Annotated in this window: 56 protein-coding genes and 1 pseudogene (1 of these 57 only partly in view); 25 read left to right on the top strand and 32 right to left on the bottom strand. The window is 72.7% G+C overall.

Annotation, left to right across the window (positions count from 1 at the left end; genetic code table 11):
- Positions 1 to 669, bottom strand: the 5' portion of a protein-coding gene (locus tag H8838_RS04350) for an S-adenosylmethionine:tRNA ribosyltransferase-isomerase (RefSeq protein ID WP_181311653.1). Its footprint begins 384 nt before the window's first position; 669 of the gene's 1,053 nt are visible here — the first part of the coding sequence; the start codon lies at positions 667 to 669; the stop codon falls past the left edge of the window.
- Positions 666 to 1,358, bottom strand: a complete 693-nt coding sequence (locus H8838_RS04345) for an SDR family NAD(P)-dependent oxidoreductase (protein WP_181311654.1) — start codon at positions 1,356 to 1,358, stop codon at positions 666 to 668. The genes H8838_RS04350 and H8838_RS04345 overlap by 4 nt, the downstream gene beginning before the upstream one ends.
- A gap of 68 nt (positions 1,359 to 1,426) precedes the next feature.
- Between H8838_RS04345 and soxR the strand changes: the two genes are divergently transcribed.
- Positions 1,427 to 1,912: a redox-sensitive transcriptional activator SoxR gene (gene soxR, locus H8838_RS04340; protein ID WP_181311655.1), complete on the top strand. Its 486-nt coding sequence runs from the start codon at positions 1,427 to 1,429 to the stop codon at positions 1,910 to 1,912.
- Positions 1,909 to 2,481 (top strand): dihydrofolate reductase family protein, encoded by a 573-nt coding sequence (locus H8838_RS04335; RefSeq protein WP_181311656.1) that lies wholly within the window; start codon positions 1,909 to 1,911, stop codon positions 2,479 to 2,481. The genes soxR and H8838_RS04335 overlap by 4 nt, the downstream gene beginning before the upstream one ends.
- Positions 2,482 to 2,496: 15 nt before the next feature.
- Here H8838_RS04335 and H8838_RS04330 read toward each other — a convergent pair whose 3' ends face one another.
- The 3 genes from H8838_RS04330 to H8838_RS04320 are packed head-to-tail and all read right to left on the bottom strand — an operon-like array spanning position 2,497 to position 7,534.
- Entirely contained in the window at positions 2,497 to 3,939 is a 1,443-nt protein-coding gene (locus H8838_RS04330) for an FAD-dependent oxidoreductase (RefSeq protein ID WP_224766371.1), read from the bottom strand.
- Positions 3,936 to 6,023 (bottom strand): molybdopterin oxidoreductase family protein, encoded by a 2,088-nt coding sequence (locus tag H8838_RS04325; protein ID WP_181311657.1) that lies wholly within the window; start codon positions 6,021 to 6,023, stop codon positions 3,936 to 3,938. The genes H8838_RS04330 and H8838_RS04325 overlap by 4 nt, the downstream gene beginning before the upstream one ends.
- The gene (locus H8838_RS04320) at positions 6,023 to 7,534 is read right to left on the bottom strand and encodes an MFS transporter (protein WP_181311658.1); all 1,512 of its coding nucleotides are present in this window, start codon (positions 7,532 to 7,534) and stop codon (positions 6,023 to 6,025) included. The genes H8838_RS04325 and H8838_RS04320 overlap by 1 nt, the downstream gene beginning before the upstream one ends.
- A gap of 144 nt (positions 7,535 to 7,678) precedes the next feature.
- On the opposite strand from H8838_RS04320, the gene H8838_RS04315 reads away from it, so the two are divergent.
- Positions 7,679 to 8,452 carry an IspD/TarI family cytidylyltransferase gene (locus tag H8838_RS04315; RefSeq protein ID WP_181311659.1) on the top strand — a complete coding sequence of 258 codons (774 nt, stop codon included), beginning with the start codon at positions 7,679 to 7,681 and terminating at the stop codon, positions 8,450 to 8,452.
- A 68-nt stretch (positions 8,453 to 8,520) separates the two neighbouring features.
- Here H8838_RS04315 and H8838_RS04310 read toward each other — a convergent pair whose 3' ends face one another.
- Positions 8,521 to 9,132, bottom strand: coding sequence for a 2-C-methyl-D-erythritol 4-phosphate cytidylyltransferase (locus H8838_RS04310; RefSeq protein ID WP_185996006.1), 612 nt, complete (start codon positions 9,130 to 9,132; stop codon positions 8,521 to 8,523).
- 122 nt (positions 9,133 to 9,254) lie between these two features.
- Positions 9,255 to 9,740, bottom strand: coding sequence for a CarD family transcriptional regulator (locus tag H8838_RS04305; protein WP_181311661.1), 486 nt, complete (start codon positions 9,738 to 9,740; stop codon positions 9,255 to 9,257).
- A 177-nt stretch (positions 9,741 to 9,917) separates the two neighbouring features.
- Here H8838_RS04305 and H8838_RS04300 point away from each other — a divergent pair, with 177 nt between their 5' ends.
- Positions 9,918 to 10,436 carry a hypothetical protein gene (locus H8838_RS04300; RefSeq protein WP_181311662.1) on the top strand — a complete coding sequence of 173 codons (519 nt, stop codon included), beginning with the start codon at positions 9,918 to 9,920 and terminating at the stop codon, positions 10,434 to 10,436.
- Positions 10,437 to 10,572: 136 nt separating this feature from the next.
- Entirely contained in the window at positions 10,573 to 11,316 is a 744-nt protein-coding gene (locus tag H8838_RS04295) for a phosphoglyceromutase (protein ID WP_181311663.1), read from the top strand.
- 58 nt (positions 11,317 to 11,374) lie between these two features.
- On the opposite strand, the gene phoU is transcribed toward H8838_RS04295, so the two are convergent.
- Positions 11,375 to 12,025, bottom strand: a complete 651-nt coding sequence (phoU, locus tag H8838_RS04290; protein WP_181311664.1) for a phosphate signaling complex protein PhoU — start codon at positions 12,023 to 12,025, stop codon at positions 11,375 to 11,377.
- Positions 12,026 to 12,144: 119 nt separating this feature from the next.
- On the opposite strand from phoU, the gene H8838_RS04285 reads away from it, so the two are divergent.
- The 3 genes from H8838_RS04285 (at position 12,145) to H8838_RS04275 (ending at position 15,042) form a co-directional block, all read left to right on the top strand.
- Positions 12,145 to 13,305, top strand: a complete 1,161-nt coding sequence (locus tag H8838_RS04285; RefSeq protein ID WP_181311665.1) for a sensor histidine kinase — start codon at positions 12,145 to 12,147, stop codon at positions 13,303 to 13,305.
- Positions 13,302 to 13,979 (top strand): response regulator transcription factor, encoded by a 678-nt coding sequence (locus H8838_RS04280; RefSeq protein ID WP_181311666.1) that lies wholly within the window; start codon positions 13,302 to 13,304, stop codon positions 13,977 to 13,979. Before H8838_RS04285 ends, H8838_RS04280 begins: the two co-directional genes overlap by 4 nt.
- An 88-nt stretch (positions 13,980 to 14,067) precedes the next feature.
- A complete protein-coding gene (locus tag H8838_RS04275) occupies positions 14,068 to 15,042 on the top strand; it encodes a DMT family transporter (protein ID WP_185996005.1) in 975 nt (324 codons plus the stop codon).
- On the opposite strand, the gene H8838_RS04270 is transcribed toward H8838_RS04275, so the two are convergent.
- From H8838_RS04270 to H8838_RS04255, 4 genes are all read right to left on the bottom strand, one after another.
- Positions 14,999 to 15,517 carry a YbjN domain-containing protein gene (locus tag H8838_RS04270; protein ID WP_185996098.1) on the bottom strand — a complete coding sequence of 173 codons (519 nt, stop codon included), beginning with the start codon at positions 15,515 to 15,517 and terminating at the stop codon, positions 14,999 to 15,001. The genes H8838_RS04275 and H8838_RS04270 overlap by 44 nt on opposite strands.
- 14 nt (positions 15,518 to 15,531) lie before the next feature.
- On the bottom strand, positions 15,532 to 16,785 hold the full coding sequence (gene mshA, locus H8838_RS04265) for a D-inositol-3-phosphate glycosyltransferase (protein WP_397181709.1): 1,254 nt from the start codon (positions 16,783 to 16,785) through the stop codon (positions 15,532 to 15,534).
- A gap of 101 nt (positions 16,786 to 16,886) precedes the next feature.
- Entirely contained in the window at positions 16,887 to 17,207 is a 321-nt protein-coding gene (locus tag H8838_RS04260) for a hypothetical protein (RefSeq protein ID WP_181311667.1), read from the bottom strand.
- Positions 17,208 to 17,349: 142 nt separating this feature from the next.
- Complete coding sequence (locus tag H8838_RS04255) at positions 17,350 to 18,240, bottom strand: ribonuclease HI family protein (RefSeq protein ID WP_185996004.1); 891 nt, start codon at positions 18,238 to 18,240, stop codon at positions 17,350 to 17,352.
- Positions 18,241 to 18,267: 27 nt separating this feature from the next.
- Between H8838_RS04255 and H8838_RS04250 the strand changes: the two genes are divergently transcribed.
- Positions 18,268 to 19,050, top strand: a complete 783-nt coding sequence (locus H8838_RS04250) for an SDR family NAD(P)-dependent oxidoreductase (RefSeq protein WP_181311669.1) — start codon at positions 18,268 to 18,270, stop codon at positions 19,048 to 19,050.
- Positions 19,051 to 19,104: 54 nt separating this feature from the next.
- Here the strand turns inward: H8838_RS04250 and H8838_RS04245 are convergent, their stop codons facing one another.
- The 3 genes from H8838_RS04245 to H8838_RS04235 form a co-directional block, all read right to left on the bottom strand.
- Complete coding sequence (locus H8838_RS04245; RefSeq protein ID WP_185996003.1) at positions 19,105 to 20,589, bottom strand: matrixin family metalloprotease; 1,485 nt, start codon at positions 20,587 to 20,589, stop codon at positions 19,105 to 19,107.
- 133 nt (positions 20,590 to 20,722) lie between these two features.
- A complete protein-coding gene (locus H8838_RS04240) occupies positions 20,723 to 21,415 on the bottom strand; it encodes an aspartate/glutamate racemase family protein (RefSeq protein ID WP_185996002.1) in 693 nt (230 codons plus the stop codon).
- A gap of 82 nt (positions 21,416 to 21,497) precedes the next feature.
- A complete protein-coding gene (locus H8838_RS04235) occupies positions 21,498 to 22,205 on the bottom strand; it encodes an alpha/beta fold hydrolase (protein ID WP_185996001.1) in 708 nt (235 codons plus the stop codon).
- Positions 22,206 to 22,296: 91 nt separating this feature from the next.
- Between H8838_RS04235 and H8838_RS04230 the strand changes: the two genes are divergently transcribed.
- Positions 22,297 to 23,262 carry a helix-turn-helix transcriptional regulator gene (locus H8838_RS04230; protein WP_181311673.1) on the top strand — a complete coding sequence of 322 codons (966 nt, stop codon included), beginning with the start codon at positions 22,297 to 22,299 and terminating at the stop codon, positions 23,260 to 23,262.
- Between the two features lie 7 nt (positions 23,263 to 23,269).
- Here H8838_RS04230 and H8838_RS04225 read toward each other — a convergent pair whose 3' ends face one another.
- From H8838_RS04225 to H8838_RS04215, 3 genes are all read right to left on the bottom strand, one after another.
- Positions 23,270 to 24,700, bottom strand: coding sequence for a protealysin inhibitor emfourin (locus H8838_RS04225; protein WP_224766370.1), 1,431 nt, complete (start codon positions 24,698 to 24,700; stop codon positions 23,270 to 23,272).
- 95 nt (positions 24,701 to 24,795) lie between these two features.
- Positions 24,796 to 25,764, bottom strand: coding sequence for an MBL fold metallo-hydrolase (locus H8838_RS04220; RefSeq protein WP_185996000.1), 969 nt, complete (start codon positions 25,762 to 25,764; stop codon positions 24,796 to 24,798).
- A 6-nt stretch (positions 25,765 to 25,770) separates the two neighbouring features.
- Positions 25,771 to 26,283, bottom strand: a complete 513-nt coding sequence (locus H8838_RS04215; RefSeq protein WP_185995999.1) for a ferritin — start codon at positions 26,281 to 26,283, stop codon at positions 25,771 to 25,773.
- Positions 26,284 to 26,402: 119 nt separating this feature from the next.
- On the opposite strand from H8838_RS04215, the gene H8838_RS04210 reads away from it, so the two are divergent.
- The 3 genes from H8838_RS04210 to H8838_RS04200 all read left to right on the top strand — a co-directional run bounded on the left by H8838_RS04210 (position 26,403) and on the right by H8838_RS04200 (position 29,122).
- Complete coding sequence (locus H8838_RS04210) at positions 26,403 to 26,771, top strand: DUF6188 family protein (protein ID WP_185995998.1); 369 nt, start codon at positions 26,403 to 26,405, stop codon at positions 26,769 to 26,771.
- Positions 26,772 to 26,874: 103 nt separating this feature from the next.
- Positions 26,875 to 28,770: a translational GTPase TypA gene (typA, locus tag H8838_RS04205; protein ID WP_181311677.1), complete on the top strand. Its 1,896-nt coding sequence runs from the start codon at positions 26,875 to 26,877 to the stop codon at positions 28,768 to 28,770.
- Between the two features lie 142 nt (positions 28,771 to 28,912).
- Positions 28,913 to 29,122: a hypothetical protein gene (locus H8838_RS04200; RefSeq protein WP_181311678.1), complete on the top strand. Its 210-nt coding sequence runs from the start codon at positions 28,913 to 28,915 to the stop codon at positions 29,120 to 29,122.
- 71 nt (positions 29,123 to 29,193) lie between these two features.
- Here the strand turns inward: H8838_RS04200 and H8838_RS20175 are convergent, their stop codons facing one another.
- Positions 29,194 to 29,325, bottom strand: coding sequence for a hypothetical protein (locus H8838_RS20175; protein ID WP_258236570.1), 132 nt, complete (start codon positions 29,323 to 29,325; stop codon positions 29,194 to 29,196).
- 66 nt (positions 29,326 to 29,391) lie between these two features.
- On the opposite strand from H8838_RS20175, the gene H8838_RS04195 reads away from it, so the two are divergent.
- Positions 29,392 to 29,652, top strand: coding sequence for a hypothetical protein (locus H8838_RS04195; protein ID WP_185995997.1), 261 nt, complete (start codon positions 29,392 to 29,394; stop codon positions 29,650 to 29,652).
- 21 nt (positions 29,653 to 29,673) lie between these two features.
- Here H8838_RS04195 and H8838_RS04190 read toward each other — a convergent pair whose 3' ends face one another.
- Positions 29,674 to 30,294: a TetR/AcrR family transcriptional regulator gene (locus H8838_RS04190; protein ID WP_185995996.1), complete on the bottom strand. Its 621-nt coding sequence runs from the start codon at positions 30,292 to 30,294 to the stop codon at positions 29,674 to 29,676.
- Positions 30,295 to 30,402: 108 nt separating this feature from the next.
- On the opposite strand from H8838_RS04190, the gene H8838_RS04185 reads away from it, so the two are divergent.
- Both H8838_RS04185 and H8838_RS04180 read left to right on the top strand, forming a co-directional pair.
- Complete coding sequence (locus tag H8838_RS04185) at positions 30,403 to 31,584, top strand: acyl-CoA dehydrogenase family protein (RefSeq protein ID WP_185995995.1); 1,182 nt, start codon at positions 30,403 to 30,405, stop codon at positions 31,582 to 31,584.
- Positions 31,585 to 31,675: 91 nt separating this feature from the next.
- Positions 31,676 to 32,434, top strand: a complete 759-nt coding sequence (locus H8838_RS04180) for an SDR family NAD(P)-dependent oxidoreductase (RefSeq protein ID WP_185995994.1) — start codon at positions 31,676 to 31,678, stop codon at positions 32,432 to 32,434.
- Positions 32,435 to 32,443: 9 nt separating this feature from the next.
- Here the strand turns inward: H8838_RS04180 and H8838_RS04175 are convergent, their stop codons facing one another.
- The 7 genes and pseudogenes from H8838_RS04175 to H8838_RS04145 form a co-directional block, all read right to left on the bottom strand.
- A complete protein-coding gene (locus H8838_RS04175) occupies positions 32,444 to 32,614 on the bottom strand; it encodes a CstA-like transporter-associated (seleno)protein (protein WP_224766369.1) in 171 nt (56 codons plus the stop codon).
- Positions 32,611 to 34,821, bottom strand: coding sequence for a carbon starvation CstA family protein (locus tag H8838_RS04170; protein WP_185995992.1), 2,211 nt, complete (start codon positions 34,819 to 34,821; stop codon positions 32,611 to 32,613). The genes H8838_RS04175 and H8838_RS04170 overlap by 4 nt, the downstream gene beginning before the upstream one ends.
- A 110-nt stretch (positions 34,822 to 34,931) precedes the next feature.
- Positions 34,932 to 36,230, bottom strand: coding sequence for a PucR family transcriptional regulator (locus tag H8838_RS04165; RefSeq protein ID WP_185995991.1), 1,299 nt, complete (start codon positions 36,228 to 36,230; stop codon positions 34,932 to 34,934).
- A 36-nt stretch (positions 36,231 to 36,266) separates the two neighbouring features.
- Positions 36,267 to 37,736 (bottom strand): phytoene desaturase family protein, encoded by a 1,470-nt coding sequence (locus H8838_RS04160; protein ID WP_185995990.1) that lies wholly within the window; start codon positions 37,734 to 37,736, stop codon positions 36,267 to 36,269.
- Positions 37,733 to 39,583: a DUF3556 domain-containing protein gene (locus tag H8838_RS04155; RefSeq protein ID WP_185995989.1), complete on the bottom strand. Its 1,851-nt coding sequence runs from the start codon at positions 39,581 to 39,583 to the stop codon at positions 37,733 to 37,735. Before H8838_RS04155 ends, H8838_RS04160 begins: the two co-directional genes overlap by 4 nt.
- 44 nt (positions 39,584 to 39,627) lie before the next feature.
- On the bottom strand, positions 39,628 to 41,112 hold the full coding sequence (locus H8838_RS04150) for a class I adenylate-forming enzyme family protein (protein WP_224766368.1): 1,485 nt from the start codon (positions 41,110 to 41,112) through the stop codon (positions 39,628 to 39,630).
- A gap of 154 nt (positions 41,113 to 41,266) precedes the next feature.
- Positions 41,267 to 42,354, bottom strand: a pseudogene (locus H8838_RS04145) (ABC transporter ATP-binding protein).
- Positions 42,355 to 42,611: 257 nt separating this feature from the next.
- On the opposite strand from H8838_RS04145, the gene H8838_RS04140 reads away from it, so the two are divergent.
- The 5 genes from H8838_RS04140 to H8838_RS04120 are packed head-to-tail and all read left to right on the top strand — an operon-like array spanning position 42,612 to position 48,445.
- A complete protein-coding gene (locus H8838_RS04140; RefSeq protein WP_224766367.1) occupies positions 42,612 to 43,952 on the top strand; it encodes an extracellular solute-binding protein in 1,341 nt (446 codons plus the stop codon).
- 8 nt (positions 43,953 to 43,960) lie between these two features.
- Entirely contained in the window at positions 43,961 to 45,103 is a 1,143-nt protein-coding gene (locus H8838_RS04135; RefSeq protein ID WP_181311685.1) for a carbohydrate ABC transporter permease, read from the top strand.
- Positions 45,100 to 45,918, top strand: coding sequence for a carbohydrate ABC transporter permease (locus tag H8838_RS04130; protein WP_185995987.1), 819 nt, complete (start codon positions 45,100 to 45,102; stop codon positions 45,916 to 45,918). Before H8838_RS04135 ends, H8838_RS04130 begins: the two co-directional genes overlap by 4 nt.
- On the top strand, positions 45,915 to 47,423 hold the full coding sequence (locus tag H8838_RS04125) for a GH1 family beta-glucosidase (protein ID WP_185995986.1): 1,509 nt from the start codon (positions 45,915 to 45,917) through the stop codon (positions 47,421 to 47,423). The genes H8838_RS04130 and H8838_RS04125 overlap by 4 nt, the downstream gene beginning before the upstream one ends.
- Before the next feature lie 5 nt (positions 47,424 to 47,428).
- Positions 47,429 to 48,445: a LacI family DNA-binding transcriptional regulator gene (locus tag H8838_RS04120; RefSeq protein ID WP_224766366.1), complete on the top strand. Its 1,017-nt coding sequence runs from the start codon at positions 47,429 to 47,431 to the stop codon at positions 48,443 to 48,445.
- A 20-nt stretch (positions 48,446 to 48,465) separates the two neighbouring features.
- Here H8838_RS04120 and H8838_RS04115 read toward each other — a convergent pair whose 3' ends face one another.
- Positions 48,466 to 48,852, bottom strand: a complete 387-nt coding sequence (locus H8838_RS04115) for a hypothetical protein (protein ID WP_185995985.1) — start codon at positions 48,850 to 48,852, stop codon at positions 48,466 to 48,468.
- Positions 48,853 to 48,975: 123 nt separating this feature from the next.
- Here H8838_RS04115 and H8838_RS04110 point away from each other — a divergent pair, with 123 nt between their 5' ends.
- On the top strand, positions 48,976 to 49,176 hold the full coding sequence (locus H8838_RS04110; RefSeq protein ID WP_185995984.1) for a DUF4177 domain-containing protein: 201 nt from the start codon (positions 48,976 to 48,978) through the stop codon (positions 49,174 to 49,176).
- 103 nt (positions 49,177 to 49,279) lie between these two features.
- Here the strand turns inward: H8838_RS04110 and H8838_RS04105 are convergent, their stop codons facing one another.
- Positions 49,280 to 49,999 carry a TetR/AcrR family transcriptional regulator gene (locus H8838_RS04105; protein WP_224766365.1) on the bottom strand — a complete coding sequence of 240 codons (720 nt, stop codon included), beginning with the start codon at positions 49,997 to 49,999 and terminating at the stop codon, positions 49,280 to 49,282.
- Positions 50,000 to 50,066: 67 nt separating this feature from the next.
- On the opposite strand from H8838_RS04105, the gene H8838_RS04100 reads away from it, so the two are divergent.
- Entirely contained in the window at positions 50,067 to 50,786 is a 720-nt protein-coding gene (locus H8838_RS04100) for a DUF4386 domain-containing protein (RefSeq protein ID WP_185995982.1), read from the top strand.
- Between the two features lie 12 nt (positions 50,787 to 50,798).
- Here H8838_RS04100 and H8838_RS04095 read toward each other — a convergent pair whose 3' ends face one another.
- Positions 50,799 to 51,770 carry an aldo/keto reductase gene (locus H8838_RS04095; RefSeq protein WP_185995981.1) on the bottom strand — a complete coding sequence of 324 codons (972 nt, stop codon included), beginning with the start codon at positions 51,768 to 51,770 and terminating at the stop codon, positions 50,799 to 50,801.
- 96 nt (positions 51,771 to 51,866) lie between these two features.
- Between H8838_RS04095 and H8838_RS04090 the strand changes: the two genes are divergently transcribed.
- Complete coding sequence (locus tag H8838_RS04090) at positions 51,867 to 52,424, top strand: DUF3093 family protein (RefSeq protein ID WP_185995980.1); 558 nt, start codon at positions 51,867 to 51,869, stop codon at positions 52,422 to 52,424.
- Positions 52,425 to 52,459: 35 nt separating this feature from the next.
- Complete coding sequence (locus tag H8838_RS04085; protein ID WP_185995979.1) at positions 52,460 to 53,236, top strand: SDR family NAD(P)-dependent oxidoreductase; 777 nt, start codon at positions 52,460 to 52,462, stop codon at positions 53,234 to 53,236.
- Positions 53,237 to 53,415: 179 nt separating this feature from the next.
- Here the strand turns inward: H8838_RS04085 and H8838_RS04080 are convergent, their stop codons facing one another.
- Both H8838_RS04080 and H8838_RS04075 read right to left on the bottom strand, forming a co-directional pair.
- Positions 53,416 to 54,168 (bottom strand): enoyl-CoA hydratase/isomerase family protein, encoded by a 753-nt coding sequence (locus H8838_RS04080; protein ID WP_185995978.1) that lies wholly within the window; start codon positions 54,166 to 54,168, stop codon positions 53,416 to 53,418.
- 2 nt (positions 54,169 to 54,170) lie between these two features.
- Positions 54,171 to 55,349, bottom strand: a complete 1,179-nt coding sequence (locus H8838_RS04075; protein ID WP_185995977.1) for a thiolase family protein — start codon at positions 55,347 to 55,349, stop codon at positions 54,171 to 54,173.
- Positions 55,350 to 55,435 lie beyond the last annotated feature (86 nt).

Genomic DNA, 55,435 nt, shown 5'->3' with positions numbered 1-55,435 from the left:
GAGCCCGGTGTGCAGGGTGACCGCCTCCAGCAGCACTCCGCGGTCGGCCAGCCGGCGCACCAGGTCCGCGGTGAAGGGCCGCCCGGCCGAGGGCATCTCGGCGCTGCCGGGCCTGGTCGAGAAGACCGTCTGGTAGACCGACAGCGGGTATCGCCGGTCCAGGTAGCCGTAGGCGATCGGCCGCCCCCGCCGCTCCAGCAGAGCGGCCAGGTCCCCTGTCACCTGGGCCCGCCAGAGCCGGTTGCCGCGGCCGGTCGGCGACGAGGCCGTGCCGGTGGGCCAGGGGTCGATCAGCCGCAGCGTGACCTCGCCCGCCTGCACCGCGTCCCCCGGGGCGGCGTCCAGCACCGCACGCGCCGCGTCCGGGGCGCTGCGCAGCTCGACCACCCTGGTCCCGTCCTCCAGCCGGGCCGCCACGTGCGCGACGACGGGCCGACCGGCGAGCGTCGCGTCGACCTGGCCCGGCACGGTGGCCGAGTCGTTGACCACCAGCACGTCACCGGGCCGCAGGTGGTCGGGCAGGTCGCGGAACCGGGCGTGCGTGGTGCCGGCCGCCGTCGCCACCAGCAGCCGGCCGAGGTCCCGGGGCAGACCGCGCCACTCCGTGGGGCCGGGCGCGTGGTCGGAGGCGTCGAAGCGGGTGCTGGGCAGCACCTCCAGCCTGGTCACGAGAAGTCCTGCGCGCGGTAGCGGCCGCTGGCCGGTCGCCGGCCCAGCAGCGCCAGCAGGTGCGGGACCACCGCCTCCGGCAGCGGCCGGTCCGAGATGTCCTCGCCGGGGAAGGCGTCCTGGTGCATCGCCGTACGCATGTCTCCGGGGTCGACGGCGTACGCCGTGATCCCGGCCTCCGCGGCGCAGGTCAGCACCACGTGGTCCAGCGCCGCCTTGCTCGCGCCGTACAGCCCCCAGGTCGGGTAGTGCGCGACCGCGGCGTCCGAGCTGATCCCCACCAGCACCCCGTCGACGGCCTGCAGCAGGTCGAGCAGCCGGCCGGTCAGCACCAGCGGGCCGCCCACGTTGGTGCGCCAGACCTGCTGGAGGTCGTCCCCGGTGACCTCGGCGAGCGACCGCATCGGCAGCGGCCCCAGGGTGCTGGCGTTGTGCACCAGCAGGTCGAGGCGGCCGTGCTCGCGGACCCGGTCCACCAGGGCGTCCCGGTGCTCGGGGTCGGTGAGGTCGCCCACCAGGACGCTCACCTCCTGGGGCAGCGCCGCCTCCTTGAACCGCGCCTGGGTGCGGCCGTCGGTGACCACCCGCCATCCGGAGTCCGCCAGCTCCCGGACCAGGGCGAGGCCGAGTCCTGCCGATCCCCCGGTGACCACGGCCACCGGGGCTTGCTCTTGCGTCGATGTCGTCATGCAGTGGAGTATTGGAGTTCAAGTTAACTTGAGGTCAAGGGCTCTTCGGAGGCCCGTGAGGAGGCGTGGTGGACGCACGGGACCTGTTGCTGATCGGCGAGGTGGTCCGACGCAGCGGCTTCGCCGCCTCCGCCCTGCGGTTCTACGAGGACCAGGGACTGATCACCGCGACCCGCTCCCCCGGCGGGCAGCGCCGCTACGAGCGCAACGTGCTGCGCCGGCTCGCCTTCATCCGGGCCGCGTCCAACGTCGGGCTGACCTTGGAGGAGATCCGCGACGAGCTCTCGCGGCTGCCCAGCAACCGCAACCCGACCAAGGCCGACTGGCATCGGATCTCCCGGCACTGGCGCGGCCGGATCGACGAGCAGATCGCGGCGCTGGAGCGGCTGCGCGACGGGCTGGAGAGCTGCATCGGCTGCGGCTGCCTGAGCCTGCGGCGGTGTGCCTTCTCCAACCCGGGCGACCTCGCCGCCCAGTCCCCCGACAGCCCCGGCGCGGCGTACCTGCCGAGGGCGTTGCGCCGTGCGCCGCGCTCCGGTAGCAAGGTGCCATGACCCGACTCGTCACCTACTCGATGAGCACCTCGCTGGACGGGTACGTCGTCGGACCGGACGGCGGCTTCGACTGGTCCGTGCCCGACGAGAAGGTCTTCCGCCTGGCGATGGAGGAGGTGCGCGGCGTCGGCGTGCACCTGCTCGGCCGGCGGCTGCACGAGACGATGCTGTTCTGGGAGACCGCCGAGGAGGACCAGGAGCTCACCGAGCCGGAGCGCGAGTTCGCCGTCCTGTGGCGCGCGCTGCCCAAGGTCGTCCTCTCCCGCACGCTCACGCCTGCGCAGGTGCGCGGCAGCAACACCCGCCTGGCCGCGGGCACGCTGGCCGAGGAGGTGGTCCGGCTGCGCGATGAGCCGGGCCCGGGGGACCTCGCGATCGGCGGCGCCACGCTGGCCGCAGAGGCCGCCGCGCTGGACCTGATCGACGAGTACCGGATCCGGGTCTACCCGGTGCTGGTCGGCGGAGGCACTCCGTACTTCGCCCGGCACCCGCGCCAGGTCGACCTCGAGCTGCTGGAGAGCCGCGCCATCGGCTCCGTGCTCTCCCTGCGCTACCGCGTGCCTCGCTGACCTCGGCCGTGCCGGTCAGCCCACGGGCGCGGCCTCGGCCAGCAGCGTGCGCACCACCCCCTCGCACCCTCCGCACCCGGTGGTGGCCCGGGTCCGGGACCGTACCTGCGCCAGGTCCCCGCAGGCCCGGACCGCCCCGGCACTCACCCCGGCGCAGGCGCAGACCTCCACGTCGTCGGGCAGCGAGCCCGGCGCCGAGGGTGCCTGCGGCATCAGCAACGCCCCCGGCTCAGCGGGACCCAGTACCGTGCGCCGGTCGAAGAGCTGGGTGACGAGCCCGACGCTGGACAGGTCGCCCACCAGGGTCGCGGCCTCGATCACCCCGGCGTCGACCACGAGCTTGCGGTAGGTGCCCTGGACCGGGTTGGTCATCTCCACCACCTCGCCCCGGGCCCGCTCGGGGTCGCCGAGCACCGCCACCTCCAGGCCGGCGGCGCGCAGCCGGGCCACCGTGCGGTGCCCGTCGTACGCCGGCTCCGCGCCGCTCAGGTGCCCGGTCAGCACGCGGGCCAGCACTCCCGCCTGCTCCCAGGCCGGGGCGACGAAGCCGGTGGTGCGCCCCCGGTGCTCGGCGCAGTCCCCGATCGCGTGGATCCGCTCGTCGCTCACCGAGCGCAGCCGGCCGTCGACGACCACGCCGCGCCGCACCATCAGGCCGGCCCGCCGGGCCAGCGCCGTCGAGGGACGGCCGCCGGCGGTGAGCACGACCAGGTCGGCCGGCAGGTCCACGCCGTTGTCCAGACGGAGCCCGGCGTCGGTGAGCCGGACCGCGCGGACGCCGGTGTAGACCTCGGTCCCGAGCCGGGCCAGGTCGCGGCGCAGCACCGCGCCGGCCGCCTCCCCCAGCTGGCCGGAGAGCAGGTGGGAGGTGCCCTCCACCACCTCGGTGGCGACCCCGCGCACCGCGAGCGCCCGCGCCACCTGGAGGCCGAGCAGGCCGCCGCCGACGATCACCGCGCGGCCGGGCCGCCGGGCGCCCAGGGCGGCCAGCATCCGCCGGCAGTCGTCGAGGCTGCGGAAGGCGTGCACGGACTCGTGCAGCCGGCCGTCCACCCGGACCAGCCCGCGGATCGGCGGCAGGGTGGGGATCGCGCCGGTGGCCAGGACCAGCCGGTCCCAGGGGAGCCGGGCGCCGTCGACCAGCACGGCCTCCCCCGCCTCGCGGTCGAGCTCCGCGACCCGGACGCCCAGCCGCAGGTCGACCCCGTGCCGGACGAACCAGGCGGGGTCGCGCAGGGTGAGCGCGTCTGCGCGGTGGCTGCCCTCCAGGACCGCGGAGAGCAGGATCCGGTTGTACGGCGCGTGCTCCTCGTCGCCGACCACGGTGACCGAGCCGCGGTAGCCGCCGGCCACCAGCCCCTCGACCAGCCGGCTCGCGGCCATCCCGGCGCCGACCACCACCAGCCGCTCCCCCTGCCCGGGCCCGGCCGGAACCGAGGGCGCACCGGGGCCGCTCACGGCAGGCCCACCCGGGCCGCGCACGCCTTGAACTCCGGCATCCGGGAGGCGGGATCCAGCGCGTCGTTGGTCAGCCGGTTGGCGCCCGCCCAGTGGAACGGCACGAAGACGGTGTCGGGGCGGATCGTCCCGGTCACCCGCGCCGGCGCGACCATCGACCCGCGCCGGGTCTCCACCCGGACCTGCTCCCCGTCCGCGGTGCCGAGCCGCATCGCCAGCAGCGGGTGCATCTCCACGAAGGGGCCGGTGTCCGGCAGCTCGCGGATCCGCCTGGTCTGCGCCCCGGACTGGTACTGCGCCAGCACCCGGCCGGTGGTCAGGTGCACCGGGAAGTCGGCGTCGGGCACCTCGGCCGGGCCCCGGTGGTCGACCACGTGGAAGCGGGCCCGCCCGTCGGGGTGGGCGAAGGACCGGGTGAACATCCGCGGCGTCCCCGGGTGGTCGACCTCCGGACAGGGCCAGAAGACGCCCTGCTCCTCCCGGATCCGCTCCCAGGTGATCCCGGCATAGTCGGCCGGCCCGCCGGCGGAGGCGGCCCGCAGCTCGGTGAAGACCGCCTCGGGGTCGGTGGGCATCGCCACCGTGCTGCCGAGCCGCTGCGCCAGGCCGGCCAGCACCTCCAGGTCGGTGCGGACGCCCGCGGGCGGGGTGAGCGCCCGCTGGCGCAGGAGCACCCGGCCCTCGAGGTTGGTCATGGTGCCGGACTCCTCGGCCCACTGCGTGACCGGCAGCACCACGTCGGCGATCGCCGCGGTCTCGGAGAGCACCAGGTCGCAGACCACCAGCAGGTCCAGCGCCTCCAGCCGCTCGACCACCCGGGTGGCGTGCGGGGCCGAGAGCACGGGATTGGAGCCGTGCACCAGCAGCGCCCTCGGTCCGCCCTCGGTGCCGAGCGCCGTCAGCAGCTCGTACGCCGAGCGCCCCTTGCCCGGCAGCGACCCGGGCTCGACTCCCCAGACGCCGGCGACGTGCGCCCGGGCGGCGGGGTCCTCGATCGAGCGGTAGCCGGGCAGCTGGTCGGCCTTCTGCCCGTGCTCGCGGCCGCCCTGCCCGTTGCCCTGGCCGGTCAGGCAGCCGTAGCCGCCGTACGGCCTGCCGCACTGGCCCAGTGCCAGCGCGACGTTGATCCAGGCCAGCACCGTGTCGGAGCCGGTGCTGTGCTGCTCGGCACCGCGGGCGGTCAGCACCGTCACCGCGGCCCTCTCGCCGGTCGACCCCTGTCGGGACCCCAGCAGCGCCGCCAGCTCGCGCACCTGCCCGGCGGGGACACCGGTGACCCGCTCGACGCGCTCGGGCCACCAGGCGGAGACCGAGTCGCGGACCTCGGCGAAGCCGGTGGTGCGCGCGGCGACGTACTCCTCGTCGACGTGCCCGCCGGCGACCAGCAGGTGCAGCACCCCCAGCGCGAGCGCCAGGTCGGTGCCGGGCACCGGCTGGACGAAGACGTCGGCACGCTCGGCTGTCGCCGTGCGGCGCGGGTCGACCACCACCACCCGACCGCCCCGCTCCCGCAGCCGGTCCAGGTGCCGGGCCGCCGGAGGCATCGTCTCGGCCAGGTTGGAGCCGACCAGCACCAGCACGTCGGTCTGCTCCACGTCTGCCAGCGGGAACGGCAGCCCCCGGTCGATGCCGAAGGCACGGCTGCCGGCTGAGGCGGCCGACGACATGCACCACCGGCCGTTGTAGTCGATCTGGCTGGTGCGCAGCACCGTGCGGGCGAACTTGCCCAGCGCGTACGCCTTCTCGTTGGTCAGCCCGCCGCCGCCGAAGACGGCCACCGCGTCGGCGCCGCCCGCCCGCTGGGCCCGGGCCAGCCCGGCGGCGACCACGTCGAGCGCCTCGTCCCAGGAGACCGGGGTGAACTCGCCGGTCCCGCGGTCGCGGAGCAGCGGGGTGGTCAGCCGCTCCCGGGAGCCGACCAGCCCGGTGGCGCTCCACCCCTTGCGGCACAGGGCACCGGCGTTGACCGGGAACTCCGCCCACGCCTTGACCTCCGGCGTCCGGTGCCCGACCACCCGCATCCCGCACTGCAGCGAGCAGTAGGGGCAGTGCGTCCGGGTGCCCTCCGCCCGGGTCCCGCTCATCAGATCCGCGCGCCGGCCGTGCTGCCCGCGCGCGTGCCCCGGCGCAGGTAGACGACGTAGGTGACCACGGCGCAGACCACGTAGAAGCAGGTGAAGACCATGAAGGCGCCGCGGGTGGCCTGCATCGGGTCCGCCACCCAGGGGGCGGAGAAGGCCAGCGGGATCAGGAAGCCGCCCAGGGCGCCGACCGCGCCGATCACCCCGATCGCCGCCGAGGCCCGCTTGGTGGCGGCGTGCAGCGCGCCGGTGCGCTCGGGGGTGCCCGGCGCGGTCCCCCGCTCGGCCTCGAGCCGGAAGATCGCCGGGATCATCTTGTACGTCGAGCCGTTGCCGATGCCGGTGCAGGCGAAGATCGCCAGGAAGAAGCCGAGGAACCACCCGAACCAGGACTGGTTGTCCAGGGCGATCGCCGGGTCGGCGGTCGGGTTCGGGGTGAGCTGGGAGAGCGTCCAGAGCACGGCCAAGGTGAAGACCACCAGGCCGAGGAAGGCCCCGAGGGTGACCCGGGCGCCGCCCAGCCGGTCGGCCAGCCACCCGCCGAAGGGCCGGGTGACCGAGCCGATGCCGGCGCCGAGGAAGGCGTAGTAGGCGAAGAAGATCCCGGTGCCGAGCGGGGCAGGCTCGGGCACCCAGAAGTTGAGCTTGATCAGCAGCGGCATCGCCGCGGAGTAGCCGATGAAGGAGCCGAAGGTGCCGATGTAGAGGAACGACATGACCCAGGTCTGCCGGTTGCGGACGACGGTGAGCTGCTCGCGCGGGCTGGAGACCGCGGAGCTGAGGTTGTCCATCCACCTCCAGGCGGCGAACGCGGCGACCACGGCCAGGCCGGCGTACACGTAGGCGGCGACCTCCAGCCTGATGCCGGACTCGCTGGCCTTGACCAGTCCGAAGATGCCGGCGCCGCCGACCATCACCGGCAGCAGCAGCTGGATCAGCGAGACCCCCAGGTTGCCGCCAGCGGCGTTGAGCCCGAGCGCGGCGCCCTTCTTGGCCGAGGGGTAGAAGAAGTTGATGTTGGCCATCGAGGAGGCGAAGTTGCCGCCACCGAGGCCGGCGGTCGCGGCGATCAGGCAGAACACCCAGTACGGCGTCTCCGGCCGCTGCACGAAGAACGCGAAGAGCAGCGTCGGCACCAGCAGCAGCGCGGCGCTGGCGACCGTCCAGTTGCGTCCGCCGAACTTCGGCACCGCGAAGGTGTAGGGCAGCCGCAGCAGCGAGCCGACGAGGTTGGGCAGCGCCACCAGCAGGAAGAGCTGCTGGGCGGTGAAGTCGAAGCCCTGGGCCAGCAGGAACGCCGAGGAGACGCTCCAGATCAGCCAGACCGAGAAGCCCAGGTGCTCGGCGAAGATCGACCAGAGCAGGTTGCGGCGGGCGACCTGCTTGCCGCCGTTCTCCCAGAACTCCTCGTCCTCCGGCCGCCAGTCGTCGATCCAGCGTCCGGTCCGGCGCTCCGCGCCGGCCGGGAGACCGCCCGGGCCGGGGGCGGCGGGGGTCTGGGTGAGGGTGGCCATGGTGTCCTCCAGTGGGTCGGGGGCCGACCCGGACAGCGTGGAACGGGGATGTTTCGGCCAGACCCCGGTCTGTTTCACCCAGGTGTCAACTAGTCCTCACGCCCTCACGCCCACGCCGCTCCCTGCGCGTCATAGGGTGCCCGCGTGACTGCCTCCGCCTTCGTGGTCCTCGCTGCCGGCTCGGGTTCGCGGGTCGGGGCGGTGGTCGACGGCCGCCCCCGCAACAAGGTGCTGCTGCCCCTGGCCGGGCGGCCCGTGCTGGCGCACTCGGTGGGCGCGGCCCTCGCGGTGCCCGGCGTACGCCGCGTGGTCGTGGTGGCCCGTCCCGGGGAGGAGGAGGCGGTCGCCGAGGCGCTGCGCCCGCACCTGGACCTCCACGACGCCGACGACGGAGACACCGGCGAGGGGGCCGACGCCCCCGAGGTGCTGCTGGTCACCGGTGGGGACACCCGGCACGCCTCCGAGCAGGCCGCGCTGCAGGTGCTCGCCCCGTGGGTGGAGTCCGGGGAGATCGAGGTCGTCGCCGTCCACGACGGGGCGCGCCCGCTCGCCGGCTCCGAGCTGATGGCCGGCCTGGTCACCGCCGCCGCCGAGCACGGCGGAGCGGTCCCCGTGGTGGAGGCGGGTCCACTGCTGCGTGCCGACGGCTCCCCCGGCCCCAGCGGGCTGGTGGCGGTGCAGACCCCGCAGGCATTCCGCGCCCGCCCCCTGCTGAGCGCCTACCGGGCCGCGGCCCGCGACGGTTTCGAGGGCACCGACACCGCCGCCACCCTGGAGCGGTACGGCGACCCGGACGACGGGGGCCGGCCTGTGCGGATCACCGCCGTCGCGTCGAGCTCCCGCAACCTCAAGGTCACCTTCCCCGAGGACGTGGCGCTGGCCGAGCTGCTCCTCGACCTTCCGACGCCGACCGACTGAGCCCTCGCCCGACCCCGCCGTCCGGCCGTCAGGTCAGGCGGTCCCTGATCCGGTCAGGCAGTTCCTGGTCAGGGGAAGACGGAGCGCGGGGCCGCGGTCAGCTGCTCGAGCAGCCGTACGTCGTCCGCGTCGTGCACGCGGCGTCCCTGCGCCGGCGCCTCGACCAGCTCCAGCCACCGGCTCCGGTCGGCACCGAGCACCAGGACCAGGCTCTCGAGCAGCGTCGGGAAGTCGGTGGCCGGCAGGTCCGGCAGGTGGGCGAGCAGGTCGGCGGGCAGCACCACCGGGGAGCTCACGGCGCGCAGGTCCTCGCGGTCGACCGTGCCGCCCAGCACCCCGTCCGCGGTCTGCTTGACCGTGTCGGTGACCGGACGGACGCCCACCACCACGTGCCCGGTCTCCAGGCAGCGCTCGACGCAGTCGGCGAGGAACTGGGCCGGGGTCATCGGGCACAGCGCGTCGTGCAGGACCAGGGGCGCCCCCGCCTCCTGCACGTCGCTCCACGGGGTGTCGTGGTCGAGCAGCTCGATCCCGGCCTCCCCGACGGCCCAGGCGGCGCAGACCACCAGCGCCTCCCCGTGCAGCAGCACGTAGGGGAGGCGGCCGCGGTCCTCGTCGAGCACGCGACCGCGCGGACGCGGGTTCTCGTCGTCGTCGAGGTGGTACGGATCCCTGAGCATGGCACTCACACCCTAGGGCCTGACCCGGTCCGGAGCACCAGGGCCGGCCCACCGTCCGGGAATGCCGAAGGCCCCGACGACCGCAGTCGTCGGGGCCTTCGTCAGCTCTGGGCGGTGTCGCCTCAGGAGGCGAGCACCTCGTCGAGGATGGCCTCGGCCTTGTCCTCGTTGGTGTGCTCGGCCAGGGCGAGCTCGGAGACCAGGATCTGCCGGGCCTTGGCCAGCATCCGCTTCTCGCCCGCGGACAGGCCGCGGTCGCGCTCGCGGCGCCACAGGTCGCGGACGACCTCGGCCACCTTCATCACGTCTCCGGAGTGCAGCTTCTCCAGGTTGGCCTTGTAGCGGCGGGACCAGTTGGTCGGCTCCTCCACGTGCGCGGCGCGCAGCACGTCGAAGACCCGGTCGAGACCGGCCTTGTCGACCACGTCGCGCACGCCGACCAGGTCGAGGTTGCACGCGGGCACACGGACCACGAGGTCCTGCTGGGCGACGATGCGGAGAACGAGGTACTCCCGATCCTCCCCCTTGATCTTGCGCATCTCGATGTCCTCGATGATGGCAGCCCCGTGATTCGGGTAGACAACCGTTTCGCCGACGGTGAAAGTCATATGGTGAGTTCCCCTTTCAAGGGCTCCAGTCTAGCACGCCCGCTAGACACCTGTGAGAGACGTTTTCGCAGGTCAGAGCCCTGATCGGGGCTTGACAGATGCGCGATCCCTGTGGTGGACCCCGGTTTCGGGCGGCCCGGCGGGCGGCTCGCGGCGCGGCGGCGCTACGCTCTGCTCATGCACACGCCTCACCGTCGTACGACCGCGCTCGCGTCCCTCGCGCTCGTCCTCGCCCCCGTGCTGAGCTCCTGCGGCTTCGACTACGCCACGGACCGTGAATACACGCCGGCCGTCGGCGCGAACAACCGCGACGGCATGGTCGACGTCCTGGGCTCGGCCGTGGTCACGGCGGAGACCGGCGAGTCCGTCTTCATCGCCGGCCTGGCCAACAACTCCACCGACCAGGACGTGAGCCTGGAGGGCGTGAGCAGCCCCGACGGCCTGACCTTCTCCGGCATCGAGGGCATCGACCTCGCCCCCCTGGGCTTCATCAACCTGGCGGAGTCCGAGAGCCCCGTGATCGTCGAGGGCGACATCGAGGCCGGCCGGTACGTCGAGGTGGCCGTCGACTTCTCCACCGGTGAGACCGTCGACCTGAAGGTGCCGGTCGTGGAGAACTGCGGCGAGTTCGCCTCGGTCTCCGGCGTGCCCACCGGTCCGGACGTGTGCGAGGTCAACACCGGCGAGGACCACTGAGCCGCTGAGGGCTCTCCCCCTCGGTCCCCGCACCACCTGGTTCAGCACCACCCGGTTCAGCAGCACCCGCGTCACCAGCACTCTCCAGCAGACACCCCAGTAGTCCTGTCCGAGCTCACCACCCGAGGGAACGACGATGACCTACACCCTGGTCCTGCTCCGCCACGGCGAGAGCGAGTGGAACGCCAAGAACCTCTTCACCGGGTGGGTCGACGTGGCCCTGACCGACAAGGGGCGGGCGGAGGCCGTCCGCGGCGGCGAGCTGCTGAAGGCCGAGGGCGTGCTGCCCGACGTCGTGCACACCTCGCTGCAGCGGCGGGCGATCAACACCGCCGCCCTGGCCCTGGACGCCGCGGACCGGCACTGGATCCCGGTCAAGCGCTCCTGGCGGCTCAACGAGCGTCACTACGGGGCGCTCCAGGGCAAGGACAAGAAGCAGACGCTGGAGGAGTACGGCGAGGAGCAGTTCATGCTCTGGCGCCGCAGCTTCGACACCCCTCCCCCGCCGATCGCCGACGACGACGAGTTCTCCCAGGTGGGCGACCCCCGGTACGCCGACCTCGGCGAGGAGATGCCGCGCACCGAGTGCCTCAAGGACGTCATCGCCCGGTTCCTCCCCTACTGGGAGGCGGAGATCGTCCCGGACCTCAAGGCCGGCAAGACCGTCCTGGTGGCCGCACACGGCAACAGCCTGCGGGCGCTGGTCAAGCACCTGGACCAGATCAGCGACGCCGACATCGCCGGCCTCAACATCCCCACGGGGATGCCGCTGGTCTTCGAGCTCGACGAGGACCTCGCCCCGATCACCGCCGGCGGTCGGTACCTCGACCCCGAGGCGGCCGCCGCGGCCGCTGCCGCGGTCGCCAACCAGGGGCGCTGAGCCGACCGCGGACGCCGCGCCGACCGAGGAGGCCGGCGCGGGCCCGGCCCGTCCCGGCTCAGTCGGCCAGGACGGTCCGCCCGGTCACCACGAAGATCACCCGCTTGGCCACCGAGACCGCGTGGTCGGCGATCCGCTCGTAGTAGCGGCCGAGCAGCGCGATGTCGATGGCCGCCTCCACGCCGTGCTCCCAGTCGTCGGCGAGCAGCGTCACGAAGCTCGAGCGTCGCAGCAGGTCCATCTCCTCGTCGTCGCGGGCCAGCGACCTGGCCGCCTCGACGTCGCGCTCGGCGATGATCTGGATGACCTGGGTGACCATGTCCTCGGCGACCTCGGCCATCCGGGTCAGGGTCGGGCGCATCGCCTCGGGCACCGCGACGTGCGGGGCACGGAGCCGCGCCACCTTCGCCACGTGCACCGACAGGTCGCCCATCCGCTCCAGCTCGGTGACCATCCGCAGCGCCGCGACGACCAGACGGAGGTCGCCGGCGACCGGCGCCTGGAGGCTCAGCAGCGCGAACGCCTTCTCCTCCACCCGCTCGCGGGCCCGGTCGATCTCGGCGTCGGCGGAGATCACCTGCTCGGCCAGGGCCGGGTCGCCCTCCAGCAACGCAGCGGTGCTGCGCTGGAGGGCTGTTCGGACGAGCCTGCAGATGTCGACCAGGTCGTCGAAGACCGAGTCCAGCTGTTCATGGAAGACCTCACGCATGGCCCCACCGTAGGCCGCACAGGTGTCCGGTGGGCGACCTGAGTTGAACGCGGGGTGAACACTCGGCGCCCGGCTCGACGTCGGGCCGGTCGCCGTCGCCCCTGGCCTACGATCAAGGGGTGGACCCGACGACCCAGGCCGCCCTGGCCTCCCTGATCGGTGTCGTCGTCGGGGCCGTGGGCGTCCTCGCGTGGCACATCAGCGACCGTGAGCAGCGCCGGGAGTCGCCGACCGAGGAGCCCGTGCTGCCGCCCGGGGTCGACACCGTGCTGTCGGTGCTGCGCAGCAGCGCCGTGGTGCTCGACGAGGACGACACCGTGCTCAAGGCCTCCGCGCCGGCGTACGCCTTCGGGCTGGTCCGCGGCAACGAGCTGCTGATCGAGGACCTGCGCGACCTGGTGAGCAAGGTGCGCCGCGACGGGGAGATCCGGGAGACCGAGCTGACCCTGACCCGCGACCAGGCGGCCCCGCGCACCATCAGCGCCCGGGTGGCGCCGCTGGGTCCCCGCCTGGTCCTGGTCCTGGCCGAGGACCGCACCCGCGAGCGCCGGGTGGAGGCCGTACGCCGCGACTTCGCGGCCAACGTCAGCCACGAGCTCAAGACCCCGGTCGGGGCGATCCGGCTGCTGGCCGAGGCGGTCTCCGAGGCCGCCACCGACCCCGAGGCCGTGCAGCGGTTCGCCGGGCGGATGCTGGTGGAGAGCGACCGGCTCTCCCAGCTGGTCCACCAGGTCATCGAGCTCTCCCGCCTCCAGTCCCAGGACCCGGGCGACGAGCAGGCCACGGTCGCGGTGGAGGAGGTGCTCGCCCAGGCGGTGGACACCTCCGCCACCGACGCCGCGGCCAAGCGGATCGAGCTCGAGGTCGACACCGAGCCCGGCCTCTGCGTCCGCGGCGACGGTGGCCAGGTGGCGGCCGCGGTCTCCAACCTGGTCTCCAACGCCGTGACCTACTCCGACGAGGGCACCTCGGTGCTGGTCACCGCGAAGGGCACCGAGCGCACCGTGGAGATCTCCGTGGTCGACCGTGGCATCGGCATCCCGCCCGAGGAGCTCGACCGGATCTTCGAGCGGTTCTACCGCGTCGACCCGGCACGCCACCGGTCCACCGGCGGCACCGGGCTCGGGCTCTCCATCGTCAAGCACGTGGCCGCCACCCACGGCGGCGACGTCTCCGTGTGGTCCGTGGAGGGCGAGGGTTCGACGTTCACCCTCTCCCTGCCCCGCAAGCACCCCCGACCCGCGGGCGACCGCGGACTGCCAGAGGAAGGAAGCCGATGACACGCGTGCTGGTCGTCGAGGACGAGGAGAGCTACAGCGACGCCCTCGCCTACATGCTCCGCAAGGAGGGGTTCGAGGTCTCGCTGGCCGCGGACGGCGCCACCGCGCTGCAGGAGTTCGCCCGCCAGGGCCCCGACATCGTGCTGCTGGACCTGATGCTCCCCGGCGTGCCCGGCACCGAGGTGTGCCGCCAGATCCGGGCCACCTCGCGCGTGCCCGTCATCATGGTCTCCGCCAAGGACGACGAGGTGGACAAGGTGGTCGGGCTCGAGCTGGGCGCCGATGACTACGTCACCAAGCCCTACTCCCCGCGCGAGCTGGTCGCCCGGATCCGCGCCGTCCTGCGCCGCGGGGGCGAGCCCGAGCTCACCCCGGACACGCTGGAGGCCGGGCCGGTGCGGATGGACGTGGAGCGGCACGTCGTCACCGTCGACGGCGCCGAGCAGCGGCTGCCGCTCAAGGAGTTCGAGCTGCTGGAGATGTTCCTGCGCAACCCCGGTCGCGTGCTCACCCGCGGCCAGCTGATCGACCGCGTGTGGGGCGCCGACTACGTCGGGGACACCAAGACCCTCGACGTGCACGTCAAGCGGCTGCGCTCCAAGCTGGAGCCCGATCCGTCCACGCCCCGCTACCTGATCACCGTCCGCGGCCTGGGATACAAGCTGGACCTCTGACCGGCGCCTGCTGAGCGGCGCCGCAGGCCCGGACGCGGGGTCCGAAACCCGCGCGACGACTGTCGGCGCCTGCGCCTAGGGTCGGTCTGTGACGACGACGAGAAGCGGGGCGCCGGCCGCGACCGCCGGGCACTCCCCCGCCCCGTGGCTCCCCCTGCTGGCGGTGGGCTTCACCCTGGTCACCTGGGCCTCGGCCTTCGTGGCCATCCGGCACCTCGGTGAGACGGTGCCCCCGGGCTCCCTGAGCCTGGGCCGGCTGGCCGTCGCCGTCCTCGCGCTGGGCGTGATGGTGCGCCTCCAGGCCGGCCGGGAGGTGCGCCTGGGCCGGGCCGACCGGATCCGCTGGCGGATGCCGCGGCGGGCGGACTGGCCCCTGGTCGTGCTCGGCGGGCTGAGCTGGATCGCGGTCTACAACGTGGCCCTCAACGAGGCCGAGCGGCGCATCGACGCCGGCACCGCCGCGCTGCTGGTCCAGCTCGGCCCGATCCTGGTGGCGCTGCTGGCCACGGTCTTCCTCGGCGACCGGCTCACCGTCTGGCTGGTCGCGGGCCTGGCGATCGGGTTCGGCGGCGTCGTGCTGATCGCACGCGCGTCCTCCCAGGAGTCGGGCAGCGACGTGCTGGGCGTCTTCCTCGGGGTGGTGGCCGCGGTCGGCTTCGCCATCGGCGTGCTCACCCAGAAGCGGTTGCTGGGCAGTGGGATGACCGCGCTGGACATGACCTTCTGGTACTACGCGGTCGGCCTGGTCGGCTGCCTGCCCTGGACCGTCGAGCTGGTCGGGGTGCTCGGGCGGGCCAGCGCGGCCGACCTGTGGTGGATCGTCTACCTGGGCGTCTTCCCCAGCGCGATCGCGTTCACCACCTGGGCCTACGCGCTCTCGCACGCCGAGGCCGGCCGGTTCGCGATGGCGACCTTCCTGGTCCCCTTCATCACCGCGCTGCTGGCCTGGCTGCTGCTCGCCGAGGTGCCCCCGGCGCTCGCCTTCGTGGGCGGCGCGCTCTGCCTGGCCGGGGTGCTGGTCAGCCGGGTGACCCGTCCGGTGCGGCCTCCAGCCAGCCCCTGAACGCCTCCAGGTTGGCCGTCGACTCGCCCCGGGAGGTGCGCCACTCCCACTCCTTGCGGATCGAGCTGGCGAAGCCGAGCTCGAGGATCGTGTTGAACGACTCGTCGGCATAGCTCAGCACCGACCCCAGGAGCCGGTCCAGCTCGTCGGAGTCCAGGCCGGCCAGCGGGAGGCGGGCGTCGAGGTAGATGTCGCCGGCGGCGTCGACGGCGAAGGCGACGGCGTACATCCGCAGGTTGCGCTCGAGCAGCCAGCGGTAGACCCGCTCGTGGTTCTCGTCGGGGTTGCGGCAGACGAACGCGTGCACGGCCAGCGCGTGCGGACCCACGTCGAGCCGGACCGGGGTCTGCAGCTTCTTGGTCCCCGGCAGGTTGAAGGAGAAGACCCCGGGCGCGATCTCGTCGTGGTCCAGCTCGTTCTCGGTGAGGTGGTCGCGCACCAGCGCCACCACCCGCTCGTCCAGGGTCACGCCCATCGTCTCGTCCGTGCTCACGCCGGCACCTCCGTCCGCATCAGGGACGCCGCGCGCCCGTAGGTCTCGAGCGTCTCGCTGGCCGTCCGCTCCCAGGCGAAGTGTGCCGCCTGGGCCAAGGCACCGCGCCCGAGCCGCTCGCGCAGCCCCGGCTCCTCGAGCACCCGGCGCAGCGCGTGCGCCCAGTCCCGGGGGTCGTGCCCCTGCACCAGCAGGCCGCTGGACTCATCGGCGACCACGGTGGTCAGCCCGCCCACGGCGGCCGCCACGACCGGGGTCCCGGCGGCCTGCGCCTCCACCGCGACCAGCCCGAACGACTCGTTGTGCGAGGGGACGGCGACCAGGGTGGCCGCGGCGTACCAGCACGCCAGCGTGCTCCGGTCGACCGGCGGAACGAACCGGACCACGTCACGCAGCCCGAGCTCCTCGGCCAGCAGCGCCAACGACTCGGGGTGCTCCAGGCCGGAGCCCGACGGGCCGCCGACCACCGGCACCACCAGCCGGGAGCGCAGCCCGGGGTCGAGCTCGAGCAGCACGGCGACGGCGCGCAGCAGCACGTCGGGGGCCTTGAGCGGCTGGATCCGGCCGGCGAAGAGCAGCACGTGCGCGTCCAGCGGCAGGCCCAGCTGCCGACGGGCCCCGGCGACGTCCTGCGGGCGGAAGACCCCCAGGTCCACCCCGGGGTGGACCACCTCGACCCGGGCGGGGTCGGCGTCGTAGAGGTCGACGAGCTGGCCGGCCTCCTGGGCGGTGTTGGCCACCAGCACGTCGGCAGCGGCCACCACCTGCTGCTCGCCGATCAGCCGGGCGGTCGGCTCGGGCGCGTCCCCGGTGGCGAGCGCGGCGTTCTTGACCTTCGCCATGGTGTGCATCGAGTGCACCAGCGGGACCTGCCAGCGGTCCCGGGCCAGCATGCCCACCTGGCCCGACAGCCAGTAGTGGGAGTGCACGACGTCGTAGTGGCCGACGGGTTGGCACGCCTCGGCCCGCAGGACCTCACGGGCGAACGCGCACAGCTGGGCGGGCAGGTCGGCCTTCGCCAGGCCCTCGTACGGTCCGGCCGCCACGTGCCGCACCAGGACGCCGGGAGCGGCCTCCACGGTGGCCGGCAGGCTGGAGGACGTCGCCCGGGTGAAGATGTCGACCTCGACGCCCTGCTGGCCGAGCCGGCGCGCGAGCTCGAGGACGTAGACGTTCATCCCGCCCGCATCGCCGGTCCCCGGCTGGTCGAGGGGTGAGGTGTGCAGGCTGATCATCGCCACCCGGTCCACGCGCGACCCTTTCGTCGTCGTCACTGCCGCAGGTGACAACACCGCGTCGGGGTCGCTTGATTCCCCGCCCGCGCGCGGCCGGGGAATCACGGAGGCGCCGTTCAGACGTGCGCCTCCACCGGGTCCTGGACCCGGGGCTTGCCCTTGACGATGAGGCCGATCCCGACGAGCACCCAGACGATGCCCAGGACGCCGTGGAAGAGCAGGCCGTCCCCGACGACCTCGGCCCGGACCATCTCGTAGATGGCCCAGAAGAGCGCCGGCGCGGCGAAGCCCACCACGATGTCGAGCCACAGCGCCTGGCCCTTGACCAGGGTCAGGCCGACGCAGACGAGCCCGAGCAGCACGAGCGCGAGGCCCGCGTAGCGCAAGACGTCCGCAGGGCCGTCCGCCGGTGCCATCAGCCATCGCGCGATCCACACGATGCCGCCGAGGACACCCAAACCGCCACCAAGTTGACGTACGGTCATTGAATTTTCGCTTCCTGTGAGGTGACGCAGGGAGAAAGTGCAGAGGTTAGCCGTGCCACGGCACCCGCGACACGGCTGAGTTGTGTGTCACATTTTACGCACGTTCTGGCGTCGCGTGGTGAAACCGCTGAACCCAGCGTCCGTGCCGACGGGTCCACCACGAGCTGCGCAGGGCCACCTGGTCGCTGCCGACGCTGCGCCAGACGAGCAGCACCTGGTCGGGCTCGACCTGTTCGACCGTCACCACGTCGAGCGTGGTCTCAGGGATCGGACCGATCTCGGCCAGCAGCTCCTCGCGCGACCACAGACGACCCGACGCGCCGATCTCCTGCCACTGCGGGTGCAGCAGCGCGGCCACCGCGGCGGGGTCGCTGCGTACCCGGTCGGTGAGCAGCGAGCGCTCGAGGTCGATGACCTCCTCCTCCGGGGTCGGCACGTGGTCCGGCTGCGCGGTGAGCCCGGAGAAGAGGTCCGGCTCCTCCTCGACCTGCCCGGGCGCGGCGCTCGGGTGCGTCGTGGTGGCGCCGGCGTACCCGGGACCCGGGTCCGGCGCCGCGCCGCCCTGCCAGGCCAGGGCCGCCCCGTTGGCCAGCCGGTCGGCCTGCTCGTTGAGCACGTGCCCGGCGTGCCCCTTGACCCATTCGAAGGTGACCGCGCGACCCGCCATGGCCTCGTCGATCGCCTTCATCAGCTCGACGTTGAGGACCGGCTTGCCGTCCTTCTTCTTCCAGCCCTTCCGCTTCCACCCGGCCATCCACTTGGTGATCGAGTTGATGACGTAGGTGCTGTCGCAGATGACGTGCAGCTCCTCGTCGAGGTGCGCGGTCTGCTGGAGCAGGTCGAGCACGCCCATCAGCTCGCCCATGTTGTTGGTGCCCCGGGGCCAGCCGCCGCACGCCCAGTGCTGGTCGTCGACGTACCAGGCCCACCCCGCCGGTCCGGGGTTCCCGAGGGCGGATCCGTCTGCTGCCGCAATGATCGTCACGAACCGCGATCCTGCCATCATGGTCCGATGAGCTCAGCCGCGCCCTTTCCCCGTACCGCCGTGGTCACCGGTGCCAGCAGCGGCATCGGCGCCGCCACCGCCCGCGCCCTGGCCGACGCCGGGTTCTCCGTCGTCTGCGCAGCCCGCCGGGTCGAGCGCCTGGAGGCGCTGGCCGCGGAGATCGGCGGCACGGCCGTCGCCTGCGACGTGACCGACCCCGAGTCGGTCGCCGGCCTGGCCGCGGCCGTCGCGTCCTTGTCCCCCGGCTCGACGGCGGCGGGCCGCCTCGACGTCCTGGTGAACAACGCCGGCGGAGCGATCGGGCTCGATCCGGTCGAGTCCGCCGACCCGGGCGACTGGACCCGGATGTACGAGGTGAACGTGCTCGGGGTGCTGCGGGTCACCCAGGCCCTGCTGCCGGCCCTGCGGGCCAGCGGTGACGGCGTGGTGGTCAACGTCGGCTCCACCGCCGGCCGGGTCGCCTACGAGGGCGGCGCCGGCTACACCGCGGCGAAGCACGGGCTGCGGGTGATGACCGAGACGCTGCGCCTCGAGCTGGTCGGCGAGCCGATCCGGATCAGCGAGGTCGCCCCCGGGATGGTGGCCACCGAGGAGTTCTCGCTCAACCGCTTCGGCGGGGACGCCGACCGCGCCTCGAGCGTCTACGACGGTGTCCCCGACCCGCTGGTCGCCGAGGACGTGGCGGACGCGATCGCCTGGGTGGCGACGCGCCCGGCGCACGTCAACATCGACGAGCTGGTGATCAAGCCTCGCGCCCAGGCCGCCCAGCACAAGGTGCACCGGGTCTGAGCAGGGCCCCGGCGCACCCGGTCCGCCGACCGGGTGCACCGAGGTGAGCAGGGCTCAGGGCATGACCGGGACGTCCAGCCGGCCCGAGGTGCCACGGGCGGCTGAGGCGGGCCGCGAGCAGCCCTGGCCGGCGCCCACCGTGAAGAGCCCGGTCAGGTCCCCGGTCCCGTAGCGCGGAGGCGTCGACGAGGTGAGCGTGGGATACATGACCTGGTCCGCCGGCTTGCCGGCCGGGGAGTGGCCCATGCCCAGCGCGTGGCCCACCTCGTGGGCCAGCGTCGCGGAGAGCTTCGCGGGGGTCCACTGGAATCCCTGGGCCGAGCGGTCCTGCAGGACGTCGATGAAGACCTGCGTGTAGTCGATGCGGGCGTGCGAGCCCAGCGCGTCCGTCGCCCAGACGGCCGTGCCGCCGCCGCCCCAGCCGATCGCCGTCGACATGTCCTGGGTGGTGTGCTGGGGGCCGCCGAAGGTGATCAGCAGGTCGGTGGTCGCCAGGTCGATCCCGGGCAGCCCGGGGACCGGCCAGGAGTAGGACGTGGTGTCGCCCGCGTCCACGAAGGTCAGGCCGGTGGCCAGCCGGGCCTCGCGCAGCACCCGCTGGACGATCTCCCGCGTTCCCGCCGGGGCGTGGGTGTAGTTCACCCGGTAGCGGACCGGCTCGCACGAGTCGTACCGCCACCGCTGCGTCGTCTGGGTGCCGCTGTAGGTCCAGTTGGTCGGGTCGGACCCGGAGGGGGCGTAGTCGAGGGCGACGCTGGTGCCGACCGGCTCGGAGACCGCTCCCAGCGCCTGTGGGGTCTCCTCCACCAGCACCCGGGTGGGGGCGTTGCGGACCCAGTCGTTGGGCAGCGTCGCGGAGAAGCTGCCGTCCGCCGCGCTCTCGGTGCGGGCCAGGGTGACCCAGTCCGCGCCGAGCAGGCTCTGCACCTGCACCCCGCGCCCGGCGGGCGCCCCGGTCACTTGGCCGGACGCCACCGTCGGCGCGGCGAAGGCCGTCACGGCAGGCGCGGTCCAGGCCGGGGCGACCCCGGTGGGGGTGCGCGGCGGGGTCGGCGGGACCGGCGGCGTCGCGGCCACCACCCGGACCCGGAACTGCTGCCGGGCGGGACGGACGCCGCGGCTGCGCGGCACGGTGACGACGTAGGTCCGGGTCCGGACCCGGGAGCCGGCCTTCAGCTTGAAGGAGAAGCGGCCCTTCTTGTTCGTCCTGGTCCGCGTGGCCTTGCGGAGCTTCTTGCCCTTCTTCTCCCAGACCGTGACGACCCGCTTCTTGCCGCGGAAGGTCTTGACCTTGCCCGGGATCCGGAACGTGCTGCCGGCCGCCACCTCGTACGTCTTGACCCCACGCGCCGCCGGGGTCGAGCGGTCGGCCAGCAGCCCCAGGTCGATCCGCTCGTGGGCTCCCGCGGGCTCGACCAGGTCGAAGGTGACACCCGTGGGCGCGGCGGCCTGCACGGCGGGCCCGCCGGGCAGGAGCGCCAGCGCCAGGGCTGCGGTCAGGGCGGCCGTGGCGGCCAGGGTCGAGCGGCGAGCGGTCATGAGCGGTTCCCCCGTGCTGGTGCGGTCGGACCCGGGCGGGCCCGGGGCATACCTTCCCCGATCGAGGGGAGTCACACCTGGGAAACGCCGGAGTGCGAGATGCCGGGGCAGCGCCCGACCGAGGCGGGGGCGCTCAGTCGGCCAGGGCCAGGTCCAGCGCCGCCTGCACGTGCAGCGTGGTGCACCCCAGCACGGGGATCTCCACGTCGGCCTGGCGGACCAGCAGCTCGAGCTCGGTGCAGCCCAGGATCACGCCGCCGGCGCCGGCGTCCCACAGCTCCTCGACGATCTGCACGACCTCGCGCCGCGAGTCGTCGACGACCTTGCCGTGCACCAGCTCGCTGTAGATGATCCGGTTGAGGGTCTCGAAGTGCCGCTCCTCGGGCAGCACGACCTTGAGCCCGTGGCTGGCGATCCGGTCGGTGAAGAAGGTCCGCGACATCGCGAAGCTGGTGCCGATCAGGCCCACGGTGTCCAGCCGCTGCTCGGTGCTGGCCTCGGCGACCACGTCGGCCAGGTGGACCAGCGGGATGTCGATCGCCGCCTCGACCTGGTCGGCCACCCGGTGGAACGCGGTGGTGCAGAGCAGCAGGAAGTCGGCGCCGGCGCGCTCGACGCCGCGACCGGCCTCGGCGAGGATCTCCGCGACCTCGTCCCAGCGCTCGGCCTGCTGCAGCGCCGTCACCTCCGCGAAGTCGACCGAGGCCAGGACGCTCTTGGCCGAGGTCAGGCCTCCCAGCCGCTCCTCGACCCCTTCGTTGAGGAGCCGGTAGTACACCGCGCTGGATTCCCAGCTCATGCCGCCGACGAGTCCGATGGTCTTCACCCGGCTCAGTCTGCCAGCCACCGCACCAGGCACGCACCTCCACCGCCCAGGGGCGACCACCGACGCACCGCCGACGGAGCGCTCAGATGGCCGGCACGCCTCTCATCGCGGCGCCCGCCTCGGCCAGCACCGCGGCCAGCTCCCCCGGACGGCTGACCATCGGCCAGTGGCCGGAGTCGAGGTCGACCAGGCTCAGGGCGCCGGCCTGCTCCAGCTCGGGCACGTCGCCGGACCCGATCCACTCCCGTGCCTCCTCGGGGCTGAACTCGGGGCAGAGCAGCGCCACCGGCAGGTCACGGCGGCGCGGGTCGCCGTACCGGACCACCCCGGAGGTGACCGTCTGCGGCACCGCGACCGTGCGGGCGGCCAGGTCGCGGCGCGCGGCCTCATCGAGGTCCGCGATGTCGGGGCCCTCGAAGGGCTCCCAGCCCGGGAACGGCAGCCACCCGTCGACTGGCTCGAAGTAGTCGAAGTAGGCACTCCCCTCGGTGGCCGGCACCCCGCCGATCAGCACCACCCCGGCGACCCGGTCGAGCCGGGCGTCGGCGGCCGTCCAGGCCAACGTCGAGGCGGCGGAGTGCCCCACCACCACGACCTGGTCAGCGTCGGACGCGTCGAGGGCCGCCACCACGGCCGCGACCTGGTCCTCGTAGGTGGCGCGGGCGTCGCCGTCCCCCTGGCCCGGCAGCGTCACCGGCACTCCCCGAACTCCGCGCTCGGCGAGTCCCGGGAGCACGTCCTCCCACACCGTGCCGTCCAGCCACATCCCGGCGATCAGCAGCATGTCCATGGTCGAGCTCCTCTGCGTCGGTCTTCCTGTTCCTCGACCCTAGGGACGAATCCGGACGTTCTGCTGCCGGATTCCGTCGTACTGTCAGCAGATGGCCGAGACCAGCCCCACCGCACGCGCCCTGCGCGCCCTGGAGGTGCTGCAGTCCAGACCGGGCACCACCGCCGAGGAGCTGGCCCTCCGGCTGGGGGTGACCGAGCGCGCCGCGCGGCGCTACGTCGCGATCCTGCGCGAGGCCGGCGTCCCGGTCACCGCCACCCGGGGTCGACACGGCGGCTACCGGCTGGGACGCGGCACCCGGCTGCCGCCGGTGAGCTTCAGCCAGGCCGAGGCCCTGGGCCTGGTGATGGCGGTCCTGGACAGCCAACCCGCCGCGGCCGACCCGGGCGACCGCGACGACCTGGTCGGCACCGCCCTGGCCAAGGTGATCCGGGCGCTGCCGGAGAGCGTGGGACGCGAGGCGGCGGCGCTGCGCGAGCACGCCGCGGCGACCCCGGACCGGCGTACCAGCCGGCCCGACCCGGGCCTCACCAGCGACCTGGTCACGGCGGTCGCCGCCTCCCGCCGGGTGCTGCTCGACTACCGCAGCGACGCGGGCTCGCGGTGGGAGTCGCTGGTCGACCCGTGGGCGGTGGTGGTCCGGTTCGGGCGGTGGTACCTGCTGTGCCACTCCCACCGGGCCGACGCCGTCCGCGCCTACCGGGTCGACCGGATCAAGGCTGTCACCGCCACCGAGGAGCGCTTCACCCCGCCCGCGGACCTGGACCCCGTGGCCGCGCTGGCCACCCACCTCGCCTCGGGGTGGGCGCTGGCGACCCGGGTGGTCTTCGCCGCGTCCGCCGAGGAGGTCGCCCCGTGGGCCGGGCCGCACATGGGGGTGCTGGAGCCGCACCCCGAGGGCTGCGTGCTGGTCGGCAGCACCCAGAACCCCCGGATGTACGCCGCGGAGTGGCTGGCCCGGATCCCGTACCGCTGCCGGATCGAGGAGGGCCCCGAGCTGCGCGAGGCGATGGCCGAGGTCGCGCGCCGGTGCGCCGAGGCGGCCGGCATGCCGTAGGCCTGTCTCAGGCTGTCTCAGGCCGTCCGCCGAACCGCTCCACCAGGTCGGCGAGCTGCCGCAGCTCGTCGCTCAGCTGCGGCTCGGCGACCCGCCACGGCTCGCGCCCGGGGAGGCTGAAGGTGTAGACGAATCCGTCCGCCACCGGCAGCGCCGGCGGCGCCTGGGCTGCCTCGCCCCGGGCCGACTCCACCGACCGCAGGAGGGGCCCCAGCTCGGCGCTGCGCACCTCGGGCGGCACCTGCCCGAGATCGAGCCGCAGCGTCGTGGTGATCCCGGCGAAGCCGCCCGACCGGGTGACCACCACCTGGCCCGTGGCCGGGACCGGCGCGGGCACCGGGGTGGGCGCCGCCTCCTCCCCCACACCGGTGGCGCCGGACGTCGCGGTGACCCCGACGTCCGCCCATGCCTTCGCCACCAGCCCCGCCGCCTCGGCGTCCCAGAGGTCGGCCGCTGCTTCGACGGTGGCCGCGGCGAAGCCGGCGAAGTCGCTGCGCGGCCCGACCCGCTCGCCGGTCAGCGCGGCGTACCAGACCAGTCCGGCGCGCTCCCAGACCCGGCCGCCCAGCGCGAGCGCGGCCAGGTGGAAGGCCCTGTTGGGGATGCCCGAGTTGAGGTGCACGCCGCCGTTGTCCTCCTCGGTGACCACGAAGTCGTCCAAGTGGGCGACCTGCGGGTCCCTGCCGAGCACCGGGTCGTCGTACGCCGTGCCGGGGGCCGCCAGGTCGCGCAGCGCGCGGGCGCGCACCCCGGGCAGGAAGAGGCCCTCGCCGATCAGCCAGGACGCCTGCTCGACCCGGTGGCCGGCCAGCCACTGCAGCAGGCAGCTGGCCAGGATGTCGGCGACCGACTCGTTGAGCGCCCCGGGCTGGTCGGCGTAGACCAGCCGGGCGCTCGCGTCGATCACCGCGTGCCCGAACTCGTGGGCCAGCACGTCGACCGGTTTGGTGAACCGGTCGAAGACCTTGCCGTCGCCGTCACCGAAGACCAGCTGGCGCCCGTCCCAGAAGGCGTTCTCGTAGCGCTCCCGGTAGTGGACGCTCAGCACCACCGGAGCTCCGCGTCCGTCGTAGGAGTCCCTGGCCAGGGCCTCGGCGAAGAACCGGAGCGTCTGCTCGATCCCTGCGGCGGCCTCGTCGACGGCGAGGTCTCCGGCCACCGGGTCGCCGGGTCCGCGGACCGGCCGGCCAGGCAGCCGGGTGCCGTGCTCGGCGTCGTGCACCCGCCAGGCGAGCCCTGGCTCGGCCACCACCGGGATCTCGGTGTGGGCGGAGAGCCCGGCCCGGGAGCCTTCGGTGCGGCGCATGTCGCGGAACGACTCGTCGGCCCGGAGGGTGTCCTGGCACAGCGCGGCTGTCCCCGGGTCACCGGACCTGGCGATGCGGCGCAGCAGGTACGGCGGGACGAACCCTCCGCGTGCGCTCCGGTCGTCCGTCATCTGGCTCCCCGATCCGTGGGCCGGTCACGTCCCCCGAAGGACGCACCGTGCCAGCAGGACTACCAGACGGCGGGACTGCTGACCAGGGTCGCGACTCAGCCTGCTTCGCCGTCTGCTGCCCTCGCCCCGCTGGTCGCCCACGGGTCGGTGCGGACCCAGAGCTCGGGCAGGTGGAGCCGGACGCCGTCGCGCTGGGCCAGTCGGCCGAGCCGCTCCATGGTCACGTCCAGGTCGTCGCCGGCGTACGGCAGGCCGCGCACCGGCGCGGTCAGCGAGCGGAAGAAGTCGTCCCAGTGCACCAGCACCACGTCCTGGGCGCCGACCCGGCCGACCGTCTCGGCCCAGTACTGCTCGACGTAGGCGGGCTCCATCAGGCCGAGCTGGCCGATGCCGAGGTAGACGACCTCGGCGCGGTGGCCGGCCAGGTTGCCCGGGACGCAGCCGGCCGAGCCCTGGACCATCAGGCGCCGGCCGCTGGGCACGTGGTGGAGCAGCGTCGACCACGCCTCGCCGCACCGGTACGCCGTGGACCGCGCGCGCCGCGGCACCGGCTCGGTGATCCTCCCCGGGAAGCGGTCGGGCGGACAGTGCGAGCCCTCCACCAGGGTGATCTCGTAGGCGCCGATCGTCAGCGTCTCGCCGGCTGCGACCACCCGGATCCGGTCCTCGGGCAGCCCGTGGCCACGGGCGACCAGCGCGGTGGACTCCCCGCCCACCACCAGCGCACCGGTCCGTGCGGCCACGGTCGCGGAGTCGAGCACGTGGTCGTAGTGCGTGTGCACCGGGAGCACCGCGTCGAGTCGGTCGATCCCGGCCCGGCCCAGCGCCTGGTCGATCCGCGCCTCGTCGGGGACCAGGCGGCCGAGCCCCGTCCGGAGCAGCCCGGGGCGGGAGAAGAAGCCGTCGGTGAGCACCGCCGACTTCCCGTCGTCGAGCAGGACGGTACTCACCCCCAGCCACGTGACCGACGGGCCGTCCGCCGGGGTGGCCCCGGGGACGGCCGGCGTCAGGTCACGCAGCCCGGCGTAGGCCTGGACGTCCGGTCGGCCCAGCCGCAGCCGCACCCGGGGCTACTTCGCCTCGGTGGTGGTGGTCGGGCGCTGACCGAGCTCGTCGTCGAGACGCAGCAGGCCGGGGCCGTCCTCGTTGATCAGCTCGACCCGGCCGACGATCTCGCTGACCGTGGCCTCCTCCTCGATCTGCTCCTCCAGGAACCAGTTGAGCAGCGGGCGGGAGTCGAGGTCGCCCTCGGACTCGGCGAGCCGGTAGAGCGAGCGGATCGAGGCCGAGACCTTCTGCTCGTGCGCCAGCGCGGCCTGGAAGACCTCGAGCACCGTGGTCGCGGTGACCTCCGGGGCGCTCAGGGCGCCGATCTTCGGGTGGTTGTCGCGGTCGGCGACGTGGTCGATGAACTTGTTGGCGTGGACGATCTCCTCGTCGGCCTGGTGCCGCAGCCAGGCGGCCATCCCGGGAAGGTCCTTCAGCTCCATCTCGATGGCCAGCTGGCGGTAGACCATCGAGGCGTGCAGCTCGAGGGTGATCTGGGCGTTGAAGGCGTCTTCGAGGGTCTGGGTCAGCTTCATGCCGCAACCCTAGGCGGGGACGCCGAGCGCCGCATCCAAGGCAAGTCTTGCCTCAGATCTCTTGTTCCAGACCTTCGGTCCCTTGTCACAGATCCTTGGGTCCCGACAGGCTGACGCCCGTGATCGACCTCGCCGGCAAGGCACTGACGGGCGTGGAGCTCGACGACGCGAGCATCCTCCACCTCACCATCGACGGCGGCTGGCTCCTCTCGGTGGAGAACGACTACGAGCTCGTCACCGCGGAAGGTCGTCATCGCACCCTCGACGGGGCTGAGACCCTGATGGTGTCGTCGCTGACGGGCCAGGTGGGCAGGCTGGTCAGGGCGTTCGCCATCGAGGGAGACGGCAGCCTCGTCGTCACCGTGGGGGACGTCGGGCTGAGCGTGCCCGCCTCGTCCGACTACGAGTCCTGGAACCTCGTGGGGCCCGACCGGGTCCTCGTCGTCTCCATGCCGGGAGGTCAGCTCGCCACCTGGGGCGTGGCCTGAGCCCGCCTGTCGTCGCCGAATCAGGCCCAGTGGCACCCAGCCCTTAGACTGGCGGACGGCCCGAACGGGTCCACGACCCGATCCGAAAGTGACACCGCACTTCATGTCTTCCACTCGCAGGAACGACCTGCGCAACGTCGCCATCGTCGCCCACGTCGACCATGGCAAGACCACCCTCGTGGACGCGATGCTCCGCCAGGGCGGCGCGTTCACCGCTCACCAGGCCGAGGGCGTGGCCGACCGCGTCATGGACTCCGGCGACCTGGAGCGGGAGAAGGGGATCACGATCCTCGCCAAGAACACCGCGATCCACTACGCCGGTCCCGCGGCCGAGGGCAAGCCGATGGTCATCAACATCATCGACACCCCCGGCCACGCCGACTTCGGTGGTGAGGTCGAGCGCGGCCTCTCCATGGTCGACGGCATCGTGCTCCTCGTGGACGCTTCCGAGGGCCCGCTCCCCCAGACCCGGTTCGTGCTCCGCAAGGCGCTCAACGCCGGCATGCCGGTGATCCTGGTGGTCAACAAGACCGACCGTGGCGACGCCCGGATCGCCGAGGTCGTCGACGAGACCTACGAGCTCTTCATGGACCTGCTCGACGAGACCCACGGCCAGGACGCGCTCGACTTCCCGGTCGTCTACGCCTCCGGCAAGGCCGGGATCGCCGCCCTCACCGCGCCCGGCAACGGCGAGCTGCCCGAGGGCGACAGCCTGGAGCCGCTGTTCAAGACGATCCTGGAGACCATCCCGGCCCCGGAGTACGACGAGGGCGCGCCGCTGCAGGCCCACGTCACCAACCTCGACGCCTCGCCGTTCCTCGGCCGACTCGCGCTGCTCCGGATCCGTCAGGGCAACCTGAGGAAGGGCCAGACGGTCGCCTGGATGCGCCGCGACGGCTCGGTCAAGAACGTCAAGATCACCGAGCTGCTGGTCACCGAGGGCCTCGAGCGCCAGCCGGGCGAGTCCGCCGGCCCGGGCGACATCGTCGCCGTCGCCGGCATCCCGGAGATCACCATCGGCGAGACCCTCGCCGACGCGGAGAACCCGGTCGCGCTGCCGCTCATCCACGTCGACGAGCCGGCGATCTCCATGACCATCGGTACCAACACCTCGCCGCTGGTCGGGAGGGTCAAGGGCTCCAAGGTCACCGCCCGCCTGGTCAAGGACCGGCTCGACTCCGAGCTGATCGGCAACGTCTCGCTCCGCGTGCTCCCCACCGAGCGCCCCGACGCCTGGGAGGTGCAGGGCCGCGGCGAGCTGGCCCTGGCGATCCTGGTCGAGCAGATGCGGCGCGAGGGCTACGAGCTCACCGTCGGCAAGCCGCAGGTGGTCACCAAGGAGATCGACGGCAAGGTGCACGAGCCGTTCGAGCGCCTCACCATCGACGCGCCGGAGGAGTTCCTCGGCACCATCACCGAGCTCCTCGCCGCCCGCAAGGGCCGCATGGAGGGCATGACCAACCACGGCACCGGCTGGGTGCGGATGGAGTTCGTCGTCCCGGCCCGCGGCCTGATCGGCTTCCGGACCGACTTCCTCACCGAGACCCGCGGCACCGGCATCGCCCACCACATCTCCGAGGGCTACTTCCCGTGGGCCGGCGAGATCCGCTCGCGCAACAACGGCTCGCTGGTCGCCGACCGCGCGGGTGCCGCCACGGCGTACGCGATGACCTCGCTGCAGGAGCGCGGCGTGATGTTCGTCGAGCCCACCACGGAGGTCTACGAGGGCATGATCGTCGGCGAGAACTCCCGCGCCGACGACATGGACGTCAACATCACCAAGGAGAAGCAGCAGACCAACATCCGGTCCGCCACCTCCGACAACTTCGAGAAGCTGATCCCGCCGAAGAAGCTGTCGCTGGAGCAGTGCCTGGAGTTCTGCCGCGAGGACGAGTGCGTCGAGGTCACCCCCGACACCGTTCGGATCCGCAAGGTCGAGCTGGACGCCAACGTCCGCGCCAAGCACGCCTCGCGGGCGCGCAAGGCCAACAAGAGCTGATCCGCTCAGCCCCTGCGAGAAGGGCCCCGGTCACCTGGTGACCGGGGCCCTTCTCGTTTCGCGGCAACGCCCGGTGGTCGGCCCGAGCGGGCGTCGCGGTTTCCCGCTAGCGTCGGTCCGGACGTCGATCTCGGGGGGACCCATGCTGCGCACTCTTGGCCGTTACCTCGGCCTCCTCAAGGAGGACGGGACGCCCGAGACGGAGACGGACTGGTGGTTCGTGGCCGCCTGCTGCGTGGCCATCTTCGCCTTGTCGCTGCTGGACCTGCCGTACTGGGGCTTCCTCGGGCTCTGCGTCCTCACCCCGACGCTGGTCGTGCTCGGGGCACACCTGATCGACCGACTGCGCTGAGCGCACGTGCACCCTTCTTGCTGCCGATCCGCCGGCTCGGCAGCAAGAAGGGTGCACGTGGTCGCTCGGGGCTACTGGCCGTCGGGGCGCCCCTCCTCGGGCGCGTTGAGGGTCGGCTCGGTGTCCTGGTCCTCGGACTCGGCGCCGGACTGCTCCTCGAGGGTCTCGTCGGTGGGCTGGGGCTCGTTCTCGTGTTCGCTCATGGTCGACCCGTACCCAGCCCGCTGTGCCACACTCGCGAGGTCATCGGGGACGTCGGAGGGGGAACGATGAGGAACGTCGTGAGGACGATCGGGGAGTACGTGGGACGCACCGGCGATGGGCGCAACCCCGAGGGGTGGGAGTGGCTCTGGTTCGCGCCGTACGTCATCCTCCCGATCTTCATCATGCGCCTCGATCTCTCTTTCCTGGAGACGCTCCTGGCGTCGGCGGTCCTGGGTGTGCTGCTGGGTCTGCTGCTGGGCCTGGCACGGATCGGCGTGGCGACCCTCCGGGGCCGCTGGTCGCCTCCGCCGCCCCCGTCGAGCTGACCGGTCCGCCCGCCCGCCGCGTCAGTCGCGCCCGACCGCCAGGGCGTGGACGACGAGCGAGGCCAGCTCGGCGTACGCCTCGGCATCGGTCATCTCCATCCGGGCGAAGAGCTCGCCGCGCTGGATCGCCTCCATCGTGGCAGCCACGACCTCGGCGACGAACTCGGCGTTGACCGCGCGGAAGGACCCCGCCTCGATCCCCTCGGCGATCAGTGTGCGGATCCGGGCGGCGGCCGCCGCGGTGTTCGTCGAGTAGACGTCGGCGGTGGCACGGGAGGCGAGCAGGTCCGTCAGGAACTCCCGCGACAGCGGGCGGAGGTAGTCGGCGACCGCGAGCAGGTACGCCGTGACCCGCTCCCCCGGATCGCCGGCCTGCTCGACCCGCGCCTCCACGACCGGCACCGAGGCGCGGAAGTACTCCCGGACCGCCTCCAGCACCAGCTCCTGCTTGGAGGGGGCCAGCGCGTAGAGCGTGGTCTTGGAGCAGCGCAGCCGCTCGGCCAGGTCGTCCACGGTGAACTGGGAGAACCCCTCGGCCGCGAGCAGGTCGACGAGGCGGCGCAGCAGGTCCTGCTGACGCGCCGTACGCCGTCGCGGGGACGACGGACGGGGGCGGCCGGACAGGGAGGCGTCGCGGTCCATCGGTCCTCCTCAGTGCCCGGGCCTGGATGCAGGTCCCGCGTAGGATACTGAGATCGATACTGCCGAGTGCCATTCAGTATCGCAATGCCCACCCGCCTAGGAGCCCCGATGACCGCCACCCGCCGGATGCCGACCGAGGAGTCCGCCGAGCTCCTCTCCCTGGTGCGCGAGCTCGCCGCCCGCGAGCTCGCCCCGCGCAGCGCCGAGGCGGAGCAGACCGAGACCTTCCCCCGCGACGTCTTCCGGCTGCTCGGCGAGGTCGGCGTGCTGGGCCTGCCGTACGCCGAGGAGCACGGCGGCGGCGGCCAGCCCTACGAGGTCTACCTCCAGGTGCTCGAGGAGATCGGCGCGGTCTGGTCGTCGGTGGGCGTAGGCGTCTCGGTGCACGCGCTCTCCTGCTTCGGGCTGGTCAACTTCGGCACCGAGGAGCAGAAGCGGCAGTGGCTGCCCGACATGCTCGGCGGCGACCTGCTCGGCGCCTACTGCCTCTCCGAGGCGCACGCCGGCTCCGACCCGGCCGCGATGCGCACCACCGCCCGCCTCGACGGGGACGAGTACGTGCTCAACGGCGCGAAGGCCTGGACCACCCACGGCGGCCAGGCCGACTTCTACAAGGTGATGGCGCGCACCAGCGACGACCGGAACGGCATCAGCTGCTTCCTGATCCCGGCCGACACCCCCGGCCTGAGCGCCGACGCCCCCGAGCGCAAGATGGGCCTGACCGGCTCCACCACCGCCACCATGCGGCTCGACGACGTCCGGATCCCGGTGGAGCGCCGCCTCGGTGCCGAGGGCGACGGCCTCAAGATCGCGCTCGCCGGCCTGGACTCGGGCCGGCTCGGCATCGCCGCGGTCGCCACCGGGCTGGCCCAGGGGGCGCTCGACCAGGCGGTCGCCTACGCCCGGGAGCGGGAGACGTTCGGCAAGCCGATCATCGACCACCAGGGTCTGGCCTTCCTGCTGGCCGACATGGAGGCGGCCGTGCAGACCGCCCGGGCGATGACCCTGCACGCGGCCCGGCTCAAGGACGCCGGCCTGCCGTTCTCCCGGGAGGCCTCGATCGCCAAGATGGTCGCCACCGACCACGCGATGAAGGTGACCACCGACGCCGTCCAGGTCTTCGGCGGCTACGGCTACACCCGCGACTTCCCGGTCGAGCGCTACATGCGCGAGGCCAAGGTGATGCAGATCTTCGAGGGCACCAACCAGATCCAGCGGATGGTCATCTCCCGCTCGCTGGCCAAGAACGACCGGGGGCCGATCACCCACTCCCCCGCCGGCCACGCCTGAGCCTCGACCTACGCTCACCCCGACCGTCCCCCCTCGGGTCGGGCACCCCCGCCCGGCCGACCAGGAACACGCCACAGGAGGCATCCCACCCGTGAACGTCAACGACACCGCCGCCATCGTCACCGGAGGTGCCTCCGGGCTCGGCGCCGCCACCGCCGCCGCGCTCGCCGCCCAGGGCGCGCAGGTCTTCGCCTTCGACCTGCCGACCGCCATCGAGAACGCCCCCGAGGTCGCGGGGGTGACCTACGTCGGCGTCGACGTGACCGACGCCGAGCAGGTCGCCGCCGCCGTGGAGACCGCCGCCGGCACCGGCGTCCCGCTGCGCACCGTGGTCAACTGCGCGGGCATCGGCCCGTCGATGCGGATCCTCGGCAAGAAGGGCCCGCACGACCTCGCGCTCTACGCGAAGGTGGTCCAGGTCAACCTGATCGGCACCTTCAACGTGCTCACCCTGGCCGCGGAGAAGATCGCCGCGACCGAGCCGCTCGAGCACGGTCAGCGCGGCGTGGTGATCAACACCGCCTCGATCGCGGCGTACGACGGCCAGGTCGGCCAGGCCGCCTACGCCTCCTCCAAGGGCGGGGTCGTCGGGCTCACCCTGCCGGCCGCCCGCGACCTGGCCCAGCACGGCATCCGGGTGCTCACCATCGCCCCGGGCCTGGTCGAGACCCCGATGCTGGCGACGGTCTCGGAGGAGTTCCGCGCCGGCCTCGCCGCCGGGGTGCCGTTCCCGGCGCGCCTGGCCCGGCCCGAGGAGTACGCCCAGCTCGCCCTGTCGATGGTCGAGCACGACTACCTCAACGGCGAGGTCGTCCGGATGGACGGCGCGCTGCGGATGGCTCCGCGCTGACGCAGTCCTTCAACAACACCGCGACCGGGCCGAGGACTCCAGGTGCTCGGCCCGGTGGCGTTCGAACTCCCGCCGGGTCATCGGCTCGACCCCGAGCCGGCGGCACTCGCCGAGGTAGTCGTCCCACTTCGCCTCTCCGGTGAACTCGCGGACGAGCCGCCACACGCGCGCGACGCTCACGGCCGCTCGTCCCACGTCCCCCGGACCGACATCGGCTCGCTCTCCTCCCAGCGGCGGATCGCCTCCTTCTCCTCGGGGGTGGCGAAGAAGTCCGCCGGGGCGACCAGGTACGACGGCTGCGCCGGCACCTCGGTGGTCGGCAGGCCGCCGGCACGCAGGGCCTGCACGCACACCACCAGGGCGTTGACCACCACCACGATCACCAGCAGCGCGAAGAGCGCCTGCAGCGTCCCGTTGAGCGTGGAGTTGAAGATGATCTGGTCCATCTGGTCGGGGTCGGCTGCGGGGGCCAGCAGCTCGCCGGCGTCGCGCGCCTCGGCGTACCGGGAGCGCTGGGAGAAGTAGCCGATCGCCGGGTTGTCGGAGAAGACCTTCTGCCAGCTGGCGGTCATGGTGACCACCAGGTCCCAGACCAGTCCGATGCCGGGCACCCAGACCCATTTGGCCTTGCCGTGCTTGATCAGCAGGGTCGCGCACAGGGTGAGCGCGATCGCCGCGAGCAGCTGGTTGGCGATGCCGAAGAGCGGGAAGAGCTGGTTGATCCCGCCGAGCGGGTCGGTCACACCGACGTACAGCATGTAGCCCCACAGCGCGACCACCACCGCGCTCGCCGACCAGGAGGCGGGCTTCCAGGACAGGTCGGCGTACCGGGGCCAGAGGTTGCCCACCGTGTCCTGCAGCATGAACCGGCCCACCCGGGTGCCGGCGTCGACGGCGGTGAGGATGAACAGCGCCTCGAACATGATTGCGAAGTGGTACCAGAAGGCGGCCAGCCCGCCGCCGAACGCCTCGGAGAAGACCGACGAGATGCCGAAGGCCAGGGTGGGCGCGCCGCCCGTGCGCGAGATCAGCGTCTCCTCCTCGACCGACGCGGCGGCGGCTTGGATGTCCGCCGGGCTGATCGAGAAGCCGAGGTTGGTGACGAACTCCGCGGCCGTCGTCGGGTCGACGCCGGTCACTCCCGCCGGGGAGTTGATCGCGTAGTAGAGACCCGGGTCGATCACGCACGCGGCGATCAGGGCGCTGATCGCGACGAACGACTCCATCAGCATCCCGCCGTAGCCGATCATCCGGACCTGGCTCTCCTTCTGCACCATCTTCGGGGTGGTGCCCGACGAGATCAGTGCGTGGAACCCCGACAGGGCCCCGCAGGCGATGGTGATGAAGACGAACGGGAAGAGCTTGCCCGCGAAGACCGGGCCGTCGCCGTCGATGGCGAAGTCGGTCACCGCCGGGCTCTGCAGCACCGGGTTGGCGATCACCAGGCCGACCGCGAGCAGCACGATCACGCCGATCTTCATGAAGGTGGACAGGTAGTCACGCGGGGTGAGCAGCATCCACACCGGGAGGATCGAGGCGACGAAGCCGTAGACCACCAGCGCCAGGGTCAGCTGCTCCTTGGACAGGGTGAGCGCACCCTCCAGGCCCCAGGAGTCGACGTACCCGCCGCCGATGATGGCCAGGAGCAGCAGGACCACGCCGATCACAGTCACCTCGGCGACCCGGCCGGGTCGCAGCACGCGCAGGTAGAAGCCCATGAAGAGCGCGATCGGGACGGTCAACCCGATCGAGAAGACGCCCCACGGCGACTCGGCCAGGGCGTTGACCACCACCAGGGCGAGCACCGCCAGGATGATGATCATGATCGCGAAGACGGCGATCAGCGCGGCGATCCCGCCGACCAGCCCGATCTCCTCGCGCACCATCTGGCCCAGCGACTTGCCGTCGCGGCGCATGGAGAAGAAGAGCACCACCATGTCCTGCACGGCGCCGGCGAAGATGACGCCGACGATGATCCAGATCGTGCCGGGCAGGTAGCCCATCTGCGCGGCCAGCACCGGACCCACCAGCGGTCCGGCGCCGGCGATCGCCGCGAAGTGGTGGCCGAAGAGGACGTGGCGCTGGGTGACGTCGAAGTCGCGGCCGTTCTCCAGCCGCTCGGCCGGGGTCGCGCGCGCGTCGTCGACCTGAAGCACCTTGTAGGCGATGAACCGGGCGTAGAACCGGTAGGCGATCGCGTAGGAGGAGAGCGCGGCGAACAGGATCCACAGCGCCGAGACCTCCTCCCCCCGGGAGAGCGCCAGCACGGTCCAGCAGGTCGCGCCGATCAGCGCGATCAGGATCCAGACCGAGGTGGAGACCGCCCCTGGACGTCCCGAGGGCGGCGGGGGCTGGGTGGGGACGGCGCGGGTCGTCTGCTGGGACATGGCACTCCTCCGAGAACGGCCGCTCCCCGGGCCGGGACGCGAGCCACCCCTGATTGGTACTCCGCTGTGAGGTGGATCACAAGAGGCAACGCCGACCGGCGGTGGGGTCGCTAGGGCTGCTCGGGAGCCCGGAGCACCACCGCGCCCAGGACGTGGCACGCGTGCAGGGCCAGCTCGAGGTCGAGCCGCCCTTCGACCACCGGACGTCCCCGCGCGGCCTCCGCCTTGGCCAGCCGGTACTTCACGGTGTTGCGGTGCAGCACCAGCCGCTCGGAGGTGTCGGTCATCGAGCCGGTGGCGAGGTAGACCCGGACGGTCTCCCGGAGCCGCGCCGCGCCCTCGGTGTCATGGGCCAGCGCGCCCAGCACCTCACCGACCCAGCGCCGCGCCGCGGGCAGGTCACGGGCCAGGAGCGCGATCACCGCCATCCCGTCGTCGCCGTAGGAGACGACCTGGTTGCGCTCGGAGGGAGCGGCGGCGGCGATGCCCCGCACCGCGCTCGCCTGCTCCAGCGAGCGCCGGAAGCCCACCACCCGGTGGCTCGGCGCCCCCAGGGCAGCGCGGATCTCCGGGGTCCGGGACAGCACCGCGCGCAGTGCCGCCACGTCGTCCGGGCCTCCGCCCTGCACGCCGAACCAGACCCGTGCAGTGCTGCGGTCCACGGGCGTGAACAGGTGCGAGGCGCTCCTCAGGGCGGACGCCGCGACCTGCGCGCTGGAGCGCAGCCGGTCGATCAGGTCGACACCCTGGTTGCCTCCCTCCACCCAGAGCACCATGGCGAGGTGCTCGTGGTCGAGCCGGTAGCCGGTGGTGCGGGCGAAGTGCTCGAGGTCGACCGGCTCACGGTCGAGCACCCGCTGGACCAGCTGGGAGACGTCGGAGGCGTTCTGGAGGAGCAGGGCCTGTCGCTCCTCCTCGTGGACGTCCATCACCACCCGGGTGATCCAGTCGACGTAGGTGTGCAGCCAGCCGGCCATGTGGTGCAGCAGCCGCAGCTTGAGGTCGATGGCGCAGTCGAGCCGCTCGATCTCCTCGAAGAACCAGGCCAGGAGGTCGTCGCTGCCGATGTGGTAGGCCCGGCGCAGCGGTGCGGCGCTGACGCCGGCACGGGCCAGGCGTACGGCGTACTCGGACGCGGCGGTGACCGGCTGCTGCTTCTCCAACGGGATGTCGTTGCGGAGCATGTGCAGGATCGTGGCGATGTTGCCCTCGACGCTGGCGTGCAGCATCCCGGTCAGCTCGGAGTCGTCGAGGTCGTCTATCGCCTGCTCGATCGCCTCGTTCATGGAGTCGTTGAGCTCCTGGTGGCGCTCACCGAGACGCTCCGCGACGACCGCCACCAGGTCACGGAGCTGGGCCGCCTCCGACGCTCCGGCCGCTGCGAGGCGGCGCTCCAGGCGTTGGCTCACGCTCGACCTCCTCCGCAGAGTGACGTGGGGCACACCCTAACGCTTCGGCGACGTAGCCACCCCGAGGTCGCGCAAGGCCGAGCGGGCGGCGTTCCACCCGCACATGCCGTGCGCCCCCGCTCCCGGCGGCGTCGCGGCCGAGCACAGGTAGACCCCGGGCACCCCGAGCGAGTACGGGTCCAGGGCGACCCGCGGCCGGAAGACCAGCTGGAGCCCGTCGTTGGCGCCGGTCACCACGTCGCCACCCACGTAGTTGGGGTTGTGCCGGGCCATCTCCGCGGTCGAGCGGACGTGCCGGGCCAGGATCCGCTCGGAGAAGCCGGGGGCGAACCGCTCGAGCTGCGCCTCGATGGCGGCGGTCGCGTCGCCGTCCCAGCCGGCCGGCACGTGGGCGTAGGCGTAGAGAGGGACGGCGTCACCGGTGCCCCGCGTGGGATCGGCCAGGTACTGCTGGCCCACCAGGAGGAAGGGTCGCGCCGGCATCCGGCCCCGGTGCACGTCGCGCTCCGCGGCCGCGACCTCCTCGAACGAGCCGCCGACATGGACGGTGCCCGCGTACCGAGACTCCTCGTGCTCCCACGGAACGCCGCCGGCGACCGCGAACTCCACCTTGAAGACGCCGGGGCCGTGCCGGTACCGGGTCAGCGACGACGAGATCCGGGCGGGCATCCGGGAGCCGAGCATCCGGGCCGCGGCCGCGGGTGCCACGTCGAGCATCACCACGTCCGCCTCCCCGAGCTCGTCGACCGAGTCGACCCGCACGCCGGTAGTCACCTTCCCGCCGTGCTCGCCCAGCAGGGAGACCATGGCGCGACTGATCGAGCCCGAGCCGCCCTCTGCCACGGGCCAGCCGTAGGTGTGGGCGGCCGTCCCGAGCGCCACCCCGATGGCGGAGGAGACCGGCGAGGAGAAGGGTCGCAGCGCGTGCGCGGCCACGCCGGCGAAGAGCGCGCGGGCCTCCTCGGTGGACCAGTGCCTGGCCAGCACCGCGGCCGGGAGCAGGGACAGTGCGCCGAAGCGCGCGAGCTTCACCGGGTGGGCGGGCACGTGCACCATCGGCCGCAGGAAGTCCTCGGAGATGTCGCCGAACCGAGGGGCCAACCAGCCGAAGACCTGCCGCCAGGCCCTGCCGTCCTCACCCAGCCCCACGACGGTGTCGGCGACCGAGCGCCACGCCGCGCCACCGCGGCCGCCGTCCAGCGGGTGGGCGTACTGCACCTCGGGCCAGCGCCACACCAGCCCGTGGGCCGCCAGGTCGAAGCGGCGGGAGAACGCGGTGTCCACGGCCAGGGGGTGGAACCCCGAGCACTCGTCGTGCACCAGCCCCGGCAGGGTGAGCTCGCTGCTCCGGGTCCCTCCCCCCACGGTGTCGGCGGCCTCGAGCACCTCCACGTCGAACCCCTCGGCGGCGAGGGTGAGGGCGGCAGCGAGCCCGTTGGGCCCGCTGCCGACCACCACGGCGCGGTTCGTACGACGTCGGGGGCGACCACCGGCAGCATCTCTCACGCAGTGACCTTCCCACTGGGGCGTGTGCGGCGTCCGGGTCTGGGCGCATGAGCCGCCGCCTGCGGCGTCGGGTGCACGAAGTCCCCGGCCGGCTGGTAACCCGGCAGGCGCCAGGTGACCCGGTGCGGGATCGGGCCGTCCGGGATCCACGGCTGCACCGAGACCGCATCCTTGACCTCGTAGTAGCCGCGCTCCACGACGCCGAGGGCGGCGTCGACCACCTTGTACTGGACGGTCCGCTTGTGGATCGGCTGGGACTCGGTGAAGGCCATCACGAACTCCCCGGGCTCGAAGTGGCACCTGGCCTGGACCGAGGCGATGGTCCGCTCGTCGAAGAGGTGGCCGTCGCCGAACTGCCAGCCCACGAGCACGGTGCACACGACCTCGCCCTCGCGCAGGCGGTAGTTCTCCATGGAGTCCAGATGGCGCTGGAGGAGCGAGAGGTGCGCGCGGCCGTGGCTGTGCATCGACCGGAACGCCACGCACTTCTGCAGGAAGATCTCCGCGACCTCGTAGCCGTACAGCTTGGCGACCTGCTCACGCTGGATGTCCATGGTCTTGGTCAGGCCGGCGTCGAGCTTGGACTCGCAGTCGTTCATCCGGAACGCCATCGTCCCCGAGGCCCAGTTGCCGGCGTACTGCCGCATGGAGATCAGGAACGAGACCCACTCGGGCTTGAGGTTGCCCAGGATCGGACCGGTCAGGAAGAGCACCAGCGCGGCGGCCAGGATCCACGGGCTGGAGAAGTCGAACATCGAGTAGCCGTCGCCCGCGAAGAACCCCCCGAACAGGAACGGGGTGACGAACATGAAGAAGATGTTCCACTCCAGCGGGACCGCCAGCGGGTAGGTGGAGTAGATGAAGAAGTGGAAGAAGACCATCCCTGCGACGGCCAGCCAGGTCACCGTCCAGTTGGTCGAGAAGAGCAGCACCATGGGCAGCACGAGCTCGACGGCGGTGCCGCCGAGGTGGGCCCAGCCGCTGGCCGCCCGGGTGGGCAGCAGGTCCTCGTTCGCCACGTCGCGGTAGAGGGTGCGCTTGAACCTCTTCGACGTCAGCCACGGCGTGTTGCTCATCATCGCCTGGACCACCAGGGTCACGTGGTGGCCGAACTTGGAGACCGCGGCACCCAGCCAGATGGTCACCATGGCGATCTTGGCGACCAGGACCATGTCGACGTGGCTGCTCAGCACGCCGAAGGCGAGCATCACCACCGCGTACTGCTCCGGCCGTGAGGCCAGGAACGGCACCCGGTCCCGGAGCCCGAGCACCAGCAGCAGCACGAAGTAGCTGACGAAGGCCCAGCCGGGCAGGAGACCGGGCTCGCTGTAGGCCGCATCGGTCTGCACACCGGGGCTGAGCACCAGGAAGAGCAGGTTGGCCACGATCAGCAGGTAGAGGACGACGTCGAAGACGGTGCGCGAGTCCCCGGCGGTGAGCGGCACCTTCCCGGGGTACGGCGGCAGCCGCAGCGTGCCGGGCTTGGTCCAGTACCTCCAGCCGCCGATCATCGGCCCGAACTTGAAGGCCAGCGGCCCCCAGGAAGCGGCGTGCCCGGTGATCTCCCACAGGACGATCCAGGCCATCAGCTTCTGGTAGACGATGAGCTCGCCCCACCAGCCTCCGAGGTCGAGCAGTCCGAGCCCCGAGGTGGTCAGGCCGACGACCAGCCAGCCCCCCACGACGAAGAGGATCGTCTTGACCACGTACAGGGCGTGCATCTGCTTCGGGCCGCCGAAGCCGTAGTCGGCCCAGTGCACGGCCAGGATCCGCATCCGGTCCATCACCGGCATCTGCTCGAACTCGGCCGGGTCGATCGGTGGCATGTCTGCTGTCTTGAATCCCACAGGGTGCTCCTTGGGCGCGTGGAGCCGCTCGGGTGCTGACCGGGTCAGGCGGTGGTCAGCGAGCGGCGCAGGGTGGGTTTGTCGATCTTGCCGATCGGGTTCTTCGGCAGGGTGTCGACGAGATGGATGCGCTCGGGCACCTTCACCCGTGTGAGGTGACGTCGACAGTGGTCGAGGAGGGACTCCTCGGTGAGCTCCGAGCCCGGGTAGAGGCAGACGTAGGCGACCGGGACCTCGCCGAGCAGGTCGTCGGGGCGGCCGACGACGGCGGCCTCCAGGACGCCCTCGACGGCGGTGAGGGTGGCCTCGATCTCCTTGGGGTAGATGTTCTCCCCGCCGCGGATGACCATGTCCTTGAGCCGGTCGACGATCGTGAGGTAGCCGTCCTCGTCGAGCCGGCCGATGTCGCCGGTGTGCAGCCAGCCGTCGCGCACCGCCTCCGCGGTCGCCTCGGGCATGCCCAGGTAGCCGCGCATCACGGTCGGGCCGGAGATCACCACCTCCCCCGGCTCCCCGGGTGGCAGCACCCCGCCGTCGGCTCCGACGATCCGGATCTCCTGGCCCGGCAGCGCCGGCCCGACGGTGCCCAGCTTGCGCACCCCGTCGACAGGGTTGCAGGCCGAGGCGCAGGTGCCCTCGGTGAGGCCGTACCCCTCCACGATCTCGAACCCGTAGCGCTCCCGGCACCGGGTGAGCAGCTCGCTGGAGACCGGCGCCGCCCCGCAGACCACGAAGCGCAGCGAGGACGTGTCCGGCCGGACCTCCTCGGGCAGCGCGGCCAGCAGCGCGTAGATGGTCGGCACCGCGGAGAAGAAGGTGGGCCGCAGCCGCTCGACGGTGTCGAAGAACGTGCTGGCCGAGAACTGTCCGGTGATGCTGAGCCGGCCGCCGGTGCGCAGGGTGGCGAGGACGCTGACCATGATCGCGTTCACGTGGAAGAGCGGCAGGATCAGCAGGCAGTGGTCCGCCTCGGTCAGCGACATGTGCTCGGCCATGGTCCGCGACATCGCCTCGGCGTGCCGGTGCTCGAGCATCACGCCCTTGGGACGGCCGGTGGACCCACTGGTGTAGATCAGCAGGGCGAGGTCGTCCGGCGACAGCTCGACCGGGGCGACGCTCGCCCCCCGGGGCTCGCGGCGCAGGTCGTCGACGTGCAGCGCCGGCCGACCGCCCGTAGGCGCCTCGGGCCCGAGGTTGACCACGAGCCGTGCGTTCGCGTCGCCGATCTGGTGGTCGGCCTCGGTGGCGGTGAAGACCGGGTTGACCGGCGTCACCGCTGCCCCGAGCCGCCAGGCGGCGTACATCGCCACGACCAGCTCGACGCGGTTCGGGAGCATGACCGCGAGCACGTCGCCGCGTCCCAGGCCGCGCTCGGCGAGCTGCTCGGCGAGGGCCTCGACCCGCTCCTCGAACTGCGCGTAGCCCAGGGTCACCCGGTCGTCGCCCAGCCCCGCCGGGTCACGACCGACCCGGTCGCGGTCCACGCGCATCGCCGACCCGTCGGTCCAGGGCAGGTACCTCAGCTCCACGGGTCCTCCGCTCCACCCTCGTGTGACCTGAGTCACAGGCCTTGCTCCGGACCCTAGGACTCCCGGAGAGGCGGAGGAACGGCCCCGGTGGACGAAGTTCGGGGGCGCGGTTGTGCAGGACGCACATGGGCGTCCGACCGCACCGGGGCCCGGATCAGGCGGAGAGCCGCTCCCCGGAGACCGGGTCGAAGACGTGCACCACGGCGGGGTCGATGACCAGGCCGATCTTCTCGCCCCGGCCGATCTGCTGGTGCCCCTCGATCCGGACGACGGCGGGGACCGGGACGGCACGGGAGTCGGCGTCGCGCTGGGCGTAGAGGAAGGCGTCGGAGCCGAGCTCCTCGACCACCGTGACCGTGACCGGCACCGCCCGCTCCTGCGGTCCGACCACCCGCCAGGCGTGCGGGCGGACGCCGAGGACGACCTCCTCGCCGGCCCGGGCGGCGACCTCGCGGGGCAGCGGCACGGGACAGCCGTCCACCCAGGCGGTGCCGTCGACGACGGGGGCGGGCAGCAGGTTCATCGCCGGGGAGCCGATGAAGCCCGCGACGAAGAGGTTGGCGGGGCGGTCGTAGAGGGCGAGCGGCGCGTCGACCTGCTGGAGGCGACCGTCCTTGAGCACGGCCACCCGGTCCCCCATCGTCATCGCCTCGACCTGGTCGTGGGTGACGTAGACCGTCGTGGTGCCGAGGCGCTGCTGGAGCGCGGCGATCTGGGTGCGGGTGGAGACCCGCAGCTTGGCGTCGAGGTTGGACAGCGGCTCGTCCATGCAGAAGACCTGGGGCTGCCGGACGATGGCCCGCCCCATCGCGACCCGCTGCCGCTGCCCGCCGAGAGCGCCTTCGGCTTGCGGTCCAGGACGTCGACCAGGTCGAGCATCGCAGCCGCCTCGCGGACCCGCCGGACCCGCTCGTCCTTGGCGACCCGGGCGACCTTGAGGGCGAACCCCATGTTGTCGGCGACGCTCATGTGCGGGTAGAGCGCGTAGTTCTGGAAGACCATCGCGATGTCCCGGTCGCGGGGCAGGTCGCGGGTCACGTCGCGCTCACCGATGGAGATCCGGCCGGCGTCGCACTCCTCCAGCCCCGCGAGCATCCGCAGCGAGGTGGACTTGCCGCACCCCGAGGGGCCCACGAGCACCATCAGCTCGCCGTCGGCGATCTCCAGGTCGAGGGCGTCCACGGCGGGATGGTCGGCGCCGGGATAACGCCGCTCTGCTGCCTCGAACCGCACCTGTGCCATCTCACCGGATCCCTTCGCAGGTCCCCCGGCGTGGTCGTCGAGGGAGGGGTGACCGCCACCGTACGACGTCCGCTGGGCGACGTCTAGTGGAAGCGCTCTCACAGTTTCGCAGCAACTCATCACGCTTCCATTGACAGCCCATGTGACGCATGCCATGGTCATGGACCAGATGGAATGGAAGCGCTTCCACACCGCGCCGCCGTTCCGGAGCCCCCGCCGGACCCTCGTCCGGCGTCCCGCCAGGCAGGAGAACAGCGGTGCAGACACACGACGCAGCACGAGCCCCCCACCCCGGCGGGGCACCCGGTCGCCGATCCCGGACCGGCACCCGAGGAGGGCCGGGCCGCAAGGCGCTGGCGATCCTCGCCACCCTCGCCCTCGCCTCGACCCTGGCCGCCTGCGGCGGCGGGGACGACGACGAGTCCGCGGACGGCAAGATCCGGCTCACCGTGGCCACCTTCAACGAGTTCGGCTACGAGGACCTGATCACCGAGTACAACGAGATGCAGGACGAGGTGGTGGTCGAGCAGAAGAAGGCCGGCCAGGCCAACGAGCACCAGGACAACCTCTACACCAAGCTCGCCGCCGGGTCTGGCCTCTCCGACATCGAGGCGATCGAGGTCGACTGGCTCGCCGCCCTGATGCAGCAGTCCGACGCGTTCGTCGACCTCAGCGACCCCGAGGTCGAGGGCCGCTGGCTGGACTGGAAGACCGAGGCCGCCACCACCGACGACGGCAAGCTCATCGGCTACGGCACCGACGTCGGCCCCCAGGCCCTCTGCTACCGCGCCGACCTCTTCGAGAAGGCCGGGCTGCCCACCGACCGCGAGGAGGTGGCCAAGCGGTTCACCACCTGGGACGACTACTTCGAGGCCGGCAGCGAGTTCGTCGAGAAGGTCCCCGACGCCGTCTGGTACGACTCCTCCGGCGCGACCGCGCAGGCGATGATCAACCAGACGCAGTACACGTTCGAGGACGAGGACGACAACGTCATCGCCGCGGACAACCCGGACGTGAAGCGGATCTTCGACACCGTCACCTCCTACTCCGAGCAGGGCCTGTCCACCCGGCTCCCGCAGTGGGAGGAGGACTGGGTGTCCTCCTTCCAGAAGGACGCCTTCGCCACCATGGCCTGCCCCGGCTGGATGCTCGGCGTGATCGAGGGCAACTCCGAGGGAGTCGAGGGCTGGGACGTCGCCGGCGTCTTCCCCGGCGGCCCCGGGGTGTGGGGCGGCTCCTACCTGACCGTCCCCGAGCAGGGCGAGCACCAGGAGGAGGCGATCGCGCTGGCCAAGTGGCTCACCGCCCCCGAGCAGCAGGCCAAGGCCTACACCGCGAAGGCGACGTTCCCCAGCCAGGTCGAGGCGCTCGAGGACCCGGTCGTGGCGGAGAGCAAGCGCGAGTTCTTCAACAACGCGCCCGTCGGCCAGATCCTGGTGCAGCAGGCCAAGGCGATCGAGTTCATCCCGTACAAGGGCCCGAAGTTCGCCGACATCATCACCGCGTTCCAGCAGGCCATCCAGCGGGTCGACGAGGGCCAGGAGTCACCCGACGAGGCCTGGGAGTCGTTCCTGGCCGACGTCGAGCGGCTGGGCTGAGCGTTCCCATGACGCTGGAGTCCAGCAGCCGCCCGGGTCGGGCGGCCGGATCCCCGGCCGGGGAGGGTGAGACCCCCTCCCCGGCCGGTGGCCCCGAGGACCTGCTCCAGGAGTCCGAGCGGGAGCCGGGGCACCCGCCCCGACAGCGGACGCCGGTCGTCGCGGCCCGACGCCCGGGCTCGTGGCGCAGCCGGTTCTTCCGGCTCGAGGCCCGCACCGCGCCCTACCTCTACATCTCGCCCTTCTTCCTGCTCTTCGCCGTGGTCGGGCTCTTCCCCCTCCTCTACACCGCCTACGTCTCGGTCCACCAGTGGAGCCTGCTCGGCGGCCAGGGCGACTTCATCGGCCTGGACAACTACCGCCGGGTGCTCGCGGACCGCTACTTCTGGAACGCCCTGCGCAACACCCTGAGCATCTTCCTGCTCTCCTCGGTGCCCCAGGTGGTGATCGCGCTCTGCCTGGCCGGCCTGCTCGACACCCAGCTGCGGGGCCGGACCCTGTGGCGGATGAGCGTGATGCTCCCGTTCGTGGTCGCGCCGGCGGCGGTCGCCCTGATCTTCGGCAACGTCTTCGGCGACCGGTACGGCCTGGCCAACTCGGTGCTGGAGGCGATCGGCGTCAGCGGCGTCGCGTGGCACACCGACACCCTCGCCAGCCACCTGGCCATCGCCTCGATGGTGAACTGGCGCTGGACCGGCTACAACGCGCTGATCTTCCTGGCCGCGATGCAGGCGGTGCCCCGCGACCTGTACGAGTCCGCCTCCCTGGACGGCGCGGGGCGGGTGCGCCAGTTCGTCTCCATCACCGTGCCGATGATCCGGCCCACGCTGCTCTTCGTCATCATCACCTCCACCATCGGCGGGCTGCAGATCTTCGCCGAGCCACGGCTCTTCGACACCAAGGGCCTCGGCGGCTCGGACCGGCAGTACCAGACGCTGACCATGTACCTGTGGGAGCTCGGCTGGCGGGTCCGCGACCTCGGCATGGCCTCCGCGGTGGCCTGGCTGCTCTTCCTGATCATCGTCGTCTTCGCCCTGGTCAACCTCTGGTTGAGCCATCGCGCGGGCTCGCTGTCCCGCGGCTCGCGCCGCACCTCGCGCGGCCGGTCCCGGCGGCGTACCCCTGCCCCACCCACCCTGGAGGCGCCATGACCCGCCGCCCCGGCTTCCTCGTCTACGGCCTGCTCGCCGCCTTCGTCCTGGGCTCGTGCGCCCCGCTCTACTGGTCCTTCCTCGTCGGCTCGCACAGCCGCAGCGAGCTGACCAGCCGGGTGCCCCCGCTGTTCCCCGGCGGTCACTTCCTGGCCAACGCCCAGCGCGCGATCGAGGCGGTGCCCTTCTGGAAGGCGCTGGGCAACAGCCTGATCGTCTCGGGCACCGTTGCCACCTCGGTGGTCGTCTTCTCCACCCTGGCCGGGTTCGCCTTCGCCAAGCTGACCTTCCGCGGCCGTACGCCGCTGCTGGTCTTCGTCGTCGCCACGCTGGCGGTGCCGACCCAGCTGGGCGTCATCCCGCTCTTCATCGTGATGGCCGAGCTGGGCTGGGTGGGCTCGCTGTGGGCGCTGATCGTGCCCGGCATGGTGACCGCCTTCGGCGTCTTCTTCATGCGCCAGTACCTGCTCGACGCGGTGCCCGACGAGCTGATCGAGGCGGCCCGGGTCGACGGCTGCTCGCTGCTGCGCACGTTCTGGAACGTCGCGGTGCCGGCGGCCCGCCCGGCGGCGGCGATCCTGTGGCTCTTCACCTTCATGGCCACCTGGACCGACTTCTTCTGGCCGCTGATCGTGCTGCCGGCGAGCAACCCGACCATCCAGATCGCCCTCCAGCAGCTGCAGAGCGGCTACTACGTCGACTACAGCCTGGTGCTCGCCGGCACCACGCTCTCGATCGTGCCGCTGCTGGTCCTCTTCGTCCTCACCGGTCGCCAGCTGGTCGCCGGCATCATGCAAGGAGCAGTCAAGGGATGACAGTCCGACAGAGCCGTACCGACGCCCCGACCCCCTCCCCCCGCACCGAGGCGCTGGCGCCGCGGCGCTTCCCCGCCGGCTTCACCTGGGGCGCGGCCACCGCGGCGTACCAGGTCGAGGGCGCGGTGGCGGAGGACGGCCGGACGCCGTCGATCTGGGACACCTTCTCCCACACCCCGGGGGCGGTGCTGCACGGAGACACCGGCGACACCGCCTGCGAGCACTACCACCGGATGCCCGACGACGTGGCGCTGATGTCCGAGCTCGGGCTGGGCTCCTACCGGTTCTCGGTGGCCTGGCCGCGGGTGCGCCCCGACGGGGGCGCGGTCAACCCCGCCGGGCTGGCCTTCTACGACCGCCTCGTCGACCGGCTGCTGGCCGCCGGCATCGACCCCTGGCTGACCCTCTACCACTGGGACCTGCCCCAGGCCCTGGAGGACGCGGGCGGCTGGACCAACCGCGAGACCGCCTTCCGGTTCCTGGAGTACGCCGCCAGCGTGCACGACGTGCTCGGCGACCGGGTGCCGACCTGGACCACGCTCAACGAGCCCTTCTGCGCCTCTCTCCTGGGCTACACCGCAGGCCACCACGCACCCGGCCGGCGCGACGGCGCGGCCGGCCTGGTCGCCGCGCACCACCTGCTGCTCGGCCACGGCCTGGTCGTCGAGGAGCTGCGCCGGCGTGGCGTCGAGGGCGAGCGCGGGCGGCTCGGGGTAAGCCTCAACTTCACCGTCGCCGACCCGCACGACCCCACGGACCCGATCGACGTGGACGCGGCGCGACGGGTCGACTCCCTGCACAACCGGCTCTTCCTGGACCCGGTGCTGCGCGGGCGCTACCCCGAGGACCTGCTGACCGACACCCAGGACCTCTCCTGGGCGGGCGCCTCGTGGACCGAGGCGGTCCGCGACGGCGACCTGGCGCTGATCGGAGCTCCGCTGGACGTGCTGGGCGTGAACTTCTACCACGGCAACGCGGTCTCCGGGCACCCGCACACCGAGGTGATGGCGCGCGACGCCGACAAGCCGCCGCGCCCCACCAGCTCGCCGTTCGTGGGCTCCGAGCACGTCACCTTCCCGAGCCGGCCGCTCCCGGTCACCGACATGGGCTGGGAGGTGCAGCCGGACGGCCTGCGCCGCCTCCTGGTCCGGCTGCACGACGAGTACGGCGCCCCGCCGATCTACCTGACCGAGACGGGCGCCGCCTTCGCCGACGCCCCCGACGGGCAGGGCCGGGTGCACGACCCGGACCGGATCGCCTTCCTCGACGCCTACCTGCGCGCCACCCAGGAGGCCATCGCCGCCGGGGTGGACGTGCGCGGCTTCTTCCACTGGTCGCTGATGGACAACTTCGAGTGGGCGTTCGGCTACGCCAAGCGGTTCGGCCTGGTGCACGTCGACTATGCCGACCAGCGCCGTACGCCGAAGAGCAGCGCCCACTGGTACGCCGAGCTGGCCCGGACCTCGACCCTGCCCGAGGGCGAACCGGAGCGCTGGCTACGGTGAGCCGCGTGAACGGGAACGGGTCACCCACCCTCGACGAGGTCGCGCGCGTGGCCGGGGTCTCGCGGGCCACCGCCTCACGGGCGATCAACGGGGGGATGCGGGTCAGCCCCCAGGCGCTGGCCTCGGTGGAGTCCGCGGTGCGCAGCCTCGGCTACGTGCCCAACCCGGCCGCGCGGAGCCTGGTCACCCGGCGCACCGACTCGGTCGCCGTGGTGGTCCCGGAGCCGGACGAGCGGATCTTCTCCGACCCCTTCTTCGCCGGCACGCTGCGCGGGGTCACCCGCGTGCTGACCGAGCACGACCTGCAGCTGGTCCTGCTGCTGGCCCGGCCGGGCGCCTCCAGCGCCCGCACCCTGCGCTACCTCAACAACCGGCACGTCGACGGTGCCCTGGTGGTCTCCCACCACCGCGACGACGGGCTGGCCGAGCAGCTCGCGGGCACCGACCTGCCGTGCGTCTTCGGGGGCCGCCCCTGGACGGCCGGCGACCGGGTCGCCTACGTCGACGTGGACAACGTGGCCGGGGCACGGCAGGCCACCGAGGCGCTGATCGAGCGCGGCTGCCGGCGCATCGCCACGATCGCGGGCCCGGCCGACATGACGGCGGCGGCCGACCGGCTGGAGGGCTGGCGGCAGGCCATGGCGGCGGCGGGGCTGCCGCTGGACGCGGTCCACCAGGGCGACTTCACCCAGGAGAGCGGGGAGGTCGCCGCCCTGGCGCTGCTGGAGACCCACCCGGACCTGGACGGCCTCGTGGTGGCCTCCGACCTGATGGCCGCCGGGGCGCTGCGGGTGCTGGCCCGGGCCGGTCGCCGGGTGCCCGACGAGGTGGCCGTGGTCGGCTACGACGACCTCGGGGTCGCGGAGCGGACCACTCCCCCGCTGACCACCATGCGCCAGCCGGTCGAGGAGATGGCCGAGCGGGCCACCCGCCTGCTGCTGGAGCAGATCGAGGGCCACGGCAGCGGGCGACCGATGCGCGTCATCATCCCCCCGCAGCTGGTGCGGCGCGCGAGCGCCTGAGGTCGGGCTCGTCCCGCGGCCTACCCCGCCGCCCCGGCGGTCCGTGGCCTGAACCCGGAGCACATCACCCGCAGGTAGGAGAGCCGGCCGTCGCTGGTCCGGTAGTACGCCTGCTGCTCGACCGTGTGCGGTCCCCGGCTGTTGGTCACCTCGCACCGGTAGGAGAGGTGCCGCAGGTCCACGACGTCGTCCCCCCGCTCGAGCCGGGTGACGGCGTCGACGTGGTCGGAGTCCTCGAACCAGTGGTCGAGGAAGACGCCGACGACCTCCTCCGGGGAGCCTGCCTCCCAGGTACGGCCGGGCGTCATGCCCCGGAAGTCGACGTCGGGGCCGAGCAGGGCCAGCATTCCCGCGCGGTCGTGGTCGACGATCGACTGCACGAAGCGCACGGCGACGTCGGAGTCCATGCAGGCATCCTGCACCTCGCCCGGGATCGGGCGCACCCCCTCTTCCGCGGACACCGGTCCCCCATATCGGTGAACCTGGCCTCGGCCCGCACCACCCGGCGCTCTCCGCACTAGCCTCGGGAGATGCCGTACAAGTACAAGGTGGTCGAGCTCCGCGAGAAGCTCATGGGCGGGAAGATGTCGGGCGACAAGCTCGAGAAGGTCCTCAACGAGCACGCCCGCCAGGGGTGGCAGCTCAAGGCGATCACATCGACCGAGGTCAAGGGGCGGGTCGGTCCCGGCGGCGTCGAGGGCCTGCTGGTCACGTTCGAACGAGCGACCTGACCGGGCGGGACCGGCAGGCGCGACTGCTGTGCGTCCACAGCGCGCGAGCTCGTCGTGATGCTCGGGGAGCAGGTCCAGACGCCTGACTCGGGCCGGCTGGTGGTCAGCCGGTGGAGCGCCAGCCAGCGCGGTGCAGCCGCTCCGCCCCGTCGAGGAGCAGGTCGAGCGCGAACTCGAACTCGAACTCCTCGTCGCACCCCGACGCCCCGTCGGGCGCGCTCCGCTCCTGGGCCGCGACGGCGATCCGGACGATGCTGGGAAACCGCTCGGCGAACGTACTCACCGCCTCCTCCGCCTCGGCGGGGTCGGGCGCCTCGGGCGCCTCGGACCCAACCCGCGACTCGTCGAACATCTCCGGGCTGAAGCCCCAGATCCGGTTCCCGAGCGCGTGCATGACGTGGTGGGTCAGATCGGCGGAGAAGCCGCCCGCGAGGAACGTGCCGGCGACGGCGTCCATGTGCGCGAGCACCGTCGGCGTCCGCCGGGTCCGGGACTCGATCGCCCGTCGCGCCCAGGGGTGACGCAGGACCGCTCGCCGGGCGGACAGCAGCCGGTCGCGCACCCCCTGCTTCCAGTCGCCCGCCGGGTCGGGCGGCTCGAGCTCGCCGAGGACGGTGTCGACCATCCCGTCGAGCAGCTCCTCCTTGTCCGAGACGTGCTTGTAGAGCGCCATCGGCACGACGCCCAGCCGCTCGGCCAGCCGGCGCATGCTCACCGCGTCGATGCCGTCCTGGTCGGCGAGCGCGACGGCCTCGTGCAGCACCCGGTCGCGGCTCAGCGGCGTACGCCGGGCGGGCCGGTCCGGGCTGCGGGTGCTTGACACGTGTACACCGTACACCTAGCGTGACGCCCCCTTGGTGTACGCCGTACACCTATCCCGAGGAGCACTCATGACACTGTCCGTGCCACCCGCCGTCCACGCTCGACCCGCGACGCCCGGCACGCGGCGCACGGCCCGGGTGGTGGGAGTGCTCTACCTCCTCACCTTCGCCACCTCCGTGCCCACGCTGGCGCTCTACGCTCCGCTGGACCGCCCGGACTTCGTCCTCGGCACCGGGAGCAGCACCGGCGTGCTCACCGGGGCCTCGCTCGAGGTGCTCCTCGCGGTCTTCTGCGTCGGCACCGCGGTGCTGCTGTTCCCGGTGCTGCGGCGCCACGACGAGGCGGCGACCCTGGGGTTCCTGGCCGCGCGGGTCGTGGAGGCCGCACTGATCCTGGTCGGGGTCGCGTGCCTGCTCTCGGTGGTCACCCTGCGCCAGGCCGAGGCCACCGACCCGGACTCCCTGGTCCCGGCCGCGCAGACGCTCGTCGCCGTCTACGACCGGCTGTTCCTGCTGAGCCAGAGCCTGATGCCGGCGATCAGCGCGCTGTGCCTCGGGTGGGTGCTCTACCGGTCCGGCCTGGTGCCGCGAGCGATCCCGCTCGTCGGACTCGTCGGCGGCCCCCTGCTCCTGGTCTCGGACGGCGCGATCCTCTGGGGCGCCTACCTCCCGGACTCGCCGCTCGCCTTCCTGGGCGCGCTACCCGTCGCCCTGTGGGAGCTCATCCTCGGCGTGTGGCTCATCGCCCGCGGCTTCCTGCCGGCCGCGGAGGCGGCGTACGACGGGTGAGCCGCGGAGCCCTCAGCGGTGACCGGCGACCGCGTGCGGCTCGTACCCGCGCTCGAGCTCGGCGACCTCGTCGTCGGTCAGCTCGACCTCCAGCGACGCCAGCGCGTCGCTGAGGTGCTGGGGCTTGGTCACCCCGACGATCGGGGAGGTCACGACCGGCTTCGAGGAGAGCCAGGCGAGCGCGACCTGCGCCCGCGGGATCCCCCGCCGCTCGGCCACGGACGCGACCGCGTCGACGATCGCCTTGTCCCCGTCGCGGTAGAGAGTGGAGCCGAACTCGTCGGTCTGGAGGCGGGCGGTCTCGGCGTCCCAGTCGCGGGTCAGCCGCCCGCGGGCCAGCGGGCTCCACGGGATCACCCCGACACCCATGTCCTCGCAGAGCGGGAGCATCTCCCGCTCCTCCTCGCGGTAGATCAGGTTGTAGTGGTTCTGCATCGAGACGAAGCGGGTCCACCCGCCGAGGTCGGCGGCGTGCTGGGCCTTGGCGAACTGCCAGGCGTACATCGACGAGGCCCCGAGGTAGCGGACCTTGCCGGCCTTCACCACGTCGTGCAGCGCCTCCATGGTCTCCTCGATCGGCGTCGTCGGGTCCCACCGGTGGATCTGGTAGAGGTCGACGTGGTCGACCCCGAGCCGGCGCAGGCTGGCGTCGATCTGGGTCATGATCGCCGTGCGGGAGAGCCCGGAGCCGGTCGGGCCCGGTCCCATCCGGCCGTGCACCTTGGTGGCGATGACCACCTCGTCGCGGGGAGCCATCTCCTTGAGCAGCCGGCCGGTGATCTCCTCGCTGCTGCCGCCGGAGTAGACGTTGGCGGTGTCGAAGACGGTGATGCCGCCCTCGAGCGCGGCCCGGACGATCGGCCGCGCGGCGTCCTCGTCCATCACCCACGGGTGTCCCCCGCGGCTCGGGTCGCCCCAGCTCATGCATCCCAGCGTCAGGGCCGAGACCTTGAGGCCCGTGCTGCCCAGCTTCCTGTACCGCATGTCGTCACCTTCCGAGCGTCCTGGCTTGCACGATATCCGAACGCCGAGGACCCCAGGCACCGGCGGTACCCTCCCCCGCGAGACGAGGGGGAGCACATGCTGGGAGGCAAGGACACGGTGGTCTACCGCGGGCGCGCGGTGGCGGGATGGCTCTGGTGGGGCACCTGGGCGGCGCTGCTGGCGGTGGCGCTCGTGCCTCCCGTGCTGGAGGGCGACTTCCTCTCGATCGGCGACTTCCTCATCCAGGTGTTCGCGTACGGCGTCGCCTGGGGCGTGCCGATCTGGGTCATGCTGCTCACGCTGTGGTCGATGGAGTTCTACGGGAGGCTCACGTTGACCCGGTCGACCCTGCGGGTCGGGCGGGACCGGATGCCGCTCTCCGAGCTCGATCCCGTGGGAGCACGCGCGGTCGACCGGGAGCAGCCGGCGATGGGGGCGCGGCTCCGCACCTCGGCGGGCGACGTGCACGTGCCGTACTCGGGCCCGACGCGACCCCGCGGCGCGACCTTCCGCTACCTGGGTGGCTCGTACGGGACCCCGTGGGGGATGGACGCCGTCAGCCTGCCGACCCGCGACGGCGGCGCGGTGCGGTTCTACGTCCGCAACCGCGGGGCGTTCCTCGCGGCGCTCGACGGAGTGCTCCCTTCGTCCTGAGCATGCCGGTCCCCGCGACCACTAGCCTGCCGGGCATGGACATCAACGGAGCATCTGCACTCGTCACCGGAGGCGCCTCGGGCATCGGCGCCGCCGTCGCCCGCCGGCTCGCCGCCGAGGGGGCGCGCGTCGTCGTCGCCGACCTCAACGACACCGCCGGCGAGGCACTCGCCGCTGAGATCGGCGGCGCTTTCGTGCACGTCGACGTCACCGACACCGACCAGATCAAGGCCGCCGTCGACCGGGCGACCGAGCTCGGCCCGCTGCGGGTCCTGGTCAACTCCGCCGGCATCGGCTGGGCCCAGCGCACCGTCGGCCGCGACGGCGAGTACGACTCCGCCCACGACCTCGACGCCTACAAGAAGGTGATCGCGATCAACCTGATCGGCACCTTCGACGCGATCCGGCTCGCCGCCACCGCGATGGGCCGCACCGAGCCGCTGGAGAACGGCGAGCGCGGCGCGATCGTCAACATGGCCTCCGCCGCCGCGTTCGACGGCCAGATCGGCCAAGCGGCGTACTCCTCCTCCAAGGGCGGCGTGGTCGGCATGACCCTGCCGGTGGCCCGCGACCTCGCCGCGATCGGCGTCCGGGTCAACACCATCGCCCCCGGCCTGATCGACACCCCGATCTACGGCGAGGGCGAGGCCTCGGAGGCGTTCAAGGCCAAGCTCGGCGAGTCCGTGCTCTTCCCCAAGCGCCTCGGGGTGCCCGACGAGCTGGCCAGCATGGTGGTGGAGTGCGCGACCAACTCCTACATGAACGGCGAGACCGTCCGGGTGGACGGCGGCATCAGGATGCCCCCGAAGTAGCCCGCCGCTCCCCCGCCCCGCCCCTTGTACCGCGCCCGTCCGACCGCCCGACCGCCCCATGTAACGCGCTGTTCAACCCACTACCCACCCCCACTGGAGGGGGTAGGTAGCCGGTTAGACAGCGCGTTACAAGGGGCGGTCGGGGGCTGGTCAGGGCGGGGCCGGGGCAGGCAAGGGGGTCAGCGGCTGACGAACCGCTCGATCAGCGCCTGCGCCTCGGGTCCGGTGACCCGCGAGCTGATCGTCCGCGCCTCCTCGGCGCCGGTCGCCTCCCGGTCGAGCTCCCAGCCTGCGCGGAGCAGGCGTCGTACGTCGCCCAGCGCGCCCGCCGCGGCACCCGCCAGGCCGGTGACCAGCTCGCGGGCCCGCGCGGGCGCGTCCTCCGCGACCTCGGTGACCATCCCCCACTCCTGCGCGGTCTCCGCGGTGATCGGCTTACCGCTCAGCGCGAATCCCAGCGCCCGGTGCGAGCCGATCGCGCGGGGCAGCAGGTAGGAGACGCCGCAGTCGGGGGTGAGCCCGATGCCGGGGTAGGCGAAGACGAACTTCGTGCCCTTGGCCGCCACCACCAGGTCGCAGCTGAGCATCACGCCCAGCCCGGCGCCGGCCACCGCACCCTGCACCGCGCAGACCACCGGCTTCGGCATCCCCGCCAGCCGCCGCAGCACCCCGTCGAGGTGCAGCGCCAGCTCGAGCAGGTACGCCGGCTGGTCGTCCGCGGCGACGAACGAGGCGACGTCGCCGCCGGCGCAGAACCGCGCCCCGGCGCCGGTCAGCAGCACCGCCCGGACCGCGTCGTCGGCGGCCGCCCGGTCGACCGCCTCGCCGAAGGCGTGGGAGGTCGGCAGGTCGAACGCGTTCGCCGCGTCCGGCCGGTTGAGCTCGAGGTGGGCGACGCCGTCGCGGACCCCGTAGGTGACCAGGTCGGTCATGCTCACACCCGCCGGAAGAGCGCGGCCAGCGCCTGGCCGCCGCCGATGCACATGGTCACGATGCCCAGCTCGAGGTCACGGCGGACCATGTCCTTGGCCACCCGCAGGGTGAGGATCGCGCCGGTCGCGCCGACCGGGTGGCCGAGCGCGATCGCGCCGCCGTACGGGTTGACCTTCTCCGGGTTGAGCCCGGCGTCGCGGATCACCGCGACCGCCTGGGAGGCGAACGCCTCGTTGAGCTCGACCACGCCGATGTCGCCGGGCGTGGTGCCGGTCTTCTCGAACAGGCTCTGCAGCGCCAGCACCGGGGCGTAGCCCATCAGCTCGGGCTCCATGGCCGCGGTGGCGACGGCCTCGATCGAGACCAGGCCGGTCATCCCGTGCTCGGCGGCCGCGGACTCCCGGGCCAACACCAGCGCGGCGGCGCCGTCGTTGATCCCCGAGGCGTTGCCCGCGGTGACCGAGCCGTCCTTCTTGAACGCCGGCCGGAGCCCGGCCAGCGTGGCCAGGGTGGTCTCGGGCTTGGGGTGCTCGTCCTGCTCGACGGTGAACGGCCGGCGGCCGCCGACCTCGACCGGGACGATCTCCTCCGCGAAGGCGGACTGCGCGGCGTCGGTGGCGGCACGCCGCTGCGACTCGGCGGCGAACTCGTCCTGGCGCTGCCGGGAGACGTCGTACTTCTCCGCGACGTTCTCGGCGGTGACGCCCATGTGGATCCCGTGGAACGGGTCGGTCAGCATCATCACGGTGCCGTCGGTCAGCTCGCGGTTGCCGAGCCGGTAGCCGTTGCGCGCGCCGAAGTCGTAGAAGGGCATCCGGCTCATCGACTCGTCGCCGCCGGCGAGGGCGAAGTCGAGGTCGTTCCAGCGCATCTCCATCGCCGCGGACCAGACCGCCTGCAGGCCGGAGCCGCAGAGCCGGTTGACCGTGTACGCCGGCACGTTGGTGGGCAGGCCGGCGGCGACCGCGACCCGGCGGGCGTTGTAGGCGTCCGGCCCGACCTGGCCGATGCACCCCATGACCACTTCCTCGATCTTCTCGGCGTCGACGCCGGAGCGCTTCAGCGCCGCGCGGGCGGCGGTCGCGCCGAGCTCGTGGCCGGGCACGTCCTTGAAGACGCCGCCGAAGCTGCCGATGGGGGTCCGGGCACCGTCGAGGACGACGATCCTGTCGTTGTTCATGGGGTCCTCTCTGCTGGTCTCAGGCGAGACGCGGGTGGAGCGGACCGACCGGACGACCTCTGGTCGTCCGGTCGGTCAGCGGGTCC

It is taken from the genome of Nocardioides campestrisoli, from assembly GCF_013624435.2.
In the GTDB taxonomy this organism is placed as follows: Bacteria; Actinomycetota; Actinomycetes; order Propionibacteriales; family Nocardioidaceae; genus Nocardioides; species Nocardioides campestrisoli.
This window is presented reverse-complemented; position numbering and strand designations above follow the sequence as displayed.

Coding starts and splice junctions, on each gene's coding strand:
- H8838_RS04195 (WP_185995997.1), top strand. CDS start 29,392: ATGAGGAACGTCGTGAGGACGATCGGGGAGTACGTGGGACGCACCGGC.
- H8838_RS04080 (WP_185995978.1), bottom strand. CDS start 54,168: ATGACCGACCTGGTCACCTACGGGGTCCGCGACGGCGTCGCCCACCTC.
- H8838_RS04320 (WP_181311658.1), bottom strand. CDS start 7,534: ATGGCCACCCTCACCCAGACCCCCGCCGCCCCCGGCCCGGGCGGTCTC.
- H8838_RS04095 (WP_185995981.1), bottom strand. CDS start 51,770: ATGCGGTACAGGAAGCTGGGCAGCACGGGCCTCAAGGTCTCGGCCCTG.
- H8838_RS04300 (WP_181311662.1), top strand. CDS start 9,918: ATGCACACGCCTCACCGTCGTACGACCGCGCTCGCGTCCCTCGCGCTC.
- H8838_RS04295 (WP_181311663.1), top strand. CDS start 10,573: ATGACCTACACCCTGGTCCTGCTCCGCCACGGCGAGAGCGAGTGGAAC.
- H8838_RS04125 (WP_185995986.1), top strand. CDS start 45,915: ATGACAGTCCGACAGAGCCGTACCGACGCCCCGACCCCCTCCCCCCGC.
- H8838_RS04100 (WP_185995982.1), top strand. CDS start 50,067: ATGACACTGTCCGTGCCACCCGCCGTCCACGCTCGACCCGCGACGCCC.
- H8838_RS04185 (WP_185995995.1), top strand. CDS start 30,403: ATGACCGCCACCCGCCGGATGCCGACCGAGGAGTCCGCCGAGCTCCTC.
- H8838_RS04215 (WP_185995999.1), bottom strand. CDS start 26,283: ATGAAGCTGACCCAGACCCTCGAAGACGCCTTCAACGCCCAGATCACC.
- H8838_RS04090 (WP_185995980.1), top strand. CDS start 51,867: ATGCTGGGAGGCAAGGACACGGTGGTCTACCGCGGGCGCGCGGTGGCG.
- typA (WP_181311677.1), top strand. CDS start 26,875: ATGTCTTCCACTCGCAGGAACGACCTGCGCAACGTCGCCATCGTCGCC.
- H8838_RS04170 (WP_185995992.1), bottom strand. CDS start 34,821: ATGTCCCAGCAGACGACCCGCGCCGTCCCCACCCAGCCCCCGCCGCCC.
- H8838_RS04110 (WP_185995984.1), top strand. CDS start 48,976: ATGCCGTACAAGTACAAGGTGGTCGAGCTCCGCGAGAAGCTCATGGGC.
- H8838_RS20175 (WP_258236570.1), bottom strand. CDS start 29,325: ATGAGCGAACACGAGAACGAGCCCCAGCCCACCGACGAGACCCTCGAG.
- H8838_RS04245 (WP_185996003.1), bottom strand. CDS start 20,589: ATGACCGCTCGCCGCTCGACCCTGGCCGCCACGGCCGCCCTGACCGCA.
- H8838_RS04075 (WP_185995977.1), bottom strand. CDS start 55,349: ATGAACAACGACAGGATCGTCGTCCTCGACGGTGCCCGGACCCCCATC.
- H8838_RS04345 (WP_181311654.1), bottom strand. CDS start 1,358: ATGACGACATCGACGCAAGAGCAAGCCCCGGTGGCCGTGGTCACCGGG.
- H8838_RS04270 (WP_185996098.1), bottom strand. CDS start 15,517: ATGGGCGTGACCCTGGACGAGCGGGTGGTGGCGCTGGTGCGCGACCAC.
- H8838_RS04280 (WP_181311666.1), top strand. CDS start 13,302: ATGACACGCGTGCTGGTCGTCGAGGACGAGGAGAGCTACAGCGACGCC.
- H8838_RS04310 (WP_185996006.1), bottom strand. CDS start 9,132: ATGCTCAGGGATCCGTACCACCTCGACGACGACGAGAACCCGCGTCCG.
- H8838_RS04305 (WP_181311661.1), bottom strand. CDS start 9,740: ATGACTTTCACCGTCGGCGAAACGGTTGTCTACCCGAATCACGGGGCT.
- H8838_RS04085 (WP_185995979.1), top strand. CDS start 52,460: ATGGACATCAACGGAGCATCTGCACTCGTCACCGGAGGCGCCTCGGGC.
- H8838_RS04130 (WP_185995987.1), top strand. CDS start 45,100: ATGACCCGCCGCCCCGGCTTCCTCGTCTACGGCCTGCTCGCCGCCTTC.
- phoU (WP_181311664.1), bottom strand. CDS start 12,025: ATGCGTGAGGTCTTCCATGAACAGCTGGACTCGGTCTTCGACGACCTG.
- H8838_RS04250 (WP_181311669.1), top strand. CDS start 18,268: ATGAGCTCAGCCGCGCCCTTTCCCCGTACCGCCGTGGTCACCGGTGCC.
- H8838_RS04230 (WP_181311673.1), top strand. CDS start 22,297: ATGGCCGAGACCAGCCCCACCGCACGCGCCCTGCGCGCCCTGGAGGTG.
- H8838_RS04235 (WP_185996001.1), bottom strand. CDS start 22,205: ATGGACATGCTGCTGATCGCCGGGATGTGGCTGGACGGCACGGTGTGG.
- H8838_RS04325 (WP_181311657.1), bottom strand. CDS start 6,023: ATGAGCGGGACCCGGGCGGAGGGCACCCGGACGCACTGCCCCTACTGC.
- H8838_RS04200 (WP_181311678.1), top strand. CDS start 28,913: ATGCTGCGCACTCTTGGCCGTTACCTCGGCCTCCTCAAGGAGGACGGG.
- H8838_RS04190 (WP_185995996.1), bottom strand. CDS start 30,294: ATGGACCGCGACGCCTCCCTGTCCGGCCGCCCCCGTCCGTCGTCCCCG.
- H8838_RS04135 (WP_181311685.1), top strand. CDS start 43,961: ATGACGCTGGAGTCCAGCAGCCGCCCGGGTCGGGCGGCCGGATCCCCG.
- H8838_RS04115 (WP_185995985.1), bottom strand. CDS start 48,852: ATGGACTCCGACGTCGCCGTGCGCTTCGTGCAGTCGATCGTCGACCAC.
- H8838_RS04225 (WP_224766370.1), bottom strand. CDS start 24,700: ATGACGGACGACCGGAGCGCACGCGGAGGGTTCGTCCCGCCGTACCTG.
- H8838_RS04335 (WP_181311656.1), top strand. CDS start 1,909: ATGACCCGACTCGTCACCTACTCGATGAGCACCTCGCTGGACGGGTAC.